General features: G+C 38.4%; 44 protein-coding genes, 1 tRNA gene and 1 pseudogene (1 of these 46 only partly in view). 10 read left to right on the top strand and 36 right to left on the bottom strand.

What is annotated here, in order from left to right; translation table 11 throughout:
* The 8 genes from pbpC to I6F53_RS01190 all read right to left on the bottom strand — a co-directional run.
* Positions 1-1,002, bottom strand: the beginning of a protein-coding gene (gene pbpC / locus I6F53_RS01225) for a penicillin-binding protein 1C (protein WP_197238235.1). The gene continues 1,389 nt to the left of window position 1, outside the view; only the first 1,002 of its 2,391 coding nucleotides appear in the window; it begins with the start codon at positions 1,000-1,002; its stop codon lies beyond the left edge, outside the window.
* Positions 983-6,907 carry an MG2 domain-containing protein gene (locus I6F53_RS01220; RefSeq protein WP_197238234.1) on the bottom strand — a complete coding sequence of 1,975 codons (5,925 nt, stop codon included), beginning with the start codon at positions 6,905-6,907 and terminating at the stop codon, positions 983-985. Before I6F53_RS01220 ends, pbpC begins: the two co-directional genes overlap by 20 nt.
* 64 nt (positions 6,908-6,971) lie before the next feature.
* Positions 6,972-7,565, bottom strand: a complete 594-nt coding sequence (locus tag I6F53_RS01215; RefSeq protein ID WP_007586160.1) for a DUF1287 domain-containing protein — start codon at positions 7,563-7,565, stop codon at positions 6,972-6,974.
* Between the two features lie 27 nt (positions 7,566-7,592).
* Positions 7,593-8,072, bottom strand: coding sequence for a hypothetical protein (locus I6F53_RS01210; protein WP_197208664.1), 480 nt, complete (start codon positions 8,070-8,072; stop codon positions 7,593-7,595).
* Between the two features lie 221 nt (positions 8,073-8,293).
* Entirely contained in the window at positions 8,294-9,016 is a 723-nt protein-coding gene (locus tag I6F53_RS01205; RefSeq protein WP_197208594.1) for a SapC family protein, read from the bottom strand.
* A gap of 23 nt (positions 9,017-9,039) precedes the next feature.
* Positions 9,040-10,593: a tryptophan halogenase family protein gene (locus tag I6F53_RS01200; protein ID WP_197208592.1), complete on the bottom strand. Its 1,554-nt coding sequence runs from the start codon at positions 10,591-10,593 to the stop codon at positions 9,040-9,042.
* 80 nt (positions 10,594-10,673) lie between these two features.
* Positions 10,674-13,445: a TonB-dependent receptor gene (locus I6F53_RS01195; protein ID WP_165740624.1), complete on the bottom strand. Its 2,772-nt coding sequence runs from the start codon at positions 13,443-13,445 to the stop codon at positions 10,674-10,676.
* 251 nt (positions 13,446-13,696) lie between these two features.
* Positions 13,697-14,464 carry an IclR family transcriptional regulator gene (locus I6F53_RS01190; protein ID WP_165727465.1) on the bottom strand — a complete coding sequence of 256 codons (768 nt, stop codon included), beginning with the start codon at positions 14,462-14,464 and terminating at the stop codon, positions 13,697-13,699.
* Between the two features lie 235 nt (positions 14,465-14,699).
* Here I6F53_RS01190 and I6F53_RS01185 point away from each other — a divergent pair, with 235 nt between their 5' ends.
* Both I6F53_RS01185 and I6F53_RS01180 read left to right on the top strand, forming a co-directional pair.
* Positions 14,700-15,473: a phytanoyl-CoA dioxygenase family protein gene (locus I6F53_RS01185; protein WP_007378079.1), complete on the top strand. Its 774-nt coding sequence runs from the start codon at positions 14,700-14,702 to the stop codon at positions 15,471-15,473.
* Positions 15,474-15,550: 77 nt separating this feature from the next.
* On the top strand, positions 15,551-16,654 hold the full coding sequence (locus tag I6F53_RS01180; RefSeq protein ID WP_165727464.1) for a 6-bladed beta-propeller: 1,104 nt from the start codon (positions 15,551-15,553) through the stop codon (positions 16,652-16,654).
* 240 nt (positions 16,655-16,894) lie between these two features.
* Here I6F53_RS01180 and I6F53_RS01175 read toward each other — a convergent pair whose 3' ends face one another.
* Positions 16,895-17,251, bottom strand: a complete 357-nt coding sequence (locus I6F53_RS01175; protein WP_331460746.1) for a hypothetical protein — start codon at positions 17,249-17,251, stop codon at positions 16,895-16,897.
* Positions 17,252-17,263: 12 nt separating this feature from the next.
* On the opposite strand from I6F53_RS01175, the gene I6F53_RS01170 reads away from it, so the two are divergent.
* Positions 17,264-17,485: an alpha/beta fold hydrolase gene (locus I6F53_RS01170; protein ID WP_231616503.1), complete on the top strand. Its 222-nt coding sequence runs from the start codon at positions 17,264-17,266 to the stop codon at positions 17,483-17,485.
* Between the two features lie 107 nt (positions 17,486-17,592).
* Here I6F53_RS01170 and I6F53_RS01165 read toward each other — a convergent pair whose 3' ends face one another.
* Positions 17,593-18,021 (bottom strand): tetratricopeptide repeat protein, encoded by a 429-nt coding sequence (locus I6F53_RS01165; RefSeq protein ID WP_197238233.1) that lies wholly within the window; start codon positions 18,019-18,021, stop codon positions 17,593-17,595.
* 225 nt (positions 18,022-18,246) lie between these two features.
* Positions 18,247-18,420 (bottom strand): hypothetical protein, encoded by a 174-nt coding sequence (locus I6F53_RS01160; RefSeq protein WP_197119173.1) that lies wholly within the window; start codon positions 18,418-18,420, stop codon positions 18,247-18,249.
* 204 nt (positions 18,421-18,624) lie between these two features.
* Here I6F53_RS01160 and I6F53_RS01155 point away from each other — a divergent pair, with 204 nt between their 5' ends.
* Positions 18,625-19,011, top strand: coding sequence for a YkgJ family cysteine cluster protein (locus I6F53_RS01155; RefSeq protein WP_197238232.1), 387 nt, complete (start codon positions 18,625-18,627; stop codon positions 19,009-19,011).
* Positions 19,012-19,134: 123 nt separating this feature from the next.
* Here the strand turns inward: I6F53_RS01155 and I6F53_RS01150 are convergent.
* The 5 genes and pseudogenes from I6F53_RS01150 to I6F53_RS01130 all read right to left on the bottom strand — a co-directional run.
* Positions 19,135-19,461, bottom strand: a pseudogene (locus tag I6F53_RS01150) (cytochrome P450); the annotation flags it as partial.
* A 447-nt stretch (positions 19,462-19,908) separates the two neighbouring features.
* Positions 19,909-21,018 (bottom strand): mandelate racemase/muconate lactonizing enzyme family protein, encoded by a 1,110-nt coding sequence (locus I6F53_RS01145; RefSeq protein ID WP_197238231.1) that lies wholly within the window; start codon positions 21,016-21,018, stop codon positions 19,909-19,911.
* Positions 21,019-21,630: 612 nt separating this feature from the next.
* Complete coding sequence (locus I6F53_RS01140) at positions 21,631-22,905, bottom strand: RNA-guided endonuclease InsQ/TnpB family protein (RefSeq protein WP_331460745.1); 1,275 nt, start codon at positions 22,903-22,905, stop codon at positions 21,631-21,633.
* Positions 22,906-22,949: 44 nt separating this feature from the next.
* Positions 22,950-23,693, bottom strand: a complete 744-nt coding sequence (locus tag I6F53_RS01135) for an SMP-30/gluconolactonase/LRE family protein (RefSeq protein WP_331460744.1) — start codon at positions 23,691-23,693, stop codon at positions 22,950-22,952.
* A 282-nt stretch (positions 23,694-23,975) separates the two neighbouring features.
* Complete coding sequence (locus I6F53_RS01130) at positions 23,976-26,303, bottom strand: beta-galactosidase (protein ID WP_197238230.1); 2,328 nt, start codon at positions 26,301-26,303, stop codon at positions 23,976-23,978.
* A gap of 439 nt (positions 26,304-26,742) precedes the next feature.
* On the opposite strand from I6F53_RS01130, the gene I6F53_RS01125 reads away from it, so the two are divergent.
* Positions 26,743-29,112: a TonB-dependent receptor gene (locus I6F53_RS01125; RefSeq protein ID WP_197238229.1), complete on the top strand. Its 2,370-nt coding sequence runs from the start codon at positions 26,743-26,745 to the stop codon at positions 29,110-29,112.
* 153 nt (positions 29,113-29,265) lie between these two features.
* Here I6F53_RS01125 and I6F53_RS01120 read toward each other — a convergent pair whose 3' ends face one another.
* The 7 genes from I6F53_RS01120 to I6F53_RS01090 all read right to left on the bottom strand — a co-directional run bounded on the left by I6F53_RS01120 (position 29,266) and on the right by I6F53_RS01090 (position 34,618).
* Complete coding sequence (locus tag I6F53_RS01120) at positions 29,266-29,886, bottom strand: FKBP-type peptidyl-prolyl cis-trans isomerase (RefSeq protein ID WP_197238228.1); 621 nt, start codon at positions 29,884-29,886, stop codon at positions 29,266-29,268.
* 69 nt (positions 29,887-29,955) lie between these two features.
* Positions 29,956-30,342, bottom strand: coding sequence for a hypothetical protein (locus I6F53_RS01115; protein WP_197238227.1), 387 nt, complete (start codon positions 30,340-30,342; stop codon positions 29,956-29,958).
* Positions 30,343-30,394: 52 nt separating this feature from the next.
* Positions 30,395-30,485: transfer RNA gene (locus I6F53_RS01110), tRNA-Ser, on the bottom strand.
* A gap of 136 nt (positions 30,486-30,621) precedes the next feature.
* The gene (locus I6F53_RS01105) at positions 30,622-30,999 is read right to left on the bottom strand and encodes a hypothetical protein (protein WP_197139600.1); all 378 of its coding nucleotides are present in this window, start codon (positions 30,997-30,999) and stop codon (positions 30,622-30,624) included.
* A gap of 203 nt (positions 31,000-31,202) precedes the next feature.
* Entirely contained in the window at positions 31,203-31,751 is a 549-nt protein-coding gene (locus I6F53_RS01100; RefSeq protein WP_197238226.1) for an NAD(P)H nitroreductase, read from the bottom strand.
* Positions 31,752-31,879: 128 nt separating this feature from the next.
* Positions 31,880-32,563: an HvfX family Cu-binding RiPP maturation protein gene (locus I6F53_RS01095; protein ID WP_197238225.1), complete on the bottom strand. Its 684-nt coding sequence runs from the start codon at positions 32,561-32,563 to the stop codon at positions 31,880-31,882.
* 93 nt (positions 32,564-32,656) lie between these two features.
* A complete protein-coding gene (locus I6F53_RS01090) occupies positions 32,657-34,618 on the bottom strand; it encodes an oxidoreductase (RefSeq protein WP_197238224.1) in 1,962 nt (653 codons plus the stop codon).
* Between the two features lie 219 nt (positions 34,619-34,837).
* Between I6F53_RS01090 and sppA the strand changes: the two genes are divergently transcribed.
* Positions 34,838-36,703, top strand: coding sequence for a signal peptide peptidase SppA (sppA, locus tag I6F53_RS01085; protein ID WP_197238223.1), 1,866 nt, complete (start codon positions 34,838-34,840; stop codon positions 36,701-36,703).
* An 82-nt stretch (positions 36,704-36,785) separates the two neighbouring features.
* Positions 36,786-37,796, top strand: coding sequence for an asparaginase (ansA, locus tag I6F53_RS01080; protein WP_166419050.1), 1,011 nt, complete (start codon positions 36,786-36,788; stop codon positions 37,794-37,796).
* 69 nt (positions 37,797-37,865) lie between these two features.
* On the opposite strand, the gene gndA is transcribed toward ansA, so the two are convergent.
* On the bottom strand, positions 37,866-39,239 hold the full coding sequence (gndA, locus tag I6F53_RS01075; protein ID WP_197238222.1) for an NADP-dependent phosphogluconate dehydrogenase: 1,374 nt from the start codon (positions 39,237-39,239) through the stop codon (positions 37,866-37,868).
* Between the two features lie 379 nt (positions 39,240-39,618).
* Here gndA and pyk point away from each other — a divergent pair, with 379 nt between their 5' ends.
* Positions 39,619-41,055 (top strand): pyruvate kinase, encoded by a 1,437-nt coding sequence (pyk, locus tag I6F53_RS01070; protein WP_166419052.1) that lies wholly within the window; start codon positions 39,619-39,621, stop codon positions 41,053-41,055.
* A gap of 277 nt (positions 41,056-41,332) precedes the next feature.
* Here the strand turns inward: pyk and I6F53_RS01065 are convergent, their stop codons facing one another.
* The 10 genes from I6F53_RS01065 to thrS form a co-directional block, all read right to left on the bottom strand.
* The gene (locus I6F53_RS01065) at positions 41,333-42,157 is read right to left on the bottom strand and encodes a LytR/AlgR family response regulator transcription factor (protein WP_197238221.1); all 825 of its coding nucleotides are present in this window, start codon (positions 42,155-42,157) and stop codon (positions 41,333-41,335) included.
* Positions 42,154-43,227 carry a sensor histidine kinase gene (locus I6F53_RS01060; RefSeq protein WP_166419054.1) on the bottom strand — a complete coding sequence of 358 codons (1,074 nt, stop codon included), beginning with the start codon at positions 43,225-43,227 and terminating at the stop codon, positions 42,154-42,156. The genes I6F53_RS01065 and I6F53_RS01060 overlap by 4 nt, the downstream gene beginning before the upstream one ends.
* Positions 43,228-43,479: 252 nt before the next feature.
* On the bottom strand, positions 43,480-45,036 hold the full coding sequence (locus I6F53_RS01055; RefSeq protein WP_166419055.1) for a SulP family inorganic anion transporter: 1,557 nt from the start codon (positions 45,034-45,036) through the stop codon (positions 43,480-43,482).
* Between the two features lie 127 nt (positions 45,037-45,163).
* Positions 45,164-45,622: an Lrp/AsnC family transcriptional regulator gene (locus I6F53_RS01050; protein WP_007375323.1), complete on the bottom strand. Its 459-nt coding sequence runs from the start codon at positions 45,620-45,622 to the stop codon at positions 45,164-45,166.
* 106 nt (positions 45,623-45,728) lie between these two features.
* Positions 45,729-46,370, bottom strand: a complete 642-nt coding sequence (locus tag I6F53_RS01045; protein ID WP_166419056.1) for an MBL fold metallo-hydrolase — start codon at positions 46,368-46,370, stop codon at positions 45,729-45,731.
* 1 nt (position 46,371) lies between these two features.
* The gene (locus I6F53_RS01040) at positions 46,372-48,189 is read right to left on the bottom strand and encodes a M14 family metallopeptidase (RefSeq protein ID WP_166419057.1); all 1,818 of its coding nucleotides are present in this window, start codon (positions 48,187-48,189) and stop codon (positions 46,372-46,374) included.
* A gap of 301 nt (positions 48,190-48,490) precedes the next feature.
* Complete coding sequence (gene rplT / locus I6F53_RS01035; RefSeq protein WP_002960711.1) at positions 48,491-48,850, bottom strand: 50S ribosomal protein L20; 360 nt, start codon at positions 48,848-48,850, stop codon at positions 48,491-48,493.
* 15 nt (positions 48,851-48,865) lie between these two features.
* A complete protein-coding gene (gene rpmI, locus I6F53_RS01030) occupies positions 48,866-49,066 on the bottom strand; it encodes a 50S ribosomal protein L35 (protein WP_002960713.1) in 201 nt (66 codons plus the stop codon).
* 212 nt (positions 49,067-49,278) lie between these two features.
* Entirely contained in the window at positions 49,279-49,839 is a 561-nt protein-coding gene (gene infC, locus I6F53_RS01025; protein ID WP_002960714.1) for a translation initiation factor IF-3, read from the bottom strand.
* A 59-nt stretch (positions 49,840-49,898) separates the two neighbouring features.
* A complete protein-coding gene (thrS, locus tag I6F53_RS01020) occupies positions 49,899-51,809 on the bottom strand; it encodes a threonine--tRNA ligase (RefSeq protein WP_166419058.1) in 1,911 nt (636 codons plus the stop codon).
* 355 nt (positions 51,810-52,164) lie between these two features.
* Here thrS and I6F53_RS01015 point away from each other — a divergent pair, with 355 nt between their 5' ends.
* Positions 52,165-52,611 (top strand): DUF3010 family protein, encoded by a 447-nt coding sequence (locus tag I6F53_RS01015; protein WP_007582681.1) that lies wholly within the window; start codon positions 52,165-52,167, stop codon positions 52,609-52,611.
* Positions 52,612-52,796: 185 nt separating this feature from the next.
* Positions 52,797-54,530: an AMP-binding protein gene (locus I6F53_RS01010; RefSeq protein ID WP_166419059.1), complete on the top strand. Its 1,734-nt coding sequence runs from the start codon at positions 52,797-52,799 to the stop codon at positions 54,528-54,530.
* A 99-nt stretch (positions 54,531-54,629) separates the two neighbouring features.
* Here I6F53_RS01010 and hflX read toward each other — a convergent pair whose 3' ends face one another.
* Both hflX and gdhA read right to left on the bottom strand, forming a co-directional pair.
* Positions 54,630-55,982, bottom strand: coding sequence for a GTPase HflX (gene hflX / locus I6F53_RS01005; RefSeq protein WP_166419060.1), 1,353 nt, complete (start codon positions 55,980-55,982; stop codon positions 54,630-54,632).
* Between the two features lie 233 nt (positions 55,983-56,215).
* Positions 56,216-57,568 carry an NADP-specific glutamate dehydrogenase gene (gene gdhA, locus I6F53_RS01000; RefSeq protein WP_197238220.1) on the bottom strand — a complete coding sequence of 451 codons (1,353 nt, stop codon included), beginning with the start codon at positions 57,566-57,568 and terminating at the stop codon, positions 56,216-56,218.
* Positions 57,569-57,671: the final 103 nt, after the last annotated feature.

The raw sequence follows: 57,671 nt of genomic DNA, 5'->3' as shown, positions 1-57,671 counted from the left end.
ATTATTAAAAAAATCCACAGAGCCTAATTCAGCAACGACTTCCATAGTTTTATAATTTAGTAAAATAGCAGACGTATTACTAAGCCCGTCTCTTTGCCTACGATTAATATAATTTTTTGCATGGCGCTGAAGTAAGTTTTGTAAATTAAGGTCTATCGACGTTTTATATTCTCCCGGCTTTAGATGCGGGTACTCGCTTTGTAAATTATTAATAAAATGTGGGGCTTCAAAAGGTAAGTCTGAAGAGGCATATACCTTTATCGGTAATTGCATAGCTGCTAGCCAATGTTTATCCTCTGGATATTTTTCAAGCCAACGAGTAAACAGTTTTTTTCTTGTTTCTAGCAATACCAATTTAGCCGACTTTTTAATGGGATTTCGTTTGGTTGGGTTTTGCGGAATTAAGCTAAGTAATAATGACTCAGGTAAATTAAGATCAATGGCTGGTTTCTTAAAGTAAATTAAACTGGCTGCACCAACACCTTCAATATTTGATCCATAAGGCGCTAAATTAAAATACGCCTCGAGTATTTGGTTTTTACTGTAGTGTCGCTCAATTTGTAACGCTCGAAGTATTTGTTCTACTTTTCCAAAAATAACATGCGTGTTCATCCCAAAGTGCAACCGGGCTACTTGCATTGTTATTGTTGAGGCACCAACTCGGTGACTTCTTTTAATATAGCTAGTATAAAACGCATTTATTAAAGCAATAAAATCGACACCAGTATGCTCATAAAAGTCTTGGTCTTCATACAATAAAGTCGCTTGTTGAACGCTCAAAGGGATTTTATCTATTGGCGTCCATAATCTATATCTATCGTCTGCGGCTAAAATTAAACGAAGTAATTTATCACTGCTATCGTAAAAAGCCGTTGAGTAAGCATTGGGCTGGGTAATAACAGGCTTTGGAGTAAATAAATACAACAGCACTGCAAGCAGTGCTGTTGTAAAAAAAGCCGTTTTTATTATAAAACTAAACTTTTTATTTAGCGGCGGTAACATCAAAACGACCCGATTTTGAGTGCGCTTTAATACTTAAATCATACATAGATTCAGCATAAGCCGATGGCACTACAAAGCTGCCAGATGCAGTAGCCTTAATCTTGTAAGTAAGCTCAGTCATGCTATCGCCAAAGCTGCCATACAATATAACGCGATCCTCTCGAATATCTTTATAATCAGAGGTCCAGCGATTATAGCTATTGCGAACGCTGTCTCTGAGTACTTCAAATCCACCAGGTAGTAAATCAATAACAGCAACATCCGAAATATTTTTACCCGTTGTACTACGCACTCGTAATACAACGTTTAGTTCTTGACCTTGAACAGCGGTGGTTATCACATTACCTTTATCGTCTTGGTATTCTCTGACAACTTCTAAGCCATTACTTAATGACTTTTGTGGCACGTTTGTATCAAAACCAGCTTGGCTCATCATGTAAAATGAGCGAGGTGGCGCTAATACATCTAGCGTTTTAACGTCATTTAAAAACGAGGCTTTAGGATAAGGTGCATAAGTTACGTCTAATGCCTTTTTATCTGCCTTTGTCGTTGTTGCCATTATTTTTACATCTTCAGGCTGGGCTTGTGATAACGCAACTTTTGAGTATGCCGTCATAGCAAGTACAGACCAAGCAGACGACAACGTGTTGTAGTCTCCTTTAAAAATAGGGTCAACTACAGTAAACAAATCATCTTTAGTTAACTGCTTTAAGCGAGCAGGAAAATGTTTTGATAACAAATAAATATACTGTCCGTCGTGAGCTAAACGTGAGTCGTAAGCGCCCCAATTATCGTGTTGCGTATTTTGCCCAATTTTATAGCTATTGATCAGTGCTTGCGCTTTATCGCTTGCACGTAATAGCTGATAAGTTGCGCCCATAAACGCGGACGTTATATCTTGTTGCCATATTTTGCTATTACTCGCATTTACGCTTTTTTCTAAATCAGATAAGTAATTAGTTGTTACCTCACCTTGTCGTGTTAGCAAATAAATAGCATAAGCGCGGTTTCTGTCATTCGTCTCTAAAGATCCGCTCGCTATACTGCGCACACCTTCAAAACCACTGTTCCACATATCATAAGGTATTGCGACGCCCGCTTCTTTTGCATCTAATAAAAAATGCATAACATAAAGAGAAGAATAAATAGATGCACTAGAATTACCCGGCCATAACATAAATCTACCATCAGGTAACTGACGTTGACGAAGGGTGTCTATTAAGTTGTTTATACGCTCATGTTTATAAGATACGTCGCCCATATAACTTGGGTGTTCTAAATAACTCAGCACCGGAAACACACTACTCACCACTTGCTCGGTACACATATGAGGAAAGTTATCTAAATAACTAATAAGACCATCAACAAGCGCTAACGGGCTTTGTGAAGCGGTAATATTATTTTGTGCTAAATTAGGATATAGCTGTCTCGAAACCGCTATTTCTTTTTTACCTGATTCACTAAAGCCACTTTCAAAGCTACTAACAAATGCAACCGCAGGGCGTACACTTAACGTAGCCGTACGTTGGCTAACATTGTCACCCGACAGCGCAGTAAATGTAATTGATGCAGCGCCAAGCTTATCGAGCACTTTTACTCTAAACGTTAATGTGTCTTCTGATTTTTCATCAATATTTAGCGTTAGTTTTTTATCACTTATTATTTCAATGTTGCTTGAAGCAAGCGCTTCTACCGTAATTGGGAGTTGTTTACCTGAATCCTCAACGCCATTGGCAATACCAAGTACAATATCAAACTCATCGCCTGGTGCCGCTGTCGTTAATACATTAGGGCTTAATACAAAGGGCCCTTTTACAAGTGTTGTACTTTCTTTAACACCAACACCCTCGTCATTTACGGCAATCGCAATTACACGTACCTGACCTGTAAAAGTATCTGGAATAGTGAACGTATGTTTTTTCGTTTTAGCATCAGCCGATAAAATACCAGACCAAAATGCGACTGGTTTTTGTACCTTACGAGAAAACGGGTTAAGTTGCTTGCTCTTGCGGTTCATTGCCATTGATTCAGCATAACCACCACCGGCAGCAGCAAGCTCTTGCACTAGTTTAAATTCAGGTAAAATAAGATCAACAATTTGCATAGTGCTAACTTCTAAAGCACGTTTTTGTAAGAAGTGATTTAACGGCTTTGGCGTCCGATAATTCGCCACTTGTAAAATACCTTCATCTACAGCAAATAACAGAACACGTGACGGTGATTTAGCACTATATGAAATGACTAGATCGTCACCTGGTTTTACTTTATCAGGTATGTTTACGTCAAAATCTATTGCGCGTTTACTACGATCAATCGCAAATGGTTTAACTGCGTAGCTTAATGGGCTTGTAAATATTTCTTTCGATTCAAGGCTTCGAACAAATGAAACATTAACATACGCATTGCCTTCTATCCCTTTAGGTAGCGTTATTGTTTGTATGCTACTTGTTGTTTTACTCTCAAACCATTTAAATGCGTGTACTTTATTGGTTTCAATTGTAATTAAACCCGAGCCAACATAAGGCGCTACAATACTTATTTCAATTGTTTCGCCCGGTTTGTAATCCGGTTTATTTAATTGAACTTGCAGTTCAGCATTCTTTTCAAGCTTACCCGCTATGTTACCCGTACCGGTTACCGTAAACGATACTCTACTGACGGTATTCCCTTTGGCATCAACGAGTTCTACTAAGTAATCACCTGGCTCAGCAGTGGGTAATTCGTAGTCTGCGCCATCTTCTTTAATGTAAAACGGATTGCTTGATACCTGTTTGTTTTTTCTAACCGATTGGTACTTATAAGTGCCGTTATTTTGTTGCACCAACGTAGATACATATTGTTGTTCTATTAAATTTAGCGATAAATCATCACGAGCTACTTGCTCAGTTTCTGAATTAATATTAATAAATTTTACAACACGTTTTGACTCTTTTGATATGTAGCTTAAATCGCCATCGGCTTTATAACCAACTAACTGCTCAACGGGTGAAACAAGCACCGAGCTGCTTGCACGAACACTTTTACCACCGCCTTCTTCATACCCTTGTACTGCAAAATTTAACTGATAAGTACCTGCCTCATAGCGAGTTAAGTCAATATCAAATTCTGCCTTGCCTTGTTCATCAGTTTTGGTTTCGGTTAATGATTCATAACTGTGTCTAATATTTTTTCCTTCACTGTGGGGATCAGAAAACACATAACCTTTGTATTCATTAAAGTAAAAACCAGCTGGAGATAAACGTAAATCAGCAGTAACACGTCTATTTTGAGCGGGTGTACCAAATAAATTTTGAAGGCTCACCAATGCTTTAAATTTTGAGCTGTTTACCCACCCCTTTGCAGATGATTGAGAAAATTGACTACTAATTTTCAATCTATCGGGTACAAACTCTTCAACTTTAAACTGAGTACTGCCTAATTGGTCGCGGCTATTATTATTTTTAATAAGTTGGACCGATACATAATACGTTCCGGTATTGGCGCTATTTTGTGTTTTAAAGTCAAAATCAAGCAATCCATACTTATCTAAGCTCACTCGTTTATTATAAACAGTTGTCCCTTTAGGATCGGTAATTATAAGTTCAAGCGGTATATCGCCCAGTTTTGCAAAGTTTTGTTGCTTAACAATCGTGGCAAGTTTAACACTATCGCCTGGTCGATAAATTCCACGATCAGAAAAAACAAACGCATCTATTTTATTACTACCACTGAGCCCAGAACTTACACCGCCGGTATCAAACCGAGAGTAGTTAACCATTCGAGCATAGCGATTATAAGGAATAAAAGACATGTCACTTTTAGTTTCGACTACAAAAGCAACGGGAGTTTGATCATCAGTAAACCACGTTGTGTTGTCGAAAAATGCGTGCCCCTCAGAATCTGTTTTAGCATTTAAAATAACTAATCCGTTTTTCCCCAATAACGACACCTTCGCTTTTGCTACCGGTTTTCCTGTTTCAATAGATTGGACAAATATATCGCGAGATCCATCTGCATTATTTTTTACCAAAATACCTAAATCAGTAATAAGAATAAGTCGTTTTTCTTGGGGTCCATATACGTAATTATCTTTTGTATTTAACGCTTGAGCATTTATAAAAAATAAGCCTAAACCAACTGACTCATTATACTTACTACTCAAATCAATAGATGAATAGACCGCTTTTTTAGGGTGCTCCGATTTTAAATTAACTTGTCTGGTAAAAATTGAACTTATGTTTTCTTCTGTAAAGTAATAATTATTAAATTCTGGATTAGAAATATCACCACTGGTTTGACTTATAAGGTGGTTAATTTGATTGGCTTCTACCCTACCTACTTTAACTTGAAGTGCGTTTACACCACGGGTCAAAAATGACAATTTATGGTCACCATTTTTTGATAATATAGACCCTTTAGACATAATATTTACTTGTGTCGGATACGCCGGCGTATCTAAAATAGTGTCGTATTTATTCACCATTGTAAATTCACCCGTCGACTTTAATCCCTTATCAATCGCGATATAAACTTGCTGGTTTTGAGGGGCGTCAAACGTAAAACTGTGTAACTTAGTTGTATCTTGCGCGGTAGGAATCGCATTTAACTTAACTTTTTGAGATTGCTTAAGCACTGCATCAGTAACCTCTCGTGGACTACCGAAGTACTTATAATTACCTTTTGAATCTTTAGTCGGTAATACGTAAGCAATCGTTTTACTAATCACATCTTGCGATGAAATATCGTCTGTGAAGTCTAAAACAAGTGTTTGTTCGGGCTCCCCTTGCGTATTTTTTACCATCAACACATTGGCAGTATTTACTCTAAAAAAGCTATTTACACTTGGGATCAACACAGCGTCTTTAATCTCTACTGTTGTTTGAGAAGGACCCATAACCGGCTTTACACCGCTATTAAGCACAAAATACAGATAGCTTTCGGTATCTTGAATACGTATTTGCTCTGAAGTAATGTAAATCTCTCGTTGATGTTTGTCGTAAGTAACATCAAATTTATATTGCGCGAGTTCGTTCTTGCCATCTTGATCAAGTGATTGAGTCAGCTTTAAATTATTTTTTATGGTGCTTATATCTGTTGGGTGAGTCGCTTTTAATGTTGCAACCACCTTGTGACTTTTTTTAACGTTAGGGTCTTGATAAAAAGCGAGCGAGCTAAGCGTTAGTTCAAAGTTGGGAGTTTTAAATACATGCTCATTATCGCTTAGGTGTATATCGCTTTTAAAAATAGACGAATCAAAACGTACTGTATATTCTTGCCCTGCTGACCAATCTTGTTTTGGGATAAATTTAAGCTGGCTTTCACTATTCCAAGACCACTGTCCAATGAGCTCTGGCGTGACTTTAATACCTTTGGGGATCACTTTACCAACAAGCGCAAGCTTGGCCACAGAGTAAGACACTGCATCCGTGTTCTCTACATCATCTAAAGCGGGAGTAAAATCAATATAAAGCGGTTCAGGGTTTAAAACATCAGATAAAGTGGTAACAGCAGGTGTAGAGTGAGTTGCTTTGTAACTAATTGGCTGTGGTAAGGAAAGAAAAAAACAATAGCCTGCTATAATTAATATCAGCATTAGCACGGCGCTAAAAAATGCTGTTTTACGCTCTTTAGCAAATCTAAGCACATTATTTATAGCAGTAATTAACCACTTTGGCTTGTGCCAAATAATGACACCAAATACATTTAAAATAACAAAAAACGTGGTCAGTAAAATCCACACACTGCCAACTGTTTTTTCGGTTACATTTACGTTGCCAAATAAGCTTGCAACCAAACCAAACAAGCCCGTTCCTATGGCTGAAAAAACAATACTCATAAATAAGCTCGCTATTTTGGGAGCGAGTTTACTTTGTTTAAGATTAACCTCTTTTGGGTTAGCCTCTTTCGAATCGGTTTTTGTATTCACGTTCAAAATCCTTTTTCTTTATACTGCATATCAATAAATGAGAGAACTCATACTTATAATCTGATTATTTATATTCTTGTGGGACGAAACGGTAATGCCCCGTAATTTTAAAATCGAAAAGCATGTCGCTTTTTTCAGGTCCTCGACCAATATTATGAACAATTAATGGATTCCCTGTGTCTTTTGCTAACTCATTCACAACCATCCCAATGTGCGGCAAATTACCTGGCAGCATCCACGTTACAATGTCACCCGTTTTATAGTCGTTCACGTTACTTGATTTAGCGAGCACTTGGCCATGATTTTTAAAGTAAGCCTGTAAGTTTGGCACACGGCGGTGGTCTATATTTTTATCCGGTTTGGTTAAACCCCAAATACGCTTAGAGGGATATAGCTCAAAGCTTTTTAACATGTCCTCATGCACAAGCTTTTGCAAATCAATACCTAAAAGTCGATATGATCGAATAACTACATCGGTACACACTCCTACATTAGCGGGCACATCGCCACCCGGATAAGCAATAGAGCGATAAGACCCATCGTAGGTAACGTTATGTGTTGTTCTTTCAAGTAACGCAGCCACAATATCGTCATCAAACGATGCCGCATAGGCATTTACACTAAGTAAGCTCAGTAAAAAAACAGTAAAGCGTGTCATATGCAATCCTTTGAAAATGTTAATTGACTACAACGCTTGAACCACGTGTTCAGGCACGTTTATTTTCTTGCCATTATTTGTAAAGTGCTTATCAAGACCGTACGCCATGACTTCAAGTGGTGCAGCATCATAACCAACCTGCTGAATTTCGGTTATGTAACGCAACATAAAAGCCTCGGCCCCAAGTTCACTCCATTGGGCTACGTGAACAAGTTCATGAAAATGCACAGCTAAATTATCAGCCACGTAAGGAAGCATGTAGTAAGTGTTTTTGTATGTAGTACCAGCCGCATCCATGTCAATAAAATCGCCTAGCCCCATTTCACGCAAAAAAGGAAAGTTAGGTTTGGGTATTTCATCGACAATAACGTAAAAGGCATTTTTTAAAAATTCGACAGGATAAAACCCTGCAAACTCACTGGCAAATTTTTCACAGCTAATTCTTTGGGTTTTATATTTAATATTTGTTGCATCAATCCATTGTTCTATTTGTTCGAGCATGTCCATTCTCTTAATCATCAATGTTTACTGGCTAGACATTTCCCATTGCGATACAAGCCGATAAGTTAAATGATACCAAAACCAAGGCAAATAATCGAACTCCAAAACCTAAGAAGTGAACACATAATAGTCTCGAGTTGTAGTTCATTCCTTATTTCATAGCTATGAGCATTAACTAATTCACACGAACAATCAGTGGGTGTAAGTAACGCTAATTAATAAAAAACTTATTTTAAATCGTGTAACCATTTTACTAATTTTTGAACATGCCCGCTCGAACATAGAATTAGATGACAAGCTTGTATGTAACCCATTGAGTGCAGAACGTTTAGTGTTTCTGCAGATAGTTGTTGTAGTGTATCTGCGGCAATAGAATACAAGCCATTGTAGCCTTGTGTTTTGCCATTTGGTTTAGTGATGTTTAGCTGCACTGCTTCAATTAAATCGTGTTTTAGTAAGGTATTAATAAACGCGGTTGTGCGTTCGCCGCCGTTCATAAGCTTAATTAGCTGCTCACTCACATTAGTTAGATAAGCAGTTGGCTCTGAATTTTCATCAAATAATTGTACCCCTTCGCTATTACTTACTCTTGGGTGCTGCTCGTTAATTGTAACGGCTAACTGGGTTTGCTCACTATTATTTGAAAGCCTATTACCTACGCCTAGCTTAAATGGTTGTCGCTGAATGTGTAATGGCACGTAAGTAGCTTGCCAGATATCCTTTTGTAAAAATAGATTTTGTCCCTCATCAAAACCGGTTAAAGCAAACAGCTCAAATTGCCCAGTCTGATTATTTTTCATAAAATAGACTGGGTAGTCTAATGCAAGTTGAGAAAGCTCATCGGCAACAACCGGAATGTAGTTTATTGCCTCACCGTACTGTGCACCTCGCTCAGTTTTAATGCGAGTGTACTTATGTGTATTTTTATCGAGTAATACTGAGTTTGTCATAGTGTGTCGCTCTTATGTTTTAACTATATTTGCTGCATACCAAATTGATTAATTTGCACTAATAATTCTTTATTTGTAGGTAATTTATTAAGTAATTTTTGGGTGACTTGCTGGTTGTTATTAACAAGCGCAATGGCCTTTTTAAAATAACTTTCTGAGTTGCCATACAGTTCGCTTGAGCCTGTAAACCCCATGCCATACATCACATATTGATAGCTTGCTGCTGGAAACACTTCTTGTGAATGATCAAAGTGGTTATCGCTTGGTGTATGAAATTCCCAAAGTGATAAGTTATCTTTTAAGCTTTGTGGAATAGTATTTTGGCTACAATGTGCTTGCCAAAATGGGCTGTCGGTTCGTTTACTCAACATATAATGCAACTTTAAAAAGTCGATTATTCGCTCCCACCGATAACTAAATGTGCGGTTAAAACGCTGCGCTGTTATATTCATTACATGCCTATTGGCCGGAAATTGCTGGGCAACAAAATTGGCTGATATTTCTACCAATAATAAAGCAGAGGCTTCCAGTGGCTCCAAAAAACCAGCTGAGAGGCCTACTGCGACACAGTTTTTATGCCAAAATTTTTCACGATGTCCTGGTTCGAAACTAAGCTTTTTAACTTTGTATTCGCTTTGCTGATCTTTATTAATATTTAAGTAATCAAATAATTGCTGCTTAGCATCTTCATCACTAATGTGTTTACTAGAGTACACATGCCCTACTCCACGGCGTGTTTGTAACCCTATATCCCAAATCCAGCCAGATGTTTGTGCTGTAGATAAAGTATGCGAGCATATTGGTTCGTCATCTTTGTATGGCATGTGTATGGCTAGCGCACTATCAGCAAATAATACATCTTTACAAGATTTAAACCCCACCCCTAAGTTCTCACCTAGTAATAACGATTTAAAGCCACTGCAATCAATAAATAGATCCCCAGCTATCTCTATTTTATTATTAAGGCTAACGCTTTTAATATCGCCATTTGTGCAATTGTTTATACCGACGACAGTGCCTACAATGTGTTTAACTTTAAGATTATTAATGCAGTGGTTTTTTAAGAATGTAGCGAATAAGCCTGCATCCAAGTGATAAGCATAATTTGCTATTGCACTAAATTCGGGTGTGGTGATTTGTTTGGGAGCTAATCCGCTTTCGCATATTGATTGCTGCGCACTTACATACTGGGCAAAAGGAAGTTTTGGCTCGTTTTTAGTTAGCCAACTAGTAGCTAAGTTATGTTCATACATCCCTGTTGGTAGTTCAAGCGGGTGATAGTAATAGTCGTCTTCTTCACCTGTAATCCATTTGGCAAACTTGGCGCCTTGTTTAAACGACACATTACACTTTTGAATAAACTCACTCTCACGTATTCCCATATCTTTAAGGGTTCTTCGCATAGTAGGCCACGTCCCCTCACCTACTCCCACTGTTGGAATATCAGATGACTCTAACAGCGTAATATTTATTTTTTTACTGTGATGCTTTTGTAAATAAGCTGCAATTATTCCTGCACTTAGCCATCCTGCTGTTCCACCGCCAACTATTACTATTGATTTAATATCATCGTTCATAGCAACCTCGTTAGTTAAAAGGCAAAAACGACAGCGCTGAGCTGTCGTTTTGTATTATTTGTCAAAAACTAACTTATCATTTACCATTTAGCACTTAAGCCAATGCTAAAGCGCGGACCATATTGCTCAGCAGATACTAATTGCTCTGCAAAACGACCATGGCGGCGTGTTGTTTCATTAGTTAAATTAAGTGCATCAAAGCTAACACCCAAGGTGTCGTTAATAGTGTAATTAAAACTAAAATCTAGCTGACCGTACGCCTCTGTAAATGTAGGCTCAGTTCCCAAAGACAGTAAGAAATCATCGCGCCAGTTATAGGCTAAACGAACTTGGTAATCATCGTTTTCGTAAAAGCCGACCAAATTGCCTGAGTCGCTTAGTCCTGCTAGTGCAATTGTTTGGTCAAAATCATACGGTTTAAACGATTCATCGCTATTAACTATCGTATAATTAGCAACGACGCCAAAGCCTGTATCAGGCACCATGTACTGCGCATTTAATTCCCAACCATCTACTTCACGATTTTGAAGATTATCTGGCGTTGCAATATCAAATTTAACAATCGGGTCTGACGCTTGGCTTAAACATGCTGGGTTAGGTGTATCTGAACTATCAGGACAACCAGGGCGGGGGTTAACACTTGGATCGCGTAACGGCTCGCCATTTACATCATTTAGCGTACCTTGCACTACGCCTGCACCAATGAAGTTTTCAACAAACTTTTTAAAGTAACCAACCGATGCATAGCTTCCGTCGTCTCCATACCACTCAACTGAAAAATCAAAGTTATCTGACGTAATTGGCAATAAGTTAGGGTTACCTTGCGATGCATTAAACGGTCCTTCAGGACGGGCATTAATGGTAGTTGATGGGAACATACCACCAATACCTGCACGGGCTAATGTACGACTATATGAAAAACGAGTTTTAAAGCCGTCATCTAAGTCGGCGCTTATATCAAAGTTTGGTAATATACGTGTATAACCACCTTCAAGCTCCTGCGGTGTTGCTGTTGCAGCAAATACAGGGCGAAGTTCTTCAGCATGACGATAGTTAAAAGCAACAACCCCAGGCTTGACTGAATAACCTGTTACATCGGTGTCTTCGTAGCGCACACCGACATTCATATCAATTGGAATATCGTTAAATTCGGTTTTAAGATCAAATGATACATATATCGCGAGCGTTTGCTCCTCAACCCCATTTGTAGAAATATTTGGCTCAATAAATAATCCTTCATCTCTGACAATATCTACAAAATCGTTGGCACTGTAACGTGGAATAAATGGAAATAGCTGATCCGAACCTGAAAACTCATCAGCAAAGTCACCTTGTTCATCAAAGGTTAGCCCTAGGTTGTCTAGGGGAATATCGACAAATGAAAACTGCTCAGAAAGATAAGTATCAATTTGGTAATCGGTATACATTACACCAAAATTAATAGCGCTGAGTGCCCCACTCTTCAAATTCTCCCATTGTCCACTTGCATGATACTGCTTAATGGTATTTTTCATTTCATAGCCACGGCGCTGATATAAATCAGATACGATATTAGCAGGATCGTATGCACCGCCTGGCAATGTAGAGTCATCGACAGTAATACTCGGAATATCACCCGAAAAGTTAGCACCAATTGATTTAACAGAACCCGGTACATTTTTTAAGTTAGCAATCGTTTCGGCAGTATCTCCATCAGGGTTTGAGTGCGATGTAGAGTTATGAGCGTCAAACGTAAGTTTCAATGAATCGCTGGCTTGCCACGCTAAGTTAAGGCCTAGTGAATCATTTTCTTTTTTTTCGTAGAGTTCCCACGCCCAAAAATTCAACTCATCATTTGCATTTTTAATATCAACTAACGTACCGTTGGCATCAGTTGTACCGGTTGGATTATCGAACCAAAATGCCATTTTATTTGTGTTACTAGTTTCTTCAAAGCGCGATAAAGTGTAATCAAGCGTAGCCGTTAAGTTATCACTTGGAGCATACTGTAAAACCAGCTGCGCATTTTGACGCTCGCGCTTAGTTTCAAATCGCTCCATTTCTGGCGTCCAAGGTACCCAATAAGTACCCGTTGGATTAGCTGTTGTATCAATTGCACTGCTATCTACTCCTGTGGGGTTAGCGCGATTACGTACCCAGCCTTGCGATGTACCTACGCGCTCTCGGCCACTTTCTCGCTCTGAATGCGACAGCGCAAGTAAAACACCAAATGTATCGTCTGCAAATGTTTGGCTAACCATTCCCGAAATTTCAGGTGTTAAATTAGAATCTTCAGAGCTGGTATCTAATATTCCTTTTGCATTAGCAAAGGCTTTAAAGCCATCAAAATCAAACGGCTTTGCTGTATTTATATTAATGGTTGCGCCAATCCCTCCAGAGGCTACATTCGCTTTACCTGTTTTATAAACAGACACACCCGATACACTTTCTGCTGCTATTTCTCTAAAGTTAAAGCTGCGCGAAACCCCCGCTTCTTGCAATACAGAAGAGTTAGGCATTTGGCGGCCATTTAAGGTAACAAGGTTAAAACCTGGACCAAAACCACGGACACTAACTTGGTTGCCTTCATTGTTTGCACGGTCGATTGATACACCACTAATACGTTGCAGCGATTCAGCTAGGTTAGTATCTGGTAACTTACCAATATCTTCAGCTGAAATAGCATCTACCACGCCCGATGAGTCTTGTTTTATTGACGCAGATTTACTTAATGCGCTTCTAATACCAGTTACTTGGATAACTTCAACATCACTTTGTACAGTTGTCTCGTTTTCCTGTGCGGCATAACTTACAGGAGAAGTTATCAGCATTGCTGCGCAAATCGCATTTAATTTAAATTGTGTGTTAGTCATTTTTGCACCTAAATATTGTGTTTATTACGTGTAATCGTTGACGGATTATTTACGGGATGCTTATTGTTACCATAATATTGTTAACAATTAACTTTACAATAAATTAGTTTAACTAACTAAGTCAAACAAATTGACCATTTATTTTACAGTTAGCGTTGGTTTTTTATTCGATATTGTAAGCAAGCAGTAAAGTACTGAGACTTATGCATGATTGTTGAGCGGGTTGCTTCCTACAAAAGCGCCAGTTGGTATTAGCGCTCTAATAACGAGGTTATTTTTTTGGCGGTATTTTTAAGCTCGCTAATTACACTGTGTTTATTAGCGTGAGTGTTTAGGGTTGAGTCAAAAGAAGAAATGGTCAATGCAGCTATTAAATTTGCATTAGGCTTGCCAATTAAGACACTAAAATCGTGTACTCCGGCGATAAGTGGATTGCTTTGCATTATGTGCCCTTGCACTTTGATTGTGTTTAGCTCATTTAATAATGCTTTATAGGCGTCTTTACTAGCACTGTAAATTTCATCGTGTTCGATAAGCATTTGCCGCACTTCGTCATTACTGTTGGCTAAAAGCAGTTTACCCGCGCTTGAGCTACTAAGTGGAAATAAAGCCCCCTCTGCAATACTCAAATGCATAGGGCTTTTGCTACGCGCTTGCACTACCACCATAGCTTGGCTTTGATAAAGCATACTTAGATGACATGACTGTTCAATATTTACAGCTAGATCTTCCATATGTGGCAAGGCCGATTTTAGTACATTATCCATTGGTGAAATACTTCGCGATAAATTATACAACTTTAATGACAAATGATATCGACCAGAGGTTTCAGAGCGAATTAGATAACCGCGCTTTTCAAGCCCAACAAGTACTCTATAGACTTCGTTAGGTGTTTTTAAAATACCAGCCGCTATCTCACTTTGTGTACAAGGCCTTTTATTTTTTGCTAAAAATTCTAATATATCCAACCCCTTATCTAAAGCAGGAACTGCATATTTAGTTTTTGATTTATCGTTCATTTGTACTTATTTATGCCTTTTAAAATTGATAAACAATACGTTTGTTTATATATAAATTTAAAACTTTTTTTTAGTTTGAAATTTTCAATAATAATTTAAAATCAATAACTTAATAAAACAAAACCCATTCATATATGAATTCTATATTTTTATATAAATTACGCTTGACCTAAATGCTTAACCGAGCAATCATTGTTAACAATATACAACTGTAAGAGAAAATGGAAATATATTTATGTCACACACTTATTTAACACCACAACAAATAGCTGATTTTCACCGTGATGGTTATATTATTGTCAAAAATTACTACAGCGCTGATGAAATTGAGCTATTACAACAAACTGCTTTTAATGACGATACACTCTATGAGCGAGCATGGGACAAAAAAGACGCCGACGGCGCTGTAAGTAAAGTCTGTTTATGGCAAAAAACAGGCGACGATTTATACAGTATGTTTTCTCGCGGTCGTCGTTTAATTGAAGTATGCGAAACACTTATTGGCGAAGAGGTGTACCACACCAGCACTAAAATTATGATGAAAGAACCATTTGTAGGTGGCGCCTGGGAATGGCATCAAGATTTTGGCTACTGGCATCGTGATAACTACATGCTTTATCCAAAATCAATTAGCTGTATGGTCGCCATTAATAAAGCGACGCAAGAAAATGGTTGCTTGCAAGTACTTAAAGGCTCACATCATTTGGGACGATTAGATCACAGTAAAACGGGTGACCAAAAAGGCGCCTGTTTAGAGTTTGTAGAAGAAGCAATGAAGTACCATGAACTTATCAATGTAGAACTTGAACCAGGTGATGTACTGTTTTTCCACTGTAATTTACTGCATAAATCAAATCAAAACCGTGCTGCAGAACCTCGCTGGTCAATGATCAGTGCTTACAATGCGATTAGCAACCAACCATTTAAAGAAAACGAAGCTGTTTATTACCCTTTAAATCGCGTTAACGATGATGCTATTTTAAATTTTAAAGCAAAAGAACGCACTTAAAGTAACCTTCTAGCCTAAACCAGCTTATGCATTATAGCCCAATGCATAAGCTGGTTTTTTTATATGGAAAATTCTGTATGTTAACCTCAGAGCAAAAACACCTTATACCTCACGCTACTCCTAAAAATGACGAAGACCCGCACGGGAAAATAATTGGCCAAGGTCAATTTAAATACAAAATAGACGCCCACTGGGGGAAGTTAAACCCAAATAAATACCCTATAGAAAATTGTCATGCGATGGTGATGGACTCACAAGGGAGAATATTTATGATCACCGATAACACGACTAATAATATTTTAGTTTATAGCCAAAACGGTGAATTACTTGACGCTTTTGGAAGCTCTTTTCCTGGTGGACACGCTATAAAAATTGTAAAAGAAGGCGAGCAAGAATTTTTATACGTTGTAGATAGTGGCTGGATTGTTAATCGCCACTGGGATGGTCACAGCACAGAGCAATGGGATAGCCCTACTAACAATGTCATTCCACAGGCTGGCTTTATTTCCAAAATGACCTTAGATGGCAAACTGATTTACAGTATTGGCCATCCACAAACGTGCGGTGCTTATAAACCCGAGCAACCTTTTCGCCCTACTGATATTGCCATTGCCCCCAATGGGGACTTATACGTAACCGACGGTTATGGTAGCGACTTTTTACTGCATTATGATAAACAAGGCCGCTATATAAACCATTGGGGCGGTCACCATAATGATGACGAAAATTACAATTTACACAACACCCACGGTATTGAAGTAGACTTACGCGATCCATCAAATCCCACATTAATAGTAAGCTCTCGTTTTGAGCAATGTTTAAAAGTATTTTCGTTTGATGGTAAGTACCTTGATAGAATTAGCGCTAATGGGGCATATATTGGCGGTCCCGTGTTCAAAGGCGAACTATTTTATGCACCTGTTTGCTGGTCGCATATTGACAATAAAAATGCTGACGACTCTGGCTTTATTAGTATATTTGATAAAAATAACACGCTCATAGCTAATTTAGGAGCACCGCAACCCCAGTACATAAACGGTGAACTACAACCGATGCAAAGTAACGGGGACATTTTTAATCACGTGCATTGTATTTGCGTAGATCAAGACGATAACTTGTATGTTGGCCAGTGGAACTCCTCTAAAACATACCCCATTAAATTAATAAAACAACCATGCTAAGTTTAACGCTCTGAGAATAGTGTTTATTTTTAATAATGAGTACCTTGTACTCATTATAAAGCATAAAACTCACAGGCTTAACAGCAAAAATACACCTAAAGCCATTCCTCGCATATTTAGTATTAGTTTATTTGTATCGTGTTAGGCAGTTGTAGCCACACTAATAAAAATAAAAAACTGCGAATCTATTATATAGATAAACCCGCAGTTTGTTTATTACTTAACCTTTATTACACGTTTTTAGCGAGTAATACGTTTACTCATTTTAAAGTTTTGTAATGTAAGTGAACTAACAGCGCCGCCAGTGTCTGGAAATGTCACTTCAATACTATTCGTTTTTGCAAGGTCGCTATAAGGTACCGGTATTTCAAGTACACCAAAGAAACGTTCGCGTCCTAACCCTCCATTAACCTGGTCGTACCCTCTAAAATCAGTAGGTACAGCGACTTTATTACCATTAACAGTAACCGTAGGTGTAAGCGACTTACCATGAGGACGACCAACACCTAAGCGTAATACTGCCTCGCCATTAGTTCCTTTATCAACGTTATTAATTGTAAAAAACTGAGTTGAGTTAGCAACAATATCTTTAACCACAGCACTTGTGTAGTGCTTATACCAATTCCAATAAATAGCAGATCTATTTATTGGAATTGGTATGACCCCGCATTTATAGCCGCAGGCGCTAAAGCTTATCTAAAAGATGTACCAAATGCAGAACTACATTTACTCAATGCGGGTCACTTTAGTGTTGAAGAAAAACCAGTTGAAATTGCAAAGTACATTGTTGATTTTATGGATAAGTTAGCGATTAAAAACAAACAAAACTAATTTACTTTGTAATACAAAAAAGCGCTGAAGGTATGAAATAACCCACCAGCGCTTTCTTATTAAATAAAAAGTTAAATATAACGTTAAATAATACTCACTAAATCAGCTTAACCTTCTTCTTCAATAAGTGACTCTAGTAGGTCATGTATTTCAGCTTTAAGTTCTTTATCTTCAATTTTATTAGCGCTTACTTTAGCATTTTGAAGATTTTTAATCGCTTCGTCTTTTTGACCAAGCTCTAGCTGTAACGTAGCCATTGAAAAAGAAACCGACGACATGTGATCTTTGTTATTAATCGCAACCGACTTCTCTAATGCTTTTTCATACGTAGTAATTGCCTCCTCTAGCTCTTCGGTAAAATCAGCTAGCGTTTCCCATTGTACAGGGTGATCTTTTGATGTGTTTTCATTTTCTATACAAATAGCTTTTAGCTCTGCAAATAACGATTCAAACTTTTCACGGTTATTTTTATTAGCTGCCGCCATTAAATCTTCTGCAAGGTCATGTACCGCTTTATATACTTTTGTGTTCATCATCGCGAGGTATCCTTTAGAGTTACTAAACTAAATGCTTTTACTTTAGCAAAAATAGTATGTTCAGTCGTTAAAAGCTTATTTTAACCACTGATTTATTGAATTAGCTGATGGGCGTAATAATACATTAATAATGAACATAGCGTAGGCGTTAAACGCGTTGTGGTTAAAATTTTATTTAAATTAGGGCTAAAACTTAACGTGCTCAGGTAGAAACAGAAAAAGGCACTAAAACAAACCCACTATCCAATCGAAGGTAAAAACAGTCGTAAATAATTTTAGCGCAATAACAGCTACAAATAAGAGGATAAAGAACACTTTTGCTTTGTAGCTTTTCAGATTTTTCCAATACAAGCGTTTTGCATTAAATTCTGTCTTAAAATTATCTAAAGCGTCTTTCATGCTTACTCCCTGCTAATTTATTCCTATAAACTTTCAGCCTAAACTATTCATATTGATGTGCACGCTATAAAGGGTAACAAGGTGTGTCATCAGTAATGTTAGTATTTGGTTTCTTATCAAAAACGCGAATCTTTTAGAACAGCTAAAAATAAATTCAGTGCTACACTAGCAGCTAACTTAAAATCGTTAACAGCCAACTAAATTATGAAAGAATGTAACCAGTGTGGTAAATGCTGTATTAAATACGGCGGCGGTGATTTAAGCGCATCAAAAGAAGAAATAGACTTATGGGAGCTTTTTAATCCCGAAATTTATGAATACGTTAAAAACAATGAGATTTGGTTCGGCCCTGAAACAGGATTAAGACTAGATGCTTGCCCATTTTTAGAAATTGCGCCTAAAAAAGATCCTCTCGCTAAAAATATGTATACCTGCAGTATCTACCTCGACCGCCCAGAGGATTGCCGACACTACCCTAGCCTCATTCCTGAAATGATCAGAGACGAATGCGAGATGATTGAAGCTATCGACATAAAAAATCAAACCAGGGCTCAACATAAACTCGATATACTTATGATTGATAGTCGGTAACTCTCTTTTAAACTGCAACAGGTTATTGGTTGATTTTTATACTTTTAAAGAATGGTAAACGTGTATACCAACAACCTATAGCCACAACAATAGAGCCAAAGCAAATTACAAATAAGGGTATTTTTGTAGGTGAGTTTGATAGCATTCATCTAATGGTCGTTTAAACCATGGATTTAATAGTTCACGAAAACCGCCGTGCTCAGGCGGGTCTACTTCAAATGGGATTTGGCGTGTTTCACGTATTGCCACTTCTGATGGAATGACAATACGCCCTGGTTTAGCCCCTGATTGGAAAACAGCACAATTATACGCCGCTTTACGTACATCTTTTAGACCTAATATCATATTGACGGGATCGTTTTAATCGTCCATTTGCCCCATACCTGTTGCTGAACGTTGCTGTGAAAATGCATCGGGGAAGTCGCTAATACCAGTTACTTTTGATGTCATAATAAAACCTAATTTCTTTTGTTAATTTATTTAGATATACCATGTTAATCACAACTTAATGATGTAAATACACGTATTTTGCTTAAAAATAGTAATTTAATACTCTTTATTGCTGTTTTTAAAATATAAAAAAAGCCAGCAATTTAAGCTGGCTTTGGTGGGGTTGTGAGAGCCCCTAACTAATTAATTTAAAGCATTGAAATAAAACTATTCTCGGCGTTAATTACAACCATCGGGTTTACAGCAGACTTAGCAATTTGGGTTTGTGTAAAATAATCAATAGTTGCAATACTAATCACAATTTAACTTTATAAAAGCGTCCACAAAATCAGTATTCATAAATTTAATCTTATGACAAAGAGGTAATTATTCATTCCTTGATAAATAATCTCTACGCTGAATTTGTGGACACACAACAACTCTTTTCTTTTGTTACTAATTTTTGTATTACGACTGTTTAATTAAATGCTGTTTCACTAGTTGAGGGTCAAATTCTACACCCGTACCTATTATATCTGGAGCGCATGCTTGGCCATTTTTAAGCCTTAAAGGATGTGTTGTATATTCATCTATAGGGAATGAATGAACTTCTAAAAAGCCAGCATGAGGCTGAGATGCCAACAGTGAGACATGTAACTCGTGCATGCCATGGCTACAAATTGGCAAGTTGTGTGTATATGCCATACTTGCCACGTGTAACCACCCCGTAATACCGCCAATGTTTGACGCATCAGGCTGTAAAAAGCCTAACTTAGCTTGCTCAATCGCATAACCAAACTCGTGCAATGTATGCAAATTTTCACCCATTGCAAGCGGTATTGAAGTCGCTTGTGCTATGCGAGCAAAGCCTTTGTAATCATCAGGTATAGTCGGTTCTTCAAACCAGGTTATGTCGTATTTTTCAATTGATTTAGCAAAACGAATAGCTTGCTCAACAGTCATTGAGTAATTGGCATCTACCATAAGTATTTTATCTTTACCTATTAGCTCTCTTACTGCGGCTACACGTTCTATATCTTCTTTAAAGTTGGGTTTACCGACTTTAATTTTTACTGCATTAAAGCCACGATTTAAATAACCATCTATATTACTAAGCAGTTTTTCTTGGCTAAAGTTTAAATCTATTCCGCCTGCATAGCATTTTGTTTGGTCACTGCTACCACCCGCAACTTGCCATAATGGTGCATTTAAGCGCTTACACTTAATATCCCACAGCGCTATATCAACTGCTGAAATCGCAAAGCTAAGTAGTCCACCTCGGCCAACATAATGAAGATCCCACTGCAATTTGTCCCAAATTGCCATGATAGACATTGAATTTTTCCCAATTAATCCGGGCTTTATTTCATCGTTAAGGAGTGAATAAATTGCGCGACCACCTTTGCCGCCAGTGTAGGTATATCCCATCCCTTCATACCCGTCGTGAGTCATAATATGCAACGCAATAACTTCAAAGTGAGTGTGATCGCCATGCTTTGCATCACTTAACACTTCTGCTAGCGGAATTTGGTAATACTCGACTTTTACACTTTTGATTGTTTGTGATGATACTTTCATTAAGCCACCGAATTAGTTTACATGACACTGTTCATTGTTAACAATTTACAACAGGTGTTTGTTGTTGTAAAGGTTATCTGTTTAATTAAGCGAAATTATCCGAAGGTCTGTTGATCTTTGAGAATTAAAATTTGTTCAAACTCGAGGCTATTTAATCGCAGCGTGAGATTTGTAACCTAGTGGCCTAAGTGAAAACCGAGCAAAGCTTCCGCGTCCTGCTCACGCCCCTTACCTTCATTCATGTAGGCAACAAAGAGTAAATAACCCCTATCAAGCGTGCTTATAGGGGCTTTAATTTAACAATAGAATAACAAGACTATTTTAAATCAAGTGCCAATAGCTCTGTATGCGATGTTATATAAACGCGGTTTTGTGATTGGTTAAACGTTAGATTAGCACTAATATTTGGCATTTCAATTTGAGCTAGTAGCTCAGCATTTTTATTAAATAACCATAACCCATTGGGACCTGTAGCAAATATAATCCCACTTTTATGTACCTTTAAACCATCTGGTAAGCCTTGGTCATGCTTAATTGCTGGTGGTAATTCTTGACATCCTCCCCCACCTCGCTAAGCGCCTGAACAAGTTCAGGAAAGGAGGGGGATTCCGATTAGTTTAAAACCATCGGGGCTTTGTGATCACTCACAATGCAAGTTCCTGCTTCAACAAGCTGACTAATGTCAATCTCTCCACAGGCTAGAACGCGATGACCTCGCGCTAAAATATTTAATGCGCCAACATGATCCGCATTATTTTGATAACAGCACTTCACACACTCAAACTTAGACTGCGTTAATCGGTTATCTTTTGATTGATGATCACACGCCGGACACGTTTGACTGGTATGTTTCGGATCAACAAAAATAACCTGACCGCCGAGCCAATCCTGCTTATATTTCAGCATCTCTTTAAACATTCCCCATCCTTGATTGAGAATGACGCGGTTTAAGCCAGATTTTTGTTTTACCATTTTTCCATACTGCTCACTGTTGCCTTTGCTGTTTTTCGTCATATTTCTAATTTTAAGATCTTCTAGCACGATGATTGCGTGGCTTTTGCTCAACTGTGTTGAGATCTTATGTAATTTGTCATGACGAATATTGGCAACTTTCGTATGAAATGTTGTGATCTTTGCTTTTAATTTTTTCCAGTTACTTGAAAATTTCACTTTTCTAGCAAGTTTCTTCTGTAATCGTTTGATCCTGATTGTCTGTTTACTGGTATCTATCGGCTCCACAAAACTGCCATCAGAAAGGGTAATTAGGCGTTTCACGCCTAAATCTCCGCCAATCATGGCGTTTGATGGGTGCTTAGGTGGTGCGACTTCTTGTTCAACTTGGATTGAAACAAACCAGTGCTTACCTTTTTGTGAAACAGTGACGTTTTTAGCTTTACCTAAAATAGCTTGGCTTTTTCTAACATTAACCCAACCGATTTTAGGTAAAAAAATACGTTTCCCATTCTTGTCGATTTTAAAGCCTTGAGGAAAACTAAAGCTATTCACCTCTCCTTTTTTCTTAAAAGTAGGCATCCGTTTGAGTGGTTGGTTTTTATCGAATGCGTCTTTAAAGGCGCGTTCAAGCTGTTTTAATGTTTGTTGGATAGTTTGTGCGGGCGATAGTATTAAAAAGCCATACTCCTCGCTTTTCTTCCAAAGTTTGGAAAAGAAATCCAACTCTTGGTAGTAGCAAATCTTTTGCTTATTCTGTAACTTAAATAAGTTAATCGCTAAGGCTTTATTCCACAAGAATCGACAATTTCCCGCATATTGCGCCATTTTAGCGTTAATATCGGGTGTTGTTTTTAAGCGGAATTTATAAGCTTTGCGAATAATCATACTGTTATTATATACAGTCAATAAAAAAGGAACAACCCATTTAGTCACTTCGCGACTATCGCCTTATATCACCGACCTAAAGGAACGGTGTTTTACGGCAAAAGTTGTTGAAGTACTCCTAGATAAAATAAAGATTTACTTACCACTGCACCACTGTCATTTAAATCATACTGATACCACGCAGGTTTATTAGCATTAGATGCCGCCACATATAACGTTTTATTATCAGCCGATAATGCGACCCCATTAGGATAAATAAGATCACGATCCAATAAGGTAAGTTCCCCTGTATTTTTAAGTGAATATACCCCCTGAAACTTAAGCTCTTTGCCTTCATCATCTAATTGATTAGGTAAACCATAGGGTGGATCACTAAAATAAAGCATGCCTTGGTCGTTAAAAACGCCATCGTTTGGGCTGTTAAACTTTTGTCCATTATAATGACTTACAATTTGTAGGTATTGTGGTTTAGGCGTGCTTAATGGCGTCTTCATTTTTGATATAACACGTGAGCGCGATTGCAAAAGCACAAGCTCATTTTGTTTATTTACAATTAAACCATTTGAATAGCCACTATGCGCTAAGTACAAACTTGCACCTTTACCTGGTGTATATTTATAAACCTGATGATTAGGTATATCAGAATATAATAAATATCCTCCTTGATTAACCCAAACCGGCCCCTCTAGCCAGTCATAACCCGAAGCGAGGGTTTTAACATGGCTATTTAAGTTAAGCACTTCAAGCGCTTGCTCATTAAATATTTTGTAGGGGCCTTGCTCGAATAAAAGTGTGTTACTTTGCTTAGCAGATACACCCAAACAGAAAACACACACAGCGTTTAGGCCGTGTTGATCTTTGGTGGGTGAATTTGCAGCAGTATGTTTGGTTTTTAGGCAAGGCGAAGCCTATGTAGTGTGGTTATTCCCCATGAATAGGCGACCACGCAGCATAAATACCAAACATGCGCTGCCCAAAGGGTTCTTTCTAGGGACGATTAACTCTTTGTTGCTCGGTTTTTACTTAGCCCACTAGGTTACAAACCTCGCGCCGCGATTTAATCGCCCCTAGATTGAACAAATTTCAATCCACAAAGATCAACACGCCCTAGTATATATTTAATTTTTAGCATTGTTATACCTGCGTTCATATAACGATTTATTCACGCTTTTAGCTGCATCAACAAGCGGTTTGTAAGGAATGTCAGCTACATTTACAAAGCCTACATTGTAGTTTTCACCATCGTATGCTCGCCCAGTTAGTGGAGAGTCTATGTATTGAAACCAATGCGCACCAACAAAATATGGGTTATCTATAACGCTATTCATATATTTTTTGTATTTAGTACCACGCTCTTGCTGAGATTGAGTGTGTATAAGGCCTGGGTTTAATAGCCCAGAATCAAGCGCACCATTATGAAATTCACCTATTATGCTTGGCATGTCTATATCAGATAAAAATGCCCAAAAATCTTCATTTAATCCCTCTCGGTAATAGTTGTAGCTCATCACATCTACATGCGCGGCAGAGGCGGCTCTTATTTCAGGCGTCATACCCCAGTCAGCAAAACGTGCTCCCATATTCAGCTGGTTGGGAAGATGTTTAGCTATAGCCGCGTCAACCACTGCAAAATACTGATTAGCATAATGAAATAACATCGCTGATAAATCGATATTAGTTTGCTCGTTAAACTGCGTGAGTGTCACGCCTGAAGCAAACTCATCCCATGAGGCAATACGTGTATTCCATGCTTTATTAAGTTTGCTAATTTGGCTGTACTTATTTTTCATTAAGGTAACAAATTGCGCTTTTGTCGGGCTATTTTGAGCATTATTTTTAAGTGTATTAATTGCAATGCCGTAACGTGCGGCGTCAGAATTCATCATCCCCCAGCTTTTTTCATTATCAATAAATACACCAACACACCAAGGGCTGTTTTTAACTTGCTGGGCTACTTTTGCAAGCGTTACATCTGCGCGCTCAACGAATAATGGATCAAATGGGTCAGGTAATGGGCTCCAGTAGTCGTTACCACTGCTTACCGTTTTGAAATTACCAATGATCCACGCATTAGCAAAGTAAGGTAATTGGTTAGTATGGTAATAGTCTTCTTCTATCCAATTGCCAAAAGAAGTAAAGCCCCATGAAAGCATGCGTTTCACTGTGGTGTTTTGCCACTGTTTCATTAAGTCGTTGTTGTTATGGGTTTGATATTTTCGCTCTAAATTAGCGCGATAAAAGCTAAACGTTTCACCTTTTTTAATTGCACCACTGTGAACTTCGCGTCTGTAGCCGTAATTATCTGCTAAAGGGTTATTTTGCTCGGGTAGCCAATTAAACATATCAGATCTTAGTGTTGAGCTTTTATAACGTGTTGACCACGCAGTTTTTGGAGCTGGATTTAATCCTAATGAATCCTCTGGTGTTAAATCATTAGCTTCGCGCTGCTTAATATAGCTTTGGTCAAAATCGTAACCGGTAATAGTTGAAGTATTTGCCATACGAACGTTATCAATGCCGGTTGAAAAAAACAGATAACCTTCTGGGTCGACTAAACTCCATTTCCCTTTGTATTTTTCAGTTCTAAAATATCCCGTTGCCTTTAATTGTGGGCCGTTTTTCCAGCCACTATATTTAGAACGTCCTTTCATTGGTGAGTTTTGTAAGTTAATTTGCTCTTTTTGAGAAATAACTTGTAGCTGCTCTGTTGAAGATACTTTATTGGTAAAGTCTAATTTTGCATTTTGCCCAAATTTATCAACTAACCCTTTTAGATAGTTAGTATCAAAATTAGTTGGCTTTATAAGGCGTAAGTTGTCTATTAAAATTCGTTTATCGTCAAGTAGCCCTTTTACTCCAAATGATATTTTTACAATGCTGCTAACGTCGATATTTTTTTGTCCGCCTCTATAGATTATTGGCGTATAACTGCTTTTCCAACTTGGTGGGTTTGAGCGAATACCTGAATTAACATTTAAATTTGCGCCTTTTAATTCTATGTAATACGTATTTTGAGACTTTGCTGGCACAACAACACTTCGAGTTTGAAATTGTCCCGACTTGTCTATTGTCTTTATGTATAGGTGAGTAGAAGCCTCATCAGGGTTTTGTATATCAAGTGCAAGGGCAAAGTTTCCTGTTGCTTGCCAATCCCATCCTTTTGGGTTTATAAATTCAAAGTCACTTTCTACATTAGATTTAGATTTTAATGTAACCGCTAGTTTATGGTTTCCACCTTCCTTTATTAATGTACTAAAGCCATTAATTGTATTTATATATTGGCTGTAATTATCCTGTTCAAAATCAAAAATTATATGCTCTTTTTTTAATGGAGTGGCTCCTTTAGTTGAATTTTGATCTGAAGCTTTCGCATTGTGACACCCTGCAAGTACCGATAAACAAAAAAACGAGGATGCTAATTTTACACTATAAGGATTGAGAAACATGTTGGCCTACTATTGTGCGTGTTTAAATGTGTACTTTTGAGCAATAATTGATAGCTAAAAAGCGTTAAAACTACACAAGATAATTACACAAACGACGATACAAAACAATTAACTGTTAACAATGCAATGGATTTTAGAAGTGTTTTATAATAGAGGGAGCTATTAAAAAATATAAATTATAGGTAAAAAACATAAAATTCAATACTTTAAACACTACTCTCCATAATCATTAGCAGATATTCTTTGAGGGTACTACGAGTAGATTTGTTACAGTAAAGTAGAGTTAATGCCAGATTAACTTCTATTGTAAAGCAAACAGTTTATCGGCACTTTTAGTGGTTTGAACGCAAAACACAAAGTTATACTATAACATTGTTGATTCGTTAATTTTGCGGTGTTATATTATATCACAACATAATAACCACGAACCAATATATCCATGACAAAGTTAACATTAATCTCCTCTGCTATTTTTTCTGTTTTATGTTCTCAATCAGCTTTGGCTGCAACCGTTACCGGTAAAGTAATGGATGATAAAAATCAACCAATTAAAAATGCCTCTATCCATGTCCATGGCAAAAACCAAAGCGTTAAAAGTAATGATTTAGGCGAGTTTGCTATCGATATAGATGCAAACAGCCAATTACATATTAGTAAAGACAACTACATAGACTCTCGTATTGCTGTTACCGAATCTTCAAATAATCTGTCTGTGTCACTTAAACCAACATCGGTTGAAACAGTGGTTGTTTATGCCTCTGCACTTCATAAGAACAGCCTAGAAATGATATCGCCAGTAAGCGTGCTCTCAGGTGATGAATTAAGAAATAAATCTAAACCAACACTTGGCGAAACTCTTAAAGGTTTACCAGGCGTAAATGCAAGTTACTTTGGCCCTGTATCATCAAGCCCAATTATTCGTGGTTTAGATGGCCCTCGCGTTAAAATTATGCAAAACGGTTTAGATGCCAGCGATGCATCACGCATTGGCCCAGACCACGCGACATCAAGCGACAGCCTAGCGGCAGAGCAAATTGAAGTGTTGCGCGGTCCAAGTACCCTACTTTATGGCTCTGGTGCTATTGGTGGTGTGGTAAATGTGGTTGATAACCGCATTCCTACTAGCAATATCGACGAGCTTACAGGCGCGGCTGAATACAGCCACGACACTGTATCTAACGCAAACACAGTTGCTGCAAAGCTTGAAACTGGTAATGACGGCTTTAACTTTCATTTTGATGGTACAAAACGCAGCGGCGACGATTACCAAACACCAAACTTTACTATCACCGATGATGATGGCGATGTTGAAAAAGAAGATTCAGTAGAGAACACCTTTATTGATAGCGAAACGCTTAACTTTGGTACTAGCTATGTTGGAGAGCACCTAACGGTTGGTTTTTCTTACGGTAGCATTGATACTGATTACGGCATTCCTGGGCATGAGCATCATCACTATCACGAAGGTGAAACTGAAGAAGAGCATGCAGAACATGAAGATGAAGCTGCTGAAGAGCCAGTTTACGCACATTTAGAGCAAGACCGCTGGCAAGGGCTTGTAAGTTACGCTCTTCATAATAACTGGATTGAAACCATCAACCTACGTGTTGGCTATACAGATTATTCACACAGCGAAATTGAAGATGGCGAAATTGGTACTACTTTTAAAAATAAAACGACTGAAGCACGTTTAAATGTAGAGCATAAGTTTGCTGATTGGCACGGAATGATGGGCTATCACTACAGCGATTCTGACTACGATGCTATTGGTGAAGAAGCATTTACACCCGCGAGTGTAACTACAACTAACGCACTATATTTACTAGAAGAGCGTGAATTTGGCGACGTGACAATAGAGCTTGGTGCACGTGTAGAAGATTACAAAATTGAAAGCAAAATCACGGCACACGAACATAGCCACGATGAAGTAGAAATAGATCATAGCGACGAAGAAACTATTGGATACAATAAAAGCTTTACCAATTTAAGCGCCTCTGCCGGTGCCATTTGGCAATACAAGCCAGGTCATAGTATTGCGACAAGTATTTCTCATTCAGAACGAGCACCACTTTCGGCAGAGCTTTTATCAAATGGTTTACACATTGCAACTGGCACTTATGAGCTAGGTCTTGGTTACAACATTGAAGATAATGAAGCGCATTTTGAGCCAGAGAATATCAAGCAAGAAACCTCAACAAACCTAGATTTAAGCTTTAGACGTTTTAGCGGCGACTTTGGTTACACGGTTAACTTTTTCTATAACGATATTAAGAACTTTTATTTCCAAGAAAATACAGGTTTAGTTTACGATGAAGAAGACGGTTTAGAGTCAGCAATTGGTGCACATGACGATGCTGTTGCGGTTTATCAGTTCACCAGCAAAGATGCAGAACTATATGGTATTGAATTTGATGCTCACTATCAAATTACATCAAGCGCTATGGTTAAAGTATTTGGTGACTCAACTCGTGCAAAACTTAAAGATGATGAAGGTAACCTACCACGTATCCCAGCCAATAAATTAGGCTCTGAGTTACAGTACGATTTAGGTGACTTACAACTAACCCTTACAGGTACTCATTACTTTGATCAAAACGATGTAACAGCATTTGAAACACAAACGGACGGCTATACGTTATTTGATGCACAAGCTAATTACCAATTAGGTTTAGGCAGTGTAGATGCACAGCTTTATATAAACGTGGATAACATTACTGATGAGTTAGGCTTTGTGCATAGCTCATTTATTAAAGATAAAGCACCGTTACCTGGTAGAAACTTTCGATTTGGTATCCGTGGCTACTTTTAATAGCTAACAAGCTCTTTAGTTTATATATTTAAAAACCGCATTTTATTAATGCGGTTTTTTATTTTTAGAATAGATAAAGCTCTTAAATTACAGACACAAAAAAGCCGCGTTCAAATTGAACACGGCTTTTCAAATTCTTAATTAATAGTTAAATTAAGAAAGGATTTCGTGTAACTCAACGTCAAATACAAGCGTTGAGAAAGGTGCAATTGCAGCACCTGCGCCACGTTCACCATAAGCAAGCTCATGAGGAACGTAAATACGCCATTTAGTACCTACAGGCATCATTTGTAATGCTTCAGTCCAACCTTTGATTACGCCACCAACTGGGAATTCAGCAGGTTGACCGCGCTCGTATGAGCTATCAAAAACAGTACCGTTTACTAATGTACCGTGGTAATCAACACGTACTGTAGACTCAGCTGTTGGCTTTTCGCCTTCGCCAGTTGCTAGTACTTCGTATTGAAGACCAGACTCAGTTACTGTGATTTCAGGACGTTTTGCGTTTTCTTCTAAGAATGAAATACCTTCTGCAGAAAGTACTTGTGACTCTTCTTCACGACGAGCTTGAATCTCTTCGTTTATTTTTTCAAATGCAGCTTGGATCTCAGGGATCTCAACTTGAAATGCGCTACCAGCGTACGCATCTTTCATGCCTTCAAATACTGAATTTAGGTTTAAGCCTTCAAAAGGATTAGACTTAAGTTGCTCACCCATTTGTAAGCCAATACCGTAACTTGCTTTTTCAGCATCTGTAGTAAAATTATCTGACATAATGTGTTTTTCACGTTTTGTTAGTTAAAAGACGCGACTATGCTATCACAAAATAAACCGCGTTTGGGGCTAGTTTTTGCTGAGTTTTAGCTTAATTAGGCCAACAATATAACTACAAAGCGGCAAACTGAATAAAATTCCAACAAGTAGAGGTATTGTTAGTAATCCTGATTCGCCAAACAGTAAAAATGGCACTACAAGCAGCCCTATACAACCAATAAAAACAGAGCCAATAACTGGCCAATGCTTATCGTATTTGGTAATAAGATGGGCAGCTAAAACATTAAAACCAACACCATAAATTAAAGCGGTAATTAATGGATACTCTGGTTGAGCATCTATAGCCATTTTTACTAATAAGCTAATAGCACTTTGATAGCAGTAACCAAATACCGTCCATAATAAAAGATGTTTTATTAATTTCTGCGAGGTTGGTAGGTTTGTTGCTTTAGTCATTTAGAAACTCCACAAAGCAAAAAACCGCCCATAAGGCGGTTTTTTTAAATAATGGTGGAGAGATAGGGATTTGAACCCTAGATGGGCTATAAACCCATGCCGGTTTTCAAGACCGGTGCATTCGACCACTCTGCCATCTCTCCGCACGGCGCGAATAATATGGTTAAACGTGTTACTTGTAAAGCGCTAAATATAAATTAATCGTAAACATTAGTTAATCGATTAAAAACTAATCACTTTGCTCTTTTGTTACGCTAAAAAAGTTACAAATTTATTCGTTTAATAATATTGTTTTGGTCTGCGCGCAATCCAAGAACAAATTAAGCATGCTAATAAACTCAGTGCTGTGAATGTTACGCTTTGAAAAATTAAATCAAATCGATTTAAATCATCGCTTGGCACAACCACAAACATAAAAGCAGGTAGTATGCTAAGTAGTAAAACATAGCAGCATATTTTAAATGCACGGCCAAAATCAAAACGCTTGGTCTGTTGCATCCAAACAGTGAGCAACACCAGCATACCGATCGCAGAGCCTGCTATAAAGTGCGATGCATTTGTATTCATTGCAACATACAGTGTTACAAAGGCACCAATGATTCCCCAAATCGACCATGCTAGCCAATTCTCTTTTTCTTGTAAAAATAAATTTCCCATAGTTTTCGTCTTCTTTATCGTTATTTTTATTAAGACTTTCCATAATGTATCAAAAAACAACCGATTAAAAAACAAACTGAAGAAGATTTAGTAAATTTAGTGCTTCCAAGCGCTTCTTACAGCCAAGCCATTAACTTTTCAATAATACTCTTTGTAACCTTAATGAATTATGACTATGTAAATTGTGCAAAGTTCATACTATTTCACAAATTACTAAAATAGTGTTCAGGCTTATGGCGAAGCGACTTTTTACAATCGACTTCTGGTGTACCTATATATAAATACCCTACTATTTCATCTTGCTCATGCAGATTAAGTGCCTTTTTAACTGCTGCACTTTGTGCAAAGTAGCCTGTGCGCCAAATGCCGCCTAAACCTTGGGCAAATGCAGCTTGTTGCATTGCAAGCACACTGCACCCTGCACTTTGTACTTGTTCAATACGAGGAACTTTTGGGTGTTCTTGATATTTAGCAATCGCTATAACAATCATAGGTGCACGAAGGGGAAGCTCTTTCGCACGGTTAATTACTTTTTCTGCTTGTTGCTCTGCTACTGCACTTTGATGATAAATATCACCCAATTTATTACGCGCTTCACCTTCGACAATTATAAACTGCCACGGGGCAATGCAACCATGATCGGGAACGCGTAATGCTGCTTGCTTTATTATGTCGAGCTGCTCAGGCGTAGGGCCCGGCTCTGTTAATTTAGAGTCTGATTGGCGGGTAAGTAAAAGCTCGATAGCGTCCATAACGATTCCTCGAAAGTCAAAATACTAGAGTAACATTTAAAACCTTAATAAATAAATACTGGGAGCCTAAAACGTAAAATGACCGCACAAAATGAATTTATGCGGCCTTTCTTAAAGTAGGTTTAGCGCTATTGATTTAAAATATTTCGCTTTAACCAGAAGTCGATGCTAACAAAGCGCCCTCCTCCCATAAAAAATAAGCTAAGGAGCATCGCAAAGTATATTGCAGAAAACTCTATACCATTATTTAAAATAGATGGTTTGCCTTTTTCGTAGAGATAATCAGGAAAGCCGTGATCTTCAACTAAGCCACGGATTTTTCCTATACGGTCTTGTACTTCTAATGAATTTTCGAGGCTTTCTTTAGCACCGGGAATTGATAACCAGTCGAGTACTTGCGCAGCACTTGTTTCTGGATTAGTTGGTGCTATTGCAAACCAACCATTATGCCAATGCACTGAGGTTGCAGCGACGACCATTGTGAACATAAGTGGGATACTGACCAAGCGAGTTAAAAGGCCAAATAATAAAAACCAACCACCTAAAAACTCACTCCAACCAGCTAAAAAGGCCAGTAAGTCTGGAAACGGTAATCCTAAACCCCATTCACTATTACCAAACCACTGAACCACATCAGGCGATGCTAGAAAATTATCAAAAAAGCCTTCTGTTTCAACGCTTATAGAGAGTTTATTATAACCCGCTATAATCATTACTGGGGCTAAAATCAGGCGAAATAGTAAAGCGGGTAAACCATCTAAAAATGATAATTTACTCAATGCTATATTATAAATATTGATTAGTTTATTCATGCGTATCCTGTGTGTTCAATGTTTATTAAGTTATAGACTATAAACAACAAAGACCGCATGAATTGATAAACTAATTCAATTTACTTACAAATGTTAAATACTTCTTGCTACTTGTAGGGCTTCAAAAATAGCGCGTTTTGCATCAATAGCTGCTGCTAATTTAGCGCCACCAATTACATGTACTTGTGCATTTTCGCTCTGATTTTTTAGCACTTCATTATTAGAAACCTGACCAATACAGGCAATAACCGTGTCTACTGGCAGTACTTTAGTTTCACCAGCAACATTAATAGTTAGCCCATTTTTATCAAAGCTTTGGTATTGGCAATCAGCGATTTGTTTAACGCCATGCTGCTTAGCAACTTGACGATGTATCCAACCGGTTGTTTTACCAAGCTCACTACCAAAACGCCCCGCACTGCGTTTTAACATATATAATTGACGTTCATCTTTATGCGGTTGAGGTTCACACTCAATGCCCCATTGCGATTTAAACTCGCTAATAGTTTGCGATTTATGCTCACTTAAAAACGCAACCATATCAAAACCTATACCACCGGCCCCTAAAATAGCGATTGATTTACCCAGCTCTACTTCGCCGCGTATAACTTCGTCATAAGCAAACACACGCTTATCATCGCTACACTTAATTGATGCTTCACGGGGGCGAACGCCAGTTGCAAATACGATATCGTCATAGTTTTTAAGCATTGAATCGTCATAAGCTTTACCAAGCTCTACAGTTACTTTTAACCGCTCAAGTTCATTAGTAAAGTAAGTAAGGGTATGATTAAAGTCTTCTTTGCCCGGTATTTGCATGGCTAAATTAAACTGACCACCCATTTGCGATTTTTGATCGATTAACGTGACCTTATGCCCTTTTTGAGCCAAGTAACAACTTGCCGATAAACCCGCAGGACCCGCACCAACTACTAATACATTTTTAGCTTTGGTTGCTTGTTCTAACGGGTAATCTAGCTCAAATGCGGCTTGTGGATTAACTAAACACGTAGCACGTTTATTTTTAAATACATGGTCTAAACAACCTTGGTTACAGCCAATACAAATATTAATTTGCTTAGACTGATCATTCGCGTATTTATTAAAAAATTCAGGATCGGCAAGTAATGGCCTTGCCATTGAAATTAAGTCGGCCTCGCCTGCATTTAAAATATCGTTCGCAATTTCTGGCGTGTTAATACGGTTAACAGCAATAACTGGCACGCTCACCACGTCTTTTAAACGTTTTGATGCTTCTTTAAATGCACCTGGCGGCACCATACTCGCAATAGTCGGTACACGCGCTTCGTGCCAACCAATACCTGTGTTAAATATATCAACACCCGCTTTTTCAAGCTCGGTAGCTTGTATGACAACTTCCTCTGGTGTTGAACCGTTTGGGATTAAATCAATAACCGACAATCTAAAAATGATTAAGAATTGCTCCGATACTTTTGCTCTTACAGCTTTAACTATTTCAAGCGCAAGTCGCATTCTGTTTTCTAGGCTGCCACCAAACTCATCTTCACGTTTATTGGTGTGTGGCGCCATAAACTCATTAATCAAATACCCTTCAGAACCCATCACTTCTACGCCATCGTATCCGGCTTTTTCTGCCATATAGGCAGAATGCGCAAAGTCTTTAATTGTTTTTTTAATTGAGCTAAGTGACATCGCTTTAGGTTTATAAGGATTAATAGGTGCTTTTATTGCACTTGGTGCTTGGTTAAATGGGTGGTATGCATAGCGACCTGCATGTAATAGTTGCAAACAAATTTTTCCGCCGTGCTTATGCACCGCATCTGTGTACGCGCGATGTTTAAATACATCGTAATAACTATTAAATGAAGATGAAATGGGTGTTAACTTACCACGTAAATTTGGGCTGTATCCGCCCGTAATTAACATAGCAGTGCCACCTTTAGCACGCGCTTCATAAAAAGCACGCAAGCGCTTTCGGTTATGCCAGCCTTCTTCAAGGCCCGTATGCATTGAGCCCATGACTAAGCGGTTACGTAATTGTGTGTGTTTTAATTGTAATTGTTGTTCTAACATCCTGTGCCCCGTTAACTGGTCTAACCTGTATACATTAGCTAATTCTGCTTTAATGGCAAGCAATAAGCAATATGTGCCTTCATTTAATTAAAAATAGCAGTAAAAACATGTGCTAATACCATCTCATAAACACTTCGTTACGATTTAGCAGTTAAATTTATTTTTATTCTAGGCTAAGATGGAACTAATGTATTAACTGTACCAAATTAAGGAGCTATTTTGATAGCAAAGGTATTTAAGGGTATTTGGGCTGGAATCAACTTTTCACGCCGTTTAATACTCAACATTCTGTTTTTATTACTGGTCATCGTTTTTTTCGTTTCGCTTTCAAGTGACGACGATAAAATAATTGTAGAAAATGGCTCTGTGCTTAGGCTTAACCTTAATGGCCCTATTGTTGAGGAAAAAACTTACATAGATCCAGTCGAAGCTGCAATTAGCGATGCTACTTCTGGTTCTGAAGCGCCAAGCGAAATTTTACTCGACGATATTGTCGAAGTAATAAACGAAGCAACTAAAGACGACCGTATTACGGTGATGCTGCTTGATTTACAAGAAATGCCTAAAGCGCATTTAAATAAGCTCAAGCAAATTACTAATGCTATTGATTCATTCAAACAAGCAGGTAAAAAAGTAATTGCATCGGGTTATTACTATACTCAAGCACAATATTATATTGCATCACATGCTGATGAAATTGCTATGCACCCATACGGAAGCGTAAGTATTGAAGGTTATGGCATGTACCCACTTTACTTTAAAGATGCCCTTGAAAAGCTTGAAGTAACGCAGCACATTTTCCGTGTTGGTACATTTAAGTCAGCGGTAGAACCTTTTATTCGTAACGACATGTCTGATGCAGCTAAAGAAGCTAACCGCGTTTGGTTAGGTGCTCTTTGGAGTGAATACAAACAAGATGTTGCCGCTGTTCGCCCATTTGATGAGTCAAACTTTGACGAAACAATGGACGTATATCTTGAGAAAATGAAAGCTGCCGATGGCGATGCAGGTAAATATGCACTTGATCACCAGTGGGTTGACTCATTAAAAACTAATCAACAAGTTCGCAAACAGTTAATTGATTTAGTTGGCGCACAAGAAGACGGTAAAACGTTTAAGCAAGTTTCATTTCGTGAATACTTAAGCTTGGTTAAACCTCCTATTGAATTTGATAATCCTATTACTGAAAAAGTAGCTGTTGTTGTTGCTAAAGGTACGATTGTTGATGGTGAGCGTAAAGCCGGCGAAATTGGTGGCGACTCTACTGCAGCCCTTCTTCGTAAAGCGCGCCTTGATGACAAAGTTAAAGCGGTTGTACTACGCATTGATTCAGGTGGCGGTAGTATGTTTGCCTCTGAAGTTATTCGTGCAGAAGTATTAGCACTTAAAGCTGCTGGTAAGCCCGTTATTGCATCTATGAGCTCTGTGGCTGCATCGGGTGGTTATTGGATTGCTTCTGCTGCAAACGAAATTTGGGCAGCACCGAGTACTATTACAGGTTCGATTGGGGTGTTTGGTACGTTCATGACATTTGAAAAGACTTTATCTAAAATTGGTGTTTATTCAGATGGCGTTGCAACAACCGAAATGGCTGGTTTTTCTATCACTCGCCCACTTAACGAAAAAATGGGTGAAGTAATTCAAATGAGTGTTGAAGAAGCATACGGTCGCTTTTTAAATGTTGTCGCTGATGCGCGAAATATGACACCTGAGCAAGTTGATAAAATTGCCCAAGGTCGTGTTTGGATAGCATCTCAAGCGCAAGAACTTGGTTTAGTTGATAAGTTAGGCGACAAACAAGATGCAATTGAAGCCGCTGCGGCACTTGCTAAACTAAATCATTATGAAGTTAAAACTATTAAACAAGATTTAAGCCCGCAAGAAAAAATGATTCAAGGCATTTTTGGTAACGCGTCTATTAAATCTATGCTTGGTTTGCAAACACAAAAAACATCAGTGTTAGCAACGCAAGCTAACTTGCAAAGCGTTATTAACCAATTAAGCACTGAAGTTGAAAACCTTAAAGATTACAACGATCCACAAGGTGTATATGCTCGCTGTTTAGTGTGTAACGTTGCACAATAAAAGTGCATCTACTACTCTAAGTAGCTGTATTTAAAGTTACTTAACGTTATACTAAGCCCAGTTTTTTTACTGGGCTTTTTTTATGAAACGTAAACGCATTTATATCGCTTATACTGGCGGTACTATAGGGATGAAAAAATCGAGCCGAGGCTATATTCCGGCTGAAGGTTTTTTAACAGAAACAGTGGTTAATAACGCAGAGTTTAACCGTGATGAAATGCCTTTATTTGATATTCACGAATATTGCCCGCTTATTGATTCATCAGATATGTCTCCTGAGCATTGGCAACTTATTGCTGATGACATTAAAAGCAAATATCAAGACTATGACGGCTTTGTAGTCCTCCATGGTACCGATACCATGGCCTATACAGCCTCAGCACTATCGTTTATGTTCGAAAATTTAACTAAACCTGTGATTGTAACAGGCTCGCAAATACCACTATCTCAATTGCGATCTGACGGGCAAGTTAACTTACTCAATGCCATGTATTTAGCAGCCAACTACCCTATTGCTGAAGTAAGCTTATTTTTTAATAACCAGCTATTTAGAGGTAATAGAGCAACTAAAGCACATGCTGATGGTTTTAATGCATTCGCCTCACCCAATCTCGATCCTTTAGCGCTATCAGGTATTAGCATTGAGCTTATTAAAGGCCAGCTTAGCCCTTATGTTGAAAACGAACTTCAAGTAACCCCTATTACACCTCAACCTATTGGTGTACTTTATTTATACCCTGGTATTAGTCAAGAAGTGGTTAAAAGCTTAGTTAATGGCAGTATTAAGGCGCTTGTGTTACTTAGCTTTGGTGTGGGTAATGCACCACAAGATCCTGATTTTTTATCAATACTTGAAGATGCAAGCAAGCGCGGTGTCGTCATTGTTAATTTAACCCAGTGCTTAAAAGGCCATGTAAACATGGGCGGTTATGCTACAGGTAATGCGCTGTTAAATATTGGTGTAATTAGTGGGTATGATATGACCCTTGAGGCCTGTTTAACTAAATTGCATTATTTATTTAGCCAAAAGCTAGAGGTCGAGACGATTCGTCATTTAATGCAAGACAATTTACGTGGTGAGTTAAGCCGTTAAATCTCGCAAAGCTAAAAATACAAAAGGCACGCTAAATAGCGTGCCTTTATCGTTTTAAACAACTGTTTATTATCTAACTTTAGCGTCAATATCTACTAGGTCAGTTAAATGGCATGTTTCACCACTGTGGGTTTTTACGCCATGCTCACCAAAGTAATCACGCTGGGCTTGTACTAAATGCCCATTACTTGGTGTCGTTAATGTTGCTAAATACGTTTGTGTAGCACCCAATACTGGAAATGCTAACCCCGTCATTATTGCTTGGCCGGTAATTTTTCGTAAAGAGTTAGACTCTTTTTCAAGGGTATCAATAAACTCAACACCTTGTGCAACACTATCAAGGTAGTCAGCACGAATAATACAACCTGCACGCCAAGTTTGAAGCGTTTTAGATAAATCTACTTTCCACTGGTGAGTACGAGATGCACCTTTAATTAGCGCTAAACCTTGGCGATACGCTAGTAAACTTGCAAGTAAGAATGCTTCTTTTAGCTCTTCTAGATCAATTTCAACATTATTAGTTGATTTAGACGCATATGACATTTCTTGTGCAGCTGTTGTATTACACGCATTAGTTAAATGACGAGCTTGTACAGCAGCAACGAGTGATGGCACAGCAATACCAAGCTCTAATGCATTTTGCGCCGTCCAAAGGCCAGTACCTTTAGCGCCTACTTTATTATCAATTAAATCTGCAAGCGGCACATTATTATGATTTTCAAGTGACAATATATGACTAGAAATAGAGAGTAAGTAGCTGTTTAATTGACCTTCTGACCAGTCATTAAATATCTCAGCAACTTCTTTAGGTGAACGGCCTGTGCCGATACGTAGTAATTGATATACTTCTGCAATAAGTTGCATAAGTGCATATTCAATACCGTTGTGAACCATTTTTACAAAGTGTCCACTAGCTGATTGACCAACACGTGCAAAACACGATTCGCCATTAAAGCTTGCTGCAGCTTTTTCGAACCAAGGTTCTATTCGACCCCAACCGCCCTCAGAACCACTTGCCATCATTGCAGGACCGTGGCGAGCACCTTCTGCCCCACCTGAAATGCCCATAGTGGCAAATTCAAATTTATTTTGGTATTTAAGTTTGCGAGTTATACCATCTTTATAATTACTGTTACCGCAATCAACAATGATATCGTTACATTCTACGCCTGCTTCAACTAGTTCATTACAAACAGAATCAACTAATTCGCCAGCAGGAACAAGTAACAAAATAGAACGAGGTGCTTCTAAACGTCTAACCATGTCTCTTAAATCAGAAACAATGTGAAGCCTATCAGCCATGCCTTGAGATTTAGCACAACTTAGTAACTCTTCACCCGCATGTGGGTTTTTGTCATAAGCGACTAGCGTTATCCCTTTTTCAATCAAGTTTAGGGCAAGATTTTTCCCCATAACGCCTAACCCTACTAATGCAACTTGCATTTAGTGTCCTCCTCGGTAACAACTATTTGGGTAGAAAATTCAGTGTATAAATTAAATAATACCGCGTGCATTATACTCATGCAGTCATAAAATGCTAACCATGAGCAAGTAACAACATGCTTTTTTATTACAGATAAATAAGCTATGTAATTATATCAAACATCGATGCTCTCGGGTTGACTAAAAGCAAAGCTAATTGAAATTAAGATCATTGACGCATTCTGACACCGGTGTCATAATGATGACACAATAGTTTTGTATAAAATAGTGGCAAACATTTGAAGTTTGCTCATAACTAAAATATTTTGTTCTAATATAGTTACTTTAAGTCAACAAAATAATCGTCAACATGCTTTCACCAAGCACTCAGGAGAAATTGATGCTAAGACGCACAAAGATAGTCGCTACCCTTGGACCTGCTACCGATAGAGATAACAACCTAGAAAAAATTATTATCGCTGGGGCAAATGTAGTACGTTTAAACTTCTCACATGGTGTTGCCCAAGATCATAAAGACCGTGCACAAGCAGTGCGCGATATCGCAAAAAGATTAGGCAAGCATATTGCTATACTTGCTGACCTTCAAGGTCCTAAAATCCGTGTTTCTACTTTTAAAGAAGGTAAAGTAACACTTGCTGTAGGTGCAAAATTTACCCTTGATGCAAAAATGGAAAAAGGCGAAGGCGACGTAAACTCTGTAGGTATCGACTACAAAGAGTTACCTAACGATGTAACCACTGGCGATTTACTTTTACTAAACGATGGCCTTATCCAACTTAGTGTTGATGAAGTTGCTGGCCATTTAGTACATTGTACTGTAACTGTTGGTGGCGTTTTATCTAACAATAAAGGCATTAACCGTTTAGGTGGTGGCTTAACGGCTCCAGCATTTACTGAAAAAGATAAAGAAGATTTAATAACTGCCGCTGAAATTGACGTAGATTACATTGCCGTATCATTCCCACGTAGTGGCGACGATATGCGCTACGTACGTTCACTTGCTGAAGCTGCTGGTTCAAAAGCACAACTACTTGCAAAAATTGAACGTGCTGAAGCCGTTGAAACACAAGAAGCTGTTGATGACATTATTCTAGCGTCTGACGCAGTAATGGTTGCTCGTGGTGATTTAGGTGTTGAAATTGGTGATGCTGCACTTATGGGCAAGCAAAAACTAATTATTCGTCGTGCTCGTTCATTAAATCGTACTGTAGTAACAGCAACGCAAATGATGGAATCGATGATTGATAACCCTATGCCTACACGTGCAGAAGTTATGGATGTGGCAAATGCTGTTCTTGATGGTACTGATGCTGTAATGCTTTCAGCTGAAACAGCAGCGGGTGATTATCCTGAAGAAACAGTGGCAACTATGGCACGTGTTTGTTTAGGTGCTGAGTCGCAAAAAGAAACACACGTTTCTAAGCATCGTTTAGATAGTCGTTTTTCTAACAACGCTGAATCTATCGCGCTTTCTGCTATGTATGCAGCTAATCACTTAGATTCGGTTAAAGCAATTATCACACTCACTGAATCTGGTAGTACGGCTAAATTAATGTCGCGTATCAGCTCAGGCTTACCAATCTACTCGCTTTCTCGTCATGCAAGTACATTAGGTCAAACTGCACTTTATCGTGGTGTTTACCCGGTGTTTTTTGATTCTACAAAAACTGAAAAAGACGGCATGGTAAAAGCAGCACTTGATACACTTGTAGCTCAAGGCTCATTACAAGCTGGCGATACGGTAATTATTACTCACGGTGACTCAATGGAAACTGTGGGCGCAACTAACACAATGAAAATTGTAACCGTTGCATAATTAATACCAATTCGCTTAATTAAGTGATCTATTTTGAGGATAGAAAAACGTGTTGATAGCTAGGCAAAAAACTCGCTATTTAGTTGTTCTCGGCAATTGCTCCTGCATTGCTCTACCTTCTGCATCCATGCAGTCGTAAATGAGAATTTTTTAACACAGGTAGCGACACGTTTAGCCCCGCAAAATGATTAAGTATTATTGCGGATTGGTATAATTACTAAATATAAAAAATGCGAGCTTAGCTCGCATTTTTGTATCTGTAGTAAAGGCGTTGGTTTTAACTTGCTAGTGCTGCTTTTACTTTATCACGGTAGCTACGGCTTACTTTAAGTTCTTGGCCATTTTCAAGTACTAATAAATACTCACCACTTACCTGCGTAACCAACTTACTAATTTGCTTTGTATTTACTATTGCACTGCGGTGTACGCGTACAAACAACTGAGGGTCGAGCTCTTGTTCTAGCTCTTTCATTGTTTTACGTAAAATATGTGTTTGACCATCTTCACAATGTAAACACATGTAGTCGCCAGCAGCATCAACCCATTGAATAGTAGCAACGGGGACTCTAACTATTTCCCCCTGCTCTTTTACAGCGAGTGACTCTGGGTAACGCCTGTCTGTTAAGGTGTCGCCAGTGGCTAATTTTTTTAGAATTTCTTCGCAATTATTACCAGTGATCCCGGCTACAAAACTCGCTAGTTTTTTCTTATGGGCGTTGTCTTGCTGCGTTTTTAAGTAGGTATGCACTTTTTCTACCGCCTGTTTTAGTCTGTTATCATCAACGGGTTTTAAAATGTAATCTAAAGCATGAATTTCAAACGCTTTAACTGCAAATTGATCAAAAGCAGTTACAAACACAATGGCAGGAAGCACTTTTGTGCTTTCACTAAGCGCTCGGGCAACTTCAAAGCCATTCATGCCTGGCATTTGAATATCTAGAAATACTAAGTCTATTTTCTCGTTTTTACATGTTTCAATAGCATCAGCACCTGAGCTGCATAGTTTGATTACTTCAATATCAGCAAACTCTGCAAGCCTTATATCTAAACCTTTACGTGCTAATGGTTCATCATCAACAATAAGTGTTTTTATTTTTATCATTTCTTCACAGCCTTCTCAAACGGGATTCGCAGATTAACTTTTAATCCACTTGGCGTATTATGTGATAATACAAACGAATAATTATTCTCGTAGAGCGTTTTTAATCTATCTTTTGTGTTTGCTACACCAACGCCCTGTGCATTGACTAACTGACCATCTTTTATGTCTGTACCTGGTCCGTTATCGCCAACTTCTAATAATAATTCGTTAGCAAACACCTGCGCTTTAATATCTATTACACCACCTTCTGTTAGATGAGCAATAGCGTACTTAATTGCGTTTTCAATAATCGGTTGCAAAATTAAGCTTGGCAATAATGCTTGTTTAGCTTCCTCGCTTACTTCAACGTTAACTTTTAGTCGTTCGTCAAAACGTACACGTTCAATTTCAAGGTACAACATAAGTGCATGCAGCTCTTGCTCCAACGGTACTTTTTTAATTGGATCGGTATTGAGTGTATAACGTAAAAAATCACTAAGCTTCGACACCATTAAATTAGCATCTTTGTTTTCTTTTACCAAAATTAATGTGGAAATAGCATTAAGTGTATTAAATAGAAAATGAGGATTAAGCTGGTATCTCAACATTTTTAATTGTGCTTCGTGTGCCATGGTTGTCGCTTTAAGCGCTTTTTGGCGTTCACCTTGTAACAATTGATAATACTTAACACCAAAATATAATCCGCTCCAACACAGTATAATATAAACTGAATCTAAGCCTTGTTGCAGGTAATAAAACCACTCCTCTGGCCTATAGCCATGGCGATATATTTCCCACAAATTAAATTTTTGAACAATAGCCCATAAAGTACCTGTTATATAAGAGGCACCAAATACTACAATTATTAATACCCAGGGCGAAGCATTCCAAATTTTACGGTAGATATACCTAAGTGGCACTGTCATTAAGCAACCGGCGTAAGCATTGAGTAAAATAACAAATACGTATATATCACGCATTTCAAATACTTTGGAGCCGATGTAATTTACTAGCGCGTAACCAATCCAGCCTGCAATTTGCAAAAGCCAAAAAAAGCGTTGTCTGTTATCGACTAAAGATTGCCAGTTCAAAATAGATATTTACTCCGTATAGTTAAAGACTAATTTTATAAAATAGGCGTTTGTTATTCTTTATTATTTTTACCTATGTAGGGATGATTTTTATAAAATTAGGTAGTCTTATTATATAGATTTATGAGTTTGCATAGCACTACAGCCTACCTTGCTTTTTAAGAGTCTTACCGCAAACAGATAGTCGAAGCACTAAAAAAGCGAAAGGTTAATTCACCTTTCGCTTTTTATACACAAACAGCTTGGTGTAAATTAAGCTAGTTTGTCAGAAGCCACTTTATAAGTAGGATCTTCAATTACATTTACTTCAACTAAATCGCGTGCTTTGTGTAGTAACTGCGTACAGTCTTTACTCAAATGACGTAAGTGAAGTTGCTTACCCGCTTTAGTGTACTTATCAGCGAGTGTATCTATCGCTTCTATTGCACTGTGATCTGATACACGGCTATGTTTAAACTCAACAATGACATTTTTAGGGTCGTTTTTAACATCAAACAACTCTGCAAAGTTTTTAACTGAACCAAAGAAAAGTGGACCATGTAGCTCATATACTTTAGCGCCGTCTTCATCAATGTAGTTCGTTGTGTATATGTGTTTAGCATGCTGCCAAGCAAATACCAGCGCAGATACAATAACACCTACACACACTGCAATCGCTAAATCAGTAACAACCGTCACACCCGATACAAGTACTATTACGAAGGCGTCAGATAGAGGAACACGCTTCATCATTTTAAAGCTAGCCCATTCAAACGTACCTAATACAACCATAAACATAACACCAACAAGTGCAGCTAGTGGGATCATCTCAATTAAGCTTGAAGCGAATATGATGAACGCAAGCAACATCAATGCAGCACTTATACCCGATAAGCGAGAGCGACCACCTGAGTTAATGTTGATCATTGATTGACCAATCATTGCACAACCACCCATAGCACCAAACATACCACAAGTAATATTTGCAGCGCCTTGGCCTATACACTCTTTATTACTATGACCGCGAGTTTCTGTAATCTCGTCAATTAAGCTAAGCGTTAATAATGATTCAATTAAACCAATAGCCGCTAAAATAAGTGCATAAGGAAAAATAATTTGTAGCGTTTCGAAAGTAAACGGCACCATAGGAATATGAAACTGAGGTAAACCGCCTGCAATTGTTGCAGCTTCGTCGCCTGTCATTCCTTTTAAGAAATCAACTACAGTATGCGCTTCTAAATCCAAACCAATGACTAAAGCGGTCACTGTAATAATAGCGACTAACGTAGAGGGTACAGCCGTTGTTAGTTTAGGTAAAAACTGAATAATAGCCATGGTTAAAGCCACTAAACCAAGCATAATATATAACGGGTTACCCGTCATCCATTCTTGTCCGCCCATACCATCAGGCACTTTAAATTGTCCTAATTGGGCTAAAAATATAACAATGGCTAAGCCATTTACAAAACCAAGCATTACCGGATGAGGAACCATACGGATAAACTTACCGAGTTTAAATACACCCGCGAGTATCTGCAGTATGCCCATGAGCAATACGGTCGCAAATAGGTACTCAACACCATGATCAAGTACTAAACTTACCATAACAACAGCTAGTGCACCGGTTGCACCTGAAATCATACCAGGGCGGCCACCAAATATAGCCGTAATTAAACCAACGATAAACGCGGCATATAGACCAACTAAAGGTTCTACATTTGCAACAAAGGCAAACGCAACAGCTTCTGGAACTAAGGCAAGCGCCACAGTTAATCCAGATAGAATATCGTTTTTAGCAGAGCTAGGCGCCCTACTGAGTAAGTTAAACATTGAGTTCCTCAAATGGTATTATGGGTAAAAAAAAAGCGCTAAATTCTATCAAAATAGCGCTCAGTTAACAATTGTCATTGTGCGGTAAAGCTAAACTAAAAGGGGTTTAGCTTTACAAAGAAGTGCTTTATAAAGGAAGAGAAGTACTGCGTTTTACACATGTCATTGTTACGTTAGAATGTACTTCCTGTACATATTCTAAGCTTAACAAGTTATCGCGTACAAAGTGCTCATATCCTTCAATGCCTTGTGAAATTATGCGCAGCATAAAGTCCATTGTTCCGGCCATTGTGTAACACTCTGTGACTTGATCGTAACTCATTATAAGTTTTTCAAATTCAGCAAGGTTCTTTTTACCGTGGTTTGATAAACGCACATGTGCGTATACCAGCATATCAAAGCCAAGCTTTTTCTCATCTAAAAGAGCCACTTTGCTTTTTATATAACCATCTTGCTCTAGCTTGGCAATTCGACGCCAGCATGGAGATTGAGACAAGCCTACTTTATCTGCAATTTCTGCGGTTGATAAACTAGCATCTTGTTGTAAAAGTGCCAATATTTGGCGATCTACGTGATTTAGAGACATTTTATTTCTTATTTATCAAATAAACTGGTTAAATTATACAGCCATTTTAAAACACAGTCTGCTTATTTTTAATTTTTATACAGTTAACTAACCTTCAATAAGTTATTTAACCAAACTTACCTCTGACAAAGGGATTTGTTTGTTTTTCAAAACAGACTGTCGTGTCGCTTCCGTGTCCAGCTAAAATTTTAGTGCTATCCGGCAGTGTAAGAATTTGCGTTTTAATTGATTCAATAAGTTGCTCACTATTCCCCTTAGGAAAATCAGTGCGCCCTACTGAACCCTTAAAAATAACATCACCTACAATAACGCACTCGTGCTCTTGTTGATAAAACACAATGTGACCGGGTGTATGCCCCGGGCAGTGTTTCACTACAAAGCTAAGTTTACCTACGCTTACGGTGTCGTTATGGTTTAACCAAATATCTGGATAAAACGGCTCAATAGCTTTAAACCCGAACATTTGTGCTTGCATAGGCAAGTTTTCAAACCAAAAGTACTCATCTTTTTGTGGACCAATAATTTGTACGTTAAATTGATTTCGCAAAATATCTGCCGCACCCACATGATCTAAATGCCCGTGCGTTAACCAAATAGTATTTAGTTTTAATTTATGCTCATTTAGGGCCGCGATTATTTTTTCTGCATCGCCACCAGGATCCACAACTACCGCTTGTTTAGTTTCGCTACACGCAATGATACGGCTATTCTGTGCAAATGCAGTGACGGGTATAGTTATTATTTGCATATTAGATTTCTTTACTTTTTTGATCCGGGATAACCACTTCTTCTTCGAATGACATAAGTATCGGATACTTTAAGTACGCTTGATCATAAAATGGACTTTGCTCATATAACCAATTTAATCTCGCATCTGCGTCATTCGCGAATGATTTATCTTTAAGCTTCTCGTCAAACTTAAGCGCTAACTTTGGATTGTCTTTTAGCATTTGGCGTGCGAATGGAATTAGCGCATAATTTTCCATGTACTCAGTACGCTGAAAAATTGTATTAAATTCTCCCCAAGCAAAGAATGAATCAGGTGCTTCAGGGTGCAACAAATGCACAGCAAGCTCACCTGCTTTTTGTTGGGTATTGACTTGATACCAGCCATCTAAATCGACATTAATAGCAGGCACATAATCAAAAGTTGCTGATACTCTAAAACGTCCTTCAAAAGGTGCTTTATCAAACGTATAGTCTTTTACTTTAGCCACTTTTAAAGGCTGTGTATTCGCCCCTTCAAGTTTATTAATAGACACACCGTGTAGCTTTAACTTTTCAACAATATTGCCATATACAGGCGGGATAAAAAACGCTTTAGGGACCTCAACTGTGTGCTGTACATCTTTTTGCCAATAAATAGGTAAGTCGGTATAGGTGCGTGCTTTACCTAAATACTTAACTTCATTTTGGCCAGAAAGTGCATTCATGCTTGTTGAGTACTCAATGCCTTTAAACTGTGCAATTGTATCAGCTTGCTTTGCATAACCACGTTTTACTATTAACTGTTTAGGAACAAACGCTTGTTCTTTTTTTACCGCATTAGCTAATTCATGGCTGTGCTTTGATAGCGCATTAATGGCGCCATCTAAAAAGACGTAAGTCCCTAATACACGTTGCTTGTAAGGTTTTAATGAGTGGTTTTCTACTAAAATTGTAGGTAATGATTTTAAATCGCCCCAACCATTTGAAAAACGTGGTGTAGCAACCCACCCCGCTAACCCTTTTTTAAAGTCGCGCTTGTCCATAACAAAAACAAGTGGCCCTGGGGTGTGGCCTTGTTCAGCCAGTGTATCGTCAATCAGAGGTTTAAAAAACTGGTTTAAAGCGTCAGATACCGCAGGCGATTCGCTTGAAAATACCGGATTGTAGCCATAGGTCACATCGTATTGGTAATCTGCCCCATCGGTAACATGTACATCAATGTATAAATTTGGGCTGTAGTCGTTAATAACCTTTAAAACACTTCTGACTTCTGGCGTATCAAGTTTAGTAAAATCGCGATTTAAATTAAGGTTGTTTGCATTTGTTCTAAAGCCCATTTTAGCAGGGCCTCGTTGGTTTATACGATTAAATACACTGCTACGTTCGTGCCCATCTACATTTAAAATAGGAATAAATAATATGTTTACCTTTTTTAAAATATCACGACGCTTACCCGTCGCTATGTCTCTAAGTAGCATAAACATGGCATCTTTACCGTCTATTTCACCAGAATGAATACCTGCCTGAATAAAAATAGTCGGCTTTGTACTATTAGCCATTTGTCTTGCTTCAAAAAAGCCTTGCTCACTGGCAATTAGCATTTTTATTGCACGCTTGCTATTACTATAGCCAATGATTTGAGATTGAAACTGAGTCGGATTTGCAGCAACTAACCTATCTACAAATGCCATTGTATTTGCATAATTTGGTGACGCTTCACCTGAAGATAATTCAAAGTCGGTAGTTAACGGACCTTCTTTTTGTAAAAGCTCTACACTTTTTCCCTGCCACTCTATGAGTGGAGGTAAGTGCGCGTCATACGCCACACTTGCAGATAAAACTAGTAAACTTGCAAACATAAAATTCTCTAACAAACGCCTCAATTATATAAATTATATCAACTAAATTTTTTATAATGAGGAAACTGCGGTGATTCAACAAAAAAATACAGCCAATTACATGTCACTCATTCACCCATGTCTTTTAAGGCTTTATAACACGATTAAGTACAGTAATTCATTACATTACTATTTATAAACCCAATTTAAAAAACACATAAAACAACTCCGCTAAATTATTAAAACAAAAGTGTAAGTTACTAAATTACAGGCACAAAAAAAGGAGCCATAGGCTCCTTTTTTAATACTTATATGAAAAAGCTTAAGCGGCTAGGCCTTCTTTTGCTTTTTCTACAAGCGCTGCGAATGCAACTTGGTCATAAACAGCGATATCTGCAAGGATCTTACGATCGATTTCTACAGATGTCTTTTTAAGACCATTGATAAAACGGCTGTAAGACAGACCATTTTGACGTGAAGCAGCATTGATACGTGCAATCCATAATTGACGGAAAGTACGTTTCTTCGCACGACGGTCACGGTAAGCGTATTGACCCGCTTTAGTAACAGCCTGGAAAGCTACGCGGTAAACACGTGAACGTGCTCCGTAGTAACCTTTTGCTTGTTTTAAAACTTTTTTGTGACGTGCACGTGCGACAACGCCGCGTTTAACTCTTGCCATTTCTAAAAACCCCTATTAAGCGAACGGTAACATACGTGAAACTAGACCATGGTCATTTTTATGAACCATCATCTTAGGACGTAGGTGTAACTTACGCTTAGAAGTTTTCTTAGTCAGAATATGACGAAGATGCGCTTGTTTACGCTTGAAACCGCCAGAAGCAGTCTTTTTGAAACGCTTAGCAGCGCCACTGTGACTTTTTAGCTTATAAGCCATTGCAATAACTCCAAATTGTATTGCTTTTAAATTAGTAAGCAGGCGTGAGATATATTTCTATAGCTCCACTTTTAGGCCTAACTTACTGCCATGTTCCGGTGAAGACCCAGCATAAATGCCGCAATCTTACTTTAAAACCGGTTAACTCAGGTGAATATTCGCATATTACTTGCAGACCTGAGCTAATTTCGGTGCGTATTATCGCTTAAAAATTATTTTTTAGCAACAGGCGCCATCATCATAACCATTTGGCGACCTTCAACACGATTTGGGAAAGACTCGACTACTGCAAGTTCTTCTAAATCGGCTTTGATACGGTTTAATAATTCTATACCAATTTCTTGGTGAGCCATTTCACGACCACGGAAGCGGATAGTAATCTTAGCTTTATCGCCAGCTTCTAAGAACTTACGTAAGTTGCGAAGCTTAACCTGATAATCACCTTCATCCGTACCAGGACGGAATTTGATTTCTTTTATCTGGATTTGCTTTTGCTTCTTCTTCTGTTCTTTTAGTTCTTTGCTTTTTTCAAAGATGAACTTACCGTAATCCATGATTCTACAAACAGGCGGCTCAGCGTTTGGACTGATCTCAACAAGATCAACACCCGCTGCATCGGCCATAGTTTGCGCGTCTTGTAATGACTGAATTCCAGCTTGTTCGCCTTCAATGTCAATTAAACGAACTTCTTGCGCTGTAATTTCTTCGTTAATACGATTTTTTTGAGCTGTTTGTTGCCCTTTCTTGCCGCCTCTAATAGTACGTTCCTCCAAGAATATCAATAATATAAGCGTGTAATTGGCTGTTTGTTAATGCCTTACACGCTCGATTTTTACTGTCGATTTTTAATTTCTTCGCTAATTTTAGCTACAAAATCATCGACATTAAATTTGCCTAGGTCTTCACCTGTGCGAGTACGCACTGCTACTTCTTGTTGTTCGACTTCTTTATCGCCAACAACAAGCAAGTATGGAATACGCTTAAGTGTATGCTCACGGATTTTAAAGCCAATCTTCTCATTTCTCAAGTCAGCAGCGGCTCTAATTCCAAGTTTATTTAATTTTTGTACAACTTCTTTAACATAAGGAGCCTGTTTATCGGTAATATTCATGATTACCGCTTGCTTTGGCGCAAGCCACGTCGGGAATAAACCAGCGTACTCTTCTGTTAAAATACCAATAAAGCGTTCAATAGAACCTAAAATGGCACGATGTATCATTACAGGTGTACGACGTTCGTTATTTTCTGCTACATAAGTAGCGCCTAAACGACCCGGTAATGCAAAGTCTAATTGCACTGTACCACACTGCCACGCTCTGTCTAAACAATCGTACAAAGTAAATTCAATTTTCGGACCGTAAAAAGCACCTTCGCCTGGAAGATAATCAAATTCAATATCGTTTAGCTTAAGTGCTTCGGCTAAAGCAAGCTCTGCTTTATCCCACATATGGTCTTCACCAATGCGTTGTTCTGGGCGAGTTGAAAGCTTAACTACAATCTTCTCAAACCCGAATGTCTCATATGTATCATAAACCATCTTAATACACGCTGAAACTTCGTCCATTATCTGCTCTTCGGTACAGAAAATATGAGCGTCATCTTGTGTGAAGCCACGTACACGCATTAAGCCGTGTAATGCGCCTGATGGCTCATTACGGTGACAACAACCAAATTCAGCCATACGAAGTGGTAAATCACGGTACGATTTTAAACCTTGGTTAAAGATTTGCACGTGACCTGGGCAGTTCATTGGTTTGATTGCGTATTCACGCTTTTCAGACTCAGTGGTAAACATTGCTTCTGAATACTTTTCCCAGTGACCTGATTTTTCCCAAAGTGAACGGTCCATCATCATTGGACCTTTTACTTCTTCGTACTCATATTCACGTAATTTTTCACGTACAAATTCTTCAAGCTCGCGGTAAATGCTCCAACCATCGTTGTGCCAAAATACCATGCCTGGCGCTTCTTCTTGCCAATGCCATAAATCAAGCGCTTTACCAATACGACGGTGATCGCGTTTTTCAGCTTCTTCAAGGCGTTTTAAATACGCTTTAAGTTGCTTTTTATCGCCCCACGCTGTGCCGTAAATACGTTGTAGCATTTTGTTGTCTGAATCACCACGCCAATATGCACCTGCCACTTTCATTATTTTGAAGTTTTGGCAAAATTTCATGTTAGGAACGTGAGGCCCACGACACATGTCTACATATTCTTCGTGATGATATAACCCTGGACGGTCATCTTTAGCAATGTTTTCGTCCAATATTTCTATTTTGTATGTTTCGCCACGCGCTTCAAATGTATCGCGTGCTTCTTGCCAGCTTACTGTTTTTTTCACTACGTCGTAGTTTGTTTTAGCTAGTTGCAACATACGCTTTTCAATTGCTTCAAGATCATCTTGTGATAATGAATGTTCCATATCGATATCGTAGTAAAAACCGTTATCAATAGTAGGACCAATTGCCATTTTTGCGTCTGGGAAAAGTTGCTTAACTGCATGACCAATTAAGTGAGCACAAGAGTGACGAATAATTTCAAGGCCGTCATCGTCTTTTGCGGTGATGATCTCAAGGCGAGAATCTTCACAAATTTTATCACATGCATCAACACGGTCGCCATTAACACGACCGGCAATGGTCGCTTTAGCTAAACCAGGACCAATATCGTTTGCAACATCAAGCGTGCTTACAGGGTTTTCAAAACTACGTTGACTTCCGTCTGGAAGAGTAATAACTGGCATTATAAATCCTTACTACAGTGGTGACACCTACAATGTATCACGTGTATTTTTATTAAATTAAATGAGAATGGCTCGACAACGCTTTTACGAATAAGCATTGACTAATTAATGTAGATGACGAGTCTATTCAACTACAAGCATATATTGTCGCGTGCTGTGCATTTAATTACAAGTTTAAAGGGGTGAAATCCACCCATTTTGAGCACAAAATGTAGCTTTTAGTGCAAAAAAAATCATTTAATTAAAATATAAAAGCATCAACGCGCTAATTAAGCACCTACAACTATACCTGTACTCGCATTTTAATGTACGTTGCGTATAATACTGCGTAATTAAGTTATTTTAGAGAATAGACATGAGAACATGTGGTGTAGAAATTACCGGTAGTGATGTACTACTTTGTATTTTAAGTAAAGATAATGACGTATTTGATATTCGCGATGTGCGCCAAACACGCTTTACCTTAGGTAACGGTAACGACACTGAAGTAATGCGTAAATTTCAATTTGATTTTGCAAAACTAATGCAAGACTACCAAATTGATTCTGTTGCAATTCGTGAGCGTCAGCCAAAAGGTAAATTTGCTGGCAGCGCAAAAGGATTCAAAATGGAAACTGCAATTCAATTAATCGACAATTTAGATGTACGTTTATTTACCACGACCGAAATTAAAGAACAGGTTAAGCGTAATCCTATTCCTATTGATTTTGAAGAAACGGGTCTTAAAAAGTACCAAGAAAATGCATTTGTAAATGCCTACGTTTATATAATGAAAAAAACATACCGCAGCGACGAAATGTAAACTCATTGCTCGTTTAAAAACGCGTACTTACTTTGTAAGACGCGTTTTTTTGTGTCTAAAAAACATGATTAGATTTTATAAAGGTACTAAGACATTAGTCTAACCACCCTTCTCTTTGTCGACAATATGTGTTTATTTTAACTTTGTAGTTTACATAACTCACACACATTTTCATGGAGAGAGCAATGCACACACACACTATTGCGGTAAAAGAAGTAGAACAAATAAATCACTTACCGTTATCGCAAAGCTATTTTAAAGGCATACAAAGCACACCTTTAACAAATTCAACCATTGGCGAGTACCTTGACCTTATTGTCGACAAAAACCCAGAGGCTTTAGCCGTTGTCGTTCATCATCAAGATATTCGTTTAACATATAAAGAGTTTCAAAAAGAAGTTAATCAACTTGCTATGGGCTTACTGGCCCTTGGTGTAAAACCAGGAGAGCGCGTTGGTATTTGGTCTCCCAATAATATTGAATGGTGCTTAACCCAGTTTGCAACAGCTAAAATTGGCGCAATAATGGTGTGTATTAACCCTGCATATCGCCCTAACGAATTACAATACGCCTTAAATAGTGTTGAATGTTCAACCTTAATCACAGCATCAAACTTCAAAGGCAGTGATTATTTAGAAATGCTTAATAGTTTGGCTCCAGAACTTGCAAGTTGCGATAAAAACAAACTTAATTTAAAAGCACTGCCCACTCTTAAAAATATAATTCGTATCGGTGATGAAGAATCTCCTGGTATGCATGCGTTTAATGATGTTATTAACTTGCCAACATCGGCACATGAGCTTGAACTAAAAGCAATAGGTGCAAACTTAAATGCAGAGCAAGATATCAATATCCAATTTACATCGGGTACAACAGGCAACCCAAAAGGCGCAACGCTTACACATAAAAACATTTTAAATAATGCGTTATTTGTTGCTGAGTCTATGCACTTTACAAGCGATGACAAATTATGCATTCCGATCCCGTTGTATCATTGCTTTGCTATGGTACTAGGTAGCTTATTATGTGTTAGCAAAGGTGCTGCAGCCATTTACCCAGGTGATTCGTTCGATGCAAAAACTACCCTTGATGTAGTGCAACAAGAAGGCTGTACAGCGCTGCATGGTGTACCCACTATGTTTATTAGTGAGCTTGAACTAAGTAACTTTAACGATTACGACCTAAGTACTTTGCGCACGGGTGTAATGGCCGGTTCAACATGCCCTGAGCAAGTAATGCGAAAAGTGCAAACACAAATGAACATGCATCAAGTGCTCATTGCTTACGGGCAAACTGAGTGCAGCCCCATAAACAACATTACCGAAACAGATTCATCAATAGAACGCCAAGTAACGACTGTTGGCCGTGCGCTTGCGCATACCGAGGTTAAAATTATTGACGAATTGGGTAACATTCAACAAATTGGTCAACCTGGAGAGGTGTGTAGTAAAGGTGCAGGTATAATGCGCTGCTATTGGAATGACGAATCGAAAACAAAAGCCACAATAGATGACAGCGGTTGGCTACACTCTGGCGATTTAGGTGTAATGGATACAGAAGGGTTTGTCACCATAGTCGGCCGTATCAAGGATATGATTATTCGCGGCGGCGAAAACATTTACCCTCGCGAAATAGAAGAAGTACTTTACACCTACCCGGGCATTCAAGATGCTGCCATATTTGGTATAACAGATGAAAAGTATGGCGAGGAAGTGTGCGCTTGGATCCAACCAAAAGAAGATGCAGTGCTTGATGAGCAAGCAATTCGTGAGTTTTTAAAAGACAAACTAGCCTACTTTAAAATGCCACGACATATCCGCTTTGTAGAAAACTACCCAATGACAGTAACAGGTAAACTGCAAAAATTTAAAATGCGAGAGCAAATGCAAGAAGAGCTAAGCGACAAAGCCTTCTCCTAATTTTTCTCTACAAAAAATCTGAACTCTGAATAATCAATCTACCTCAGCAACGATTAAAAAGCACAGTCAATTGGCTGTGCTTTTTGTGTGCTGGATTTATTATAAATCTAACATTCTCTTTTTTAAACGTTCTAAATCAATCGCACTTGAGCGTACTGTTAATTTAATATGGCTATATTCATACTCTTCTTTAACCACACTCATACTTGATCGAATTTCGCCTACTATACCTTTCGCGGTGTACGGTATAATAACGTCTTCTTCAATCATGTCCTCTTGAGCAATATCAACAATATATTTATGCAGTTTACTAATGTCGTCAGGGTTACGAGTAGAGGTCATCATCGCATCAGGAAACTCTTCCATCAGCGATTGCTGTTGCTCAGTACTTAATTGGTCTGATTTATTCAGCACTAATAATTTTTTGCTGCCTTCAACACCGACCTCTGCCAGTACTTTATGTACTACTTCAAGTTGTGAGCGAAAAGAAGGGTCTGACGCATCAACAACATACAAAAGTAGCGACGCATCATGTGCTTCAGCGAGCGTTGAGTGAAACGAAGCAACCAAATCGTGAGGTAATTTTTTAATAAAACCAACAGTATCTGATACGAGTATACGAGGCTGTGTAATGGGATATAACGCACGAACTGTAGTATCTAGCGTAGCAAAAAGCTTATTTTCGCCTTCTACATCACTGCCTGTAATAGCACGCATCATTGATGACTTACCCGCATTGGTATAACCAATTAAAGCCACTGAAAATAGCTCAGAGCGCTGCGTTCGTCTGTCCATCATTACATCTTGAACACTAACAAGTTCGCGCTTTAATTCTGCTAGCTGGTCACGTACCTTACGGCGATTTAGCTCAAGTGTGGTTTCACCCGCACCTTTACCCATTTGGCGTTCTTTATCACCGGTTGATGTTTCACGAAGTCGAGGCGCTACATAATTAAGACGAGCAATTTCAACTTGTAATTTTGCTGTTTTAGTTCGCGCATGGCGGCTAAATATTTCAATAATTATGCCGGTACGGTCAAATACCTCCACACCTAACTGGTTCTCAACATTACGTAGTTGAGAAGGCGTTAAATCGCAGTCAAAAACCACTACATCGGCACAAGCAAAATCTAAATCGTCTGATGGGATTTCTGACGGCATGTCGGATAATGGATCGTCATCAAGAACATTTTCATCCTCTTGCTCTTCTGCAGCAGACCCTTTATTACCAGTAAGGTGCGCTATTTCTGCTAGTTTGCCTGAGCCAAGTACATTAACCTTTTGGGTAGAACTTTGCTTTTGCGATTGAGTACCTACTACTTTAAACCCTAAAGTAGTCACCAAGCGCGCAAGTTCTGCAAGCGACTCTGTAGCTTCGTCACCTTTAAACTGTGGTGTGCTAATAGAAATAAGTAAGGCGTTTGGAAGTGATGCTTTTGCAGTTGTTTGCATAAATTTTTGTGTTAATGCACTAAGGTGCAAACCTATTTTTCATTCGAAAGTAAGTTGATCCTACGCTGTTATAGCTCAGCTTTATAGAGTTATAATTAACTAATCACATTTATAACTAAATCTAGCCACAATTAGGTATAAACTTATGGCTAGATTTGGCATTTAATCGTGTTTTTTATCGAATCTTTCCGAGAAAACCCATTGATCGACGCGAAGCGGCGTCGATGGGTAGTTCACACTACGCCTTGCTCAATCATTGCATCTGCAACGCGCCTAAAGCCTGCAATGTTAGCGCCTAATAAAAGGTTTCCAGGCTCACCAAATTCTGTAGCGGTGTCGTTAGCGGTAACAAATATATTTTTCATAATTTGCTTTAGCTTTTCGTCAACCTCTTCAAAGGTCCAGCTTTGCATACTCGCATTTTGTGCCATTTCTAATTGGCTTGTTGCAACGCCGCCAGCATTTGCGGCTTTACCTGGCCCATACGCAATTTTTGCAGCAATAAAGCTCTCAATAGCCTCTTTTGTAGAGGGCATATTTGCGCCTTCACTTACTAATAAGCAGCCGCCGGTTAATAATGCGTTTGCATCGCCCTGTGTTAATTCATTTTGTGTGGCGCATGGAAAAGCAGCGTCTGCGTTAAATCGCCAAACAGCATGCCCATCTTTAGGGTAGTCATTTACAGCAATATAAATAGCATCGGGGTGAGTTTGTTTGTATGTACTTAAACAATCACGCGATTGCTCTTTTAAACACTTAATAAGGTCTAAATCTATACCCGACTCATGATACACAGTGCCACGAGAGTCGCTGCAACTTACTGGTGTTGCCCCCATTTGATAAAGTTTTTCCATAGCATAAATAGCAACATTACCTGCGCCCGAGACTAAACAGCGCTTACCTTGTAGGCTACCGCCGCGTGCTTGTAGCATGTAGTCAGCAAAATAAACGGCGCCGTAACCCGTTGCTTCTTTGCGTACTAGCGATCCGCCCCATAACAGGCTTTTGCCTGTTAATACGCCTTCATAGCGACCAGTTAAACGTTTATATTGACCAAACATGTAACCTATTTCTCTTGCTCCTACACCTATATCTCCAGCGGGTACATCAGTTGTAGGGCCAATATGGCGATAGAGCTCGCTCATAAATGATTGGCAAAAGCGCATTATTTCAGCGTCAGAACGCCCTTTTGGATCAAAGTTAGCCCCGCCCTTACCACCACCAATTGGTAAACCCGTTAAAGCATTTTTAAATATTTGCTCGAAGCCTAAAAACTTAATGATGCTGGCATTTACACTGGGGTGAAAACGTAAACCACCTTTATAGGGGCCAAGTGCAGAATTAAACTCAATTCTGTAGCCTTTGTTCACCTGAATATTACCTTCGTCATCAACCCAAGGAACTCTAAACATAATTTGACGTTCAGGTTCAATTAAGCGTTGAATAATGGCATTTTTTTTGTATTTTTCTGAGTTTTCTAAGATAGGTTCGAGTGATTCAAGTACTTCTTCAACAGCTTGATAAAACTCGCATTGTGCAGGACTACTACTTTTTAATTGTGCGATTGTACTATGGATATAATTCATAATTATTCTTCCGTGTTAATAATAAAAGTATGTATCAGATGTTAAAGTAAACGTGATCAAGTTTATGATTCATGCTTTAAAGTCTTAATTTAATATGATTAAC

Source organism: Pseudoalteromonas sp. SWN29, assembly GCF_015864465.1.
Taxonomy (GTDB): domain Bacteria; phylum Pseudomonadota; class Gammaproteobacteria; order Enterobacterales; family Alteromonadaceae; genus Pseudoalteromonas.
Note: the sequence above shows the minus strand (reverse complement) of the source record. Positions and strands in the feature narration are given on the sequence as shown.

Coding starts and splice junctions, on each gene's coding strand:
- I6F53_RS01215 (WP_007586160.1), bottom strand. CDS start 7,565: ATGACACGCTTTACTGTTTTTTTACTGAGCTTACTTAGTGTAAATGCC.
- I6F53_RS01210 (WP_197208664.1), bottom strand. CDS start 8,072: ATGGACATGCTCGAACAAATAGAACAATGGATTGATGCAACAAATATT.
- I6F53_RS01205 (WP_197208594.1), bottom strand. CDS start 9,016: ATGACAAACTCAGTATTACTCGATAAAAATACACATAAGTACACTCGC.
- I6F53_RS01200 (WP_197208592.1), bottom strand. CDS start 10,593: ATGAACGATGATATTAAATCAATAGTAATAGTTGGCGGTGGAACAGCA.
- I6F53_RS01195 (WP_165740624.1), bottom strand. CDS start 13,445: ATGACTAACACACAATTTAAATTAAATGCGATTTGCGCAGCAATGCTG.
- I6F53_RS01190 (WP_165727465.1), bottom strand. CDS start 14,464: ATGAACGATAAATCAAAAACTAAATATGCAGTTCCTGCTTTAGATAAG.
- I6F53_RS01185 (WP_007378079.1), top strand. CDS start 14,700: ATGTCACACACTTATTTAACACCACAACAAATAGCTGATTTTCACCGT.
- I6F53_RS01180 (WP_165727464.1), top strand. CDS start 15,551: ATGTTAACCTCAGAGCAAAAACACCTTATACCTCACGCTACTCCTAAA.
- I6F53_RS01165 (WP_197238233.1), bottom strand. CDS start 18,021: ATGATGAACACAAAAGTATATAAAGCGGTACATGACCTTGCAGAAGAT.
- I6F53_RS01160 (WP_197119173.1), bottom strand. CDS start 18,420: ATGAAAGACGCTTTAGATAATTTTAAGACAGAATTTAATGCAAAACGC.
- I6F53_RS01155 (WP_197238232.1), top strand. CDS start 18,625: ATGAAAGAATGTAACCAGTGTGGTAAATGCTGTATTAAATACGGCGGC.
- I6F53_RS01145 (WP_197238231.1), bottom strand. CDS start 21,018: ATGAAAGTATCATCACAAACAATCAAAAGTGTAAAAGTCGAGTATTAC.
- I6F53_RS01130 (WP_197238230.1), bottom strand. CDS start 26,303: ATGTTTCTCAATCCTTATAGTGTAAAATTAGCATCCTCGTTTTTTTGT.
- I6F53_RS01125 (WP_197238229.1), top strand. CDS start 26,743: ATGACAAAGTTAACATTAATCTCCTCTGCTATTTTTTCTGTTTTATGT.
- I6F53_RS01120 (WP_197238228.1), bottom strand. CDS start 29,886: ATGTCAGATAATTTTACTACAGATGCTGAAAAAGCAAGTTACGGTATT.
- I6F53_RS01115 (WP_197238227.1), bottom strand. CDS start 30,342: ATGACTAAAGCAACAAACCTACCAACCTCGCAGAAATTAATAAAACAT.
- I6F53_RS01105 (WP_197139600.1), bottom strand. CDS start 30,999: ATGGGAAATTTATTTTTACAAGAAAAAGAGAATTGGCTAGCATGGTCG.
- I6F53_RS01100 (WP_197238226.1), bottom strand. CDS start 31,751: ATGGACGCTATCGAGCTTTTACTTACCCGCCAATCAGACTCTAAATTA.
- I6F53_RS01095 (WP_197238225.1), bottom strand. CDS start 32,563: ATGAATAAACTAATCAATATTTATAATATAGCATTGAGTAAATTATCA.
- I6F53_RS01090 (WP_197238224.1), bottom strand. CDS start 34,618: ATGTTAGAACAACAATTACAATTAAAACACACACAATTACGTAACCGC.
- ansA (WP_166419050.1), top strand. CDS start 36,786: ATGAAACGTAAACGCATTTATATCGCTTATACTGGCGGTACTATAGGG.
- gndA (WP_197238222.1), bottom strand. CDS start 39,239: ATGCAAGTTGCATTAGTAGGGTTAGGCGTTATGGGGAAAAATCTTGCC.
- pyk (WP_166419052.1), top strand. CDS start 39,619: ATGCTAAGACGCACAAAGATAGTCGCTACCCTTGGACCTGCTACCGAT.
- I6F53_RS01065 (WP_197238221.1), bottom strand. CDS start 42,157: ATGATAAAAATAAAAACACTTATTGTTGATGATGAACCATTAGCACGT.
- I6F53_RS01055 (WP_166419055.1), bottom strand. CDS start 45,036: ATGTTTAACTTACTCAGTAGGGCGCCTAGCTCTGCTAAAAACGATATT.
- I6F53_RS01050 (WP_007375323.1), bottom strand. CDS start 45,622: ATGTCTCTAAATCACGTAGATCGCCAAATATTGGCACTTTTACAACAA.
- I6F53_RS01045 (WP_166419056.1), bottom strand. CDS start 46,370: ATGCAAATAATAACTATACCCGTCACTGCATTTGCACAGAATAGCCGT.
- I6F53_RS01040 (WP_166419057.1), bottom strand. CDS start 48,189: ATGTTTGCAAGTTTACTAGTTTTATCTGCAAGTGTGGCGTATGACGCG.
- rplT (WP_002960711.1), bottom strand. CDS start 48,850: ATGGCAAGAGTTAAACGCGGCGTTGTCGCACGTGCACGTCACAAAAAA.
- rpmI (WP_002960713.1), bottom strand. CDS start 49,066: ATGGCTTATAAGCTAAAAAGTCACAGTGGCGCTGCTAAGCGTTTCAAA.
- thrS (WP_166419058.1), bottom strand. CDS start 51,809: ATGCCAGTTATTACTCTTCCAGACGGAAGTCAACGTAGTTTTGAAAAC.
- I6F53_RS01015 (WP_007582681.1), top strand. CDS start 52,165: ATGAGAACATGTGGTGTAGAAATTACCGGTAGTGATGTACTACTTTGT.
- I6F53_RS01010 (WP_166419059.1), top strand. CDS start 52,797: ATGCACACACACACTATTGCGGTAAAAGAAGTAGAACAAATAAATCAC.
- hflX (WP_166419060.1), bottom strand. CDS start 55,982: ATGCAAACAACTGCAAAAGCATCACTTCCAAACGCCTTACTTATTTCT.
- gdhA (WP_197238220.1), bottom strand. CDS start 57,568: ATGAATTATATCCATAGTACAATCGCACAATTAAAAAGTAGTAGTCCT.